Source organism: Peribacillus sp. NPDC097197, from assembly GCF_050278025.1.
Lineage (GTDB): Bacteria > Bacillota > Bacilli > Bacillales > DSM-1321 > Peribacillus.
This window is the reverse complement of the sequence record NZ_JBNNST010000011.1, coordinates 57,672-115,342: the sequence shown is the minus strand read 5'-3', so window position 1 is coordinate 115,342 and position 57,671 is coordinate 57,672. Positions and strand designations below refer to the sequence as shown.

General features: G+C 38.0%; 53 protein-coding genes and 2 pseudogenes (2 of these 55 cut by a window edge). 43 read left to right on the top strand and 12 right to left on the bottom strand.

From position 1 onward, the window contains the following. The 6 genes from rny to ACQKL6_RS15295 form a co-directional block, all read left to right on the top strand. Positions 1-68, top strand: the final stretch of a protein-coding gene (gene rny / locus ACQKL6_RS15320; protein ID WP_402868463.1) for a ribonuclease Y. 1,492 nt of this gene lie to the left of the window's left edge; only the last 68 of its 1,560 coding nucleotides appear in the window; its start codon lies off the left edge, out of view; the stop codon is at positions 66-68. Between the two features lie 128 nt (positions 69-196). Continuing rightward, positions 197-994 carry a TIGR00282 family metallophosphoesterase gene (locus ACQKL6_RS15315; protein WP_427651439.1) on the top strand — a complete coding sequence of 266 codons (798 nt, stop codon included), beginning with the start codon at positions 197-199 and terminating at the stop codon, positions 992-994. A 247-nt stretch (positions 995-1,241) separates the two neighbouring features. Then, positions 1,242-1,502 carry a stage V sporulation protein SpoVS gene (spoVS, locus tag ACQKL6_RS15310; protein WP_191095538.1) on the top strand — a complete coding sequence of 87 codons (261 nt, stop codon included), beginning with the start codon at positions 1,242-1,244 and terminating at the stop codon, positions 1,500-1,502. A 90-nt stretch (positions 1,503-1,592) separates the two neighbouring features. After that, positions 1,593-2,510, top strand: a complete 918-nt coding sequence (locus tag ACQKL6_RS15305; protein WP_402868466.1) for a dipeptidase — start codon at positions 1,593-1,595, stop codon at positions 2,508-2,510. A 233-nt stretch (positions 2,511-2,743) separates the two neighbouring features. Next, positions 2,744-4,501: a 2-oxoacid:acceptor oxidoreductase subunit alpha gene (locus ACQKL6_RS15300; RefSeq protein ID WP_402868468.1), complete on the top strand. Its 1,758-nt coding sequence runs from the start codon at positions 2,744-2,746 to the stop codon at positions 4,499-4,501. Next, positions 4,488-5,354, top strand: a complete 867-nt coding sequence (locus ACQKL6_RS15295; RefSeq protein ID WP_402868470.1) for a 2-oxoacid:ferredoxin oxidoreductase subunit beta — start codon at positions 4,488-4,490, stop codon at positions 5,352-5,354. Before ACQKL6_RS15300 ends, ACQKL6_RS15295 begins: the two co-directional genes overlap by 14 nt. A gap of 80 nt (positions 5,355-5,434) precedes the next feature. Here ACQKL6_RS15295 and ACQKL6_RS15290 read toward each other — a convergent pair whose 3' ends face one another. Then, positions 5,435-5,641: a hypothetical protein gene (locus ACQKL6_RS15290; RefSeq protein ID WP_402990800.1), complete on the bottom strand. Its 207-nt coding sequence runs from the start codon at positions 5,639-5,641 to the stop codon at positions 5,435-5,437. 506 nt (positions 5,642-6,147) lie between these two features. On the opposite strand from ACQKL6_RS15290, the gene miaB reads away from it, so the two are divergent. The 6 genes from miaB to ACQKL6_RS15260 all read left to right on the top strand — a co-directional run bounded on the left by miaB (position 6,148) and on the right by ACQKL6_RS15260 (position 14,307). After that, positions 6,148-7,692 carry a tRNA (N6-isopentenyl adenosine(37)-C2)-methylthiotransferase MiaB gene (gene miaB / locus ACQKL6_RS15285; RefSeq protein ID WP_402868474.1) on the top strand — a complete coding sequence of 515 codons (1,545 nt, stop codon included), beginning with the start codon at positions 6,148-6,150 and terminating at the stop codon, positions 7,690-7,692. Between the two features lies 1 nt (position 7,693). After that, positions 7,694-8,122: a RicAFT regulatory complex protein RicA family protein gene (locus ACQKL6_RS15280; RefSeq protein WP_402868476.1), complete on the top strand. Its 429-nt coding sequence runs from the start codon at positions 7,694-7,696 to the stop codon at positions 8,120-8,122. A 213-nt stretch (positions 8,123-8,335) separates the two neighbouring features. Beyond that, the gene (locus ACQKL6_RS15275) at positions 8,336-8,875 is read left to right on the top strand and encodes an outer spore coat protein CotE (RefSeq protein ID WP_402868478.1); all 540 of its coding nucleotides are present in this window, start codon (positions 8,336-8,338) and stop codon (positions 8,873-8,875) included. A gap of 261 nt (positions 8,876-9,136) precedes the next feature. Next, complete coding sequence (mutS, locus tag ACQKL6_RS15270) at positions 9,137-11,776, top strand: DNA mismatch repair protein MutS (RefSeq protein ID WP_427651438.1); 2,640 nt, start codon at positions 9,137-9,139, stop codon at positions 11,774-11,776. Positions 11,777-11,799: 23 nt separating this feature from the next. Continuing rightward, positions 11,800-13,749, top strand: a complete 1,950-nt coding sequence (mutL, locus tag ACQKL6_RS15265; protein WP_427651437.1) for a DNA mismatch repair endonuclease MutL — start codon at positions 11,800-11,802, stop codon at positions 13,747-13,749. Between the two features lie 93 nt (positions 13,750-13,842). Further along, entirely contained in the window at positions 13,843-14,307 is a 465-nt protein-coding gene (locus ACQKL6_RS15260; protein ID WP_403123131.1) for a GNAT family N-acetyltransferase, read from the top strand. 112 nt (positions 14,308-14,419) lie between these two features. On the opposite strand, the gene ACQKL6_RS15255 is transcribed toward ACQKL6_RS15260, so the two are convergent. The 3 genes from ACQKL6_RS15255 to ACQKL6_RS15245 form a co-directional block, all read right to left on the bottom strand. Then, on the bottom strand, positions 14,420-14,638 hold the full coding sequence (locus tag ACQKL6_RS15255) for a DUF3006 domain-containing protein (protein WP_403123129.1): 219 nt from the start codon (positions 14,636-14,638) through the stop codon (positions 14,420-14,422). Next, positions 14,639-15,478 (bottom strand): ComEC/Rec2 family competence protein, encoded by an 840-nt coding sequence (locus ACQKL6_RS15250; protein WP_402990814.1) that lies wholly within the window; start codon positions 15,476-15,478, stop codon positions 14,639-14,641. It abuts the gene before it with no gap. A 201-nt stretch (positions 15,479-15,679) separates the two neighbouring features. Beyond that, a complete protein-coding gene (locus ACQKL6_RS15245) occupies positions 15,680-16,300 on the bottom strand; it encodes a cupin domain-containing protein (RefSeq protein WP_402868490.1) in 621 nt (206 codons plus the stop codon). Positions 16,301-16,559: 259 nt separating this feature from the next. On the opposite strand from ACQKL6_RS15245, the gene ACQKL6_RS15240 reads away from it, so the two are divergent. After that, complete coding sequence (locus ACQKL6_RS15240; protein WP_427651436.1) at positions 16,560-18,452, top strand: OPT family oligopeptide transporter; 1,893 nt, start codon at positions 16,560-16,562, stop codon at positions 18,450-18,452. Continuing rightward, on the top strand, positions 18,442-18,804 hold the full coding sequence (locus ACQKL6_RS15235; protein WP_427651434.1) for a PqqD family protein: 363 nt from the start codon (positions 18,442-18,444) through the stop codon (positions 18,802-18,804). Before ACQKL6_RS15240 ends, ACQKL6_RS15235 begins: the two co-directional genes overlap by 11 nt. Positions 18,805-19,278: 474 nt before the next feature. On the opposite strand, the gene ACQKL6_RS15230 is transcribed toward ACQKL6_RS15235, so the two are convergent. Both ACQKL6_RS15230 and ACQKL6_RS15225 read right to left on the bottom strand, forming a co-directional pair. Beyond that, the gene (locus tag ACQKL6_RS15230; RefSeq protein WP_402875257.1) at positions 19,279-20,460 is read right to left on the bottom strand and encodes an NAD(P)/FAD-dependent oxidoreductase; all 1,182 of its coding nucleotides are present in this window, start codon (positions 20,458-20,460) and stop codon (positions 19,279-19,281) included. A gap of 43 nt (positions 20,461-20,503) precedes the next feature. Continuing rightward, a complete protein-coding gene (locus tag ACQKL6_RS15225; protein ID WP_402875259.1) occupies positions 20,504-20,947 on the bottom strand; it encodes a DUF1641 domain-containing protein in 444 nt (147 codons plus the stop codon). A gap of 1,157 nt (positions 20,948-22,104) precedes the next feature. Here ACQKL6_RS15225 and ACQKL6_RS15220 point away from each other — a divergent pair. The 8 genes from ACQKL6_RS15220 to spoVK all read left to right on the top strand — a co-directional run bounded on the left by ACQKL6_RS15220 (position 22,105) and on the right by spoVK (position 31,403). Beyond that, on the top strand, positions 22,105-23,721 hold the full coding sequence (locus ACQKL6_RS15220; protein WP_402875262.1) for a thiamine pyrophosphate-binding protein: 1,617 nt from the start codon (positions 22,105-22,107) through the stop codon (positions 23,719-23,721). Positions 23,722-23,994: 273 nt separating this feature from the next. Then, the gene (locus ACQKL6_RS15215; protein WP_402875265.1) at positions 23,995-25,755 is read left to right on the top strand and encodes a SulP family inorganic anion transporter; all 1,761 of its coding nucleotides are present in this window, start codon (positions 23,995-23,997) and stop codon (positions 25,753-25,755) included. A 24-nt stretch (positions 25,756-25,779) separates the two neighbouring features. Then, complete coding sequence (locus ACQKL6_RS15210; RefSeq protein ID WP_402875268.1) at positions 25,780-26,130, top strand: ArsR/SmtB family transcription factor; 351 nt, start codon at positions 25,780-25,782, stop codon at positions 26,128-26,130. A gap of 417 nt (positions 26,131-26,547) precedes the next feature. Then, positions 26,548-27,003, top strand: coding sequence for an SMI1/KNR4 family protein (locus tag ACQKL6_RS15205; protein ID WP_402875271.1), 456 nt, complete (start codon positions 26,548-26,550; stop codon positions 27,001-27,003). A 269-nt stretch (positions 27,004-27,272) separates the two neighbouring features. After that, a complete protein-coding gene (locus ACQKL6_RS15200; protein WP_402990818.1) occupies positions 27,273-28,583 on the top strand; it encodes a sensor histidine kinase in 1,311 nt (436 codons plus the stop codon). A gap of 274 nt (positions 28,584-28,857) precedes the next feature. Continuing rightward, positions 28,858-29,841, top strand: coding sequence for a tRNA (adenosine(37)-N6)-dimethylallyltransferase MiaA (gene miaA / locus ACQKL6_RS15195; protein ID WP_402875277.1), 984 nt, complete (start codon positions 28,858-28,860; stop codon positions 29,839-29,841). 3 nt (positions 29,842-29,844) lie between these two features. Next, a complete protein-coding gene (gene hfq / locus ACQKL6_RS15190) occupies positions 29,845-30,078 on the top strand; it encodes an RNA chaperone Hfq (RefSeq protein ID WP_034313436.1) in 234 nt (77 codons plus the stop codon). A gap of 368 nt (positions 30,079-30,446) precedes the next feature. Further along, positions 30,447-31,403 carry a stage V sporulation protein K gene (gene spoVK, locus ACQKL6_RS15185; protein ID WP_427651433.1) on the top strand — a complete coding sequence of 319 codons (957 nt, stop codon included), beginning with the start codon at positions 30,447-30,449 and terminating at the stop codon, positions 31,401-31,403. Positions 31,404-31,445: 42 nt separating this feature from the next. Here the strand turns inward: spoVK and ACQKL6_RS15180 are convergent, their stop codons facing one another. After that, entirely contained in the window at positions 31,446-32,054 is a 609-nt protein-coding gene (locus ACQKL6_RS15180; RefSeq protein ID WP_402875283.1) for a trimeric intracellular cation channel family protein, read from the bottom strand. Between the two features lie 163 nt (positions 32,055-32,217). Between ACQKL6_RS15180 and hflX the strand changes: the two genes are divergently transcribed. The 6 genes and pseudogenes from hflX to ACQKL6_RS15150 all read left to right on the top strand — a co-directional run bounded on the left by hflX (position 32,218) and on the right by ACQKL6_RS15150 (position 38,748). Beyond that, a complete protein-coding gene (gene hflX, locus ACQKL6_RS15175) occupies positions 32,218-33,471 on the top strand; it encodes a GTPase HflX (protein WP_402956391.1) in 1,254 nt (417 codons plus the stop codon). A gap of 13 nt (positions 33,472-33,484) precedes the next feature. Beyond that, a complete protein-coding gene (locus tag ACQKL6_RS15170) occupies positions 33,485-34,753 on the top strand; it encodes an aminotransferase class I/II-fold pyridoxal phosphate-dependent enzyme (protein WP_402990821.1) in 1,269 nt (422 codons plus the stop codon). A gap of 210 nt (positions 34,754-34,963) precedes the next feature. Continuing rightward, on the top strand, positions 34,964-35,368 hold the full coding sequence (locus ACQKL6_RS15165) for a MerR family transcriptional regulator (RefSeq protein ID WP_402875291.1): 405 nt from the start codon (positions 34,964-34,966) through the stop codon (positions 35,366-35,368). A gap of 37 nt (positions 35,369-35,405) precedes the next feature. Then, entirely contained in the window at positions 35,406-36,740 is a 1,335-nt protein-coding gene (glnA, locus tag ACQKL6_RS15160) for a type I glutamate--ammonia ligase (protein ID WP_402875294.1), read from the top strand. 676 nt (positions 36,741-37,416) lie between these two features. Continuing rightward, positions 37,417-37,961, top strand: a pseudogene (locus ACQKL6_RS15155) (GNAT family N-acetyltransferase). Between the two features lie 340 nt (positions 37,962-38,301). Further along, a complete protein-coding gene (locus ACQKL6_RS15150) occupies positions 38,302-38,748 on the top strand; it encodes a hypothetical protein (RefSeq protein ID WP_427591977.1) in 447 nt (148 codons plus the stop codon). 300 nt (positions 38,749-39,048) lie between these two features. Here the strand turns inward: ACQKL6_RS15150 and ACQKL6_RS15145 are convergent, their stop codons facing one another. Further along, the gene (locus tag ACQKL6_RS15145) at positions 39,049-39,426 is read right to left on the bottom strand and encodes a PH domain-containing protein (protein WP_402990991.1); all 378 of its coding nucleotides are present in this window, start codon (positions 39,424-39,426) and stop codon (positions 39,049-39,051) included. 370 nt (positions 39,427-39,796) lie between these two features. Here ACQKL6_RS15145 and ACQKL6_RS15140 point away from each other — a divergent pair, with 370 nt between their 5' ends. Together ACQKL6_RS15140 and ACQKL6_RS15135 are read left to right on the top strand one after the other, a co-directional pair. Beyond that, positions 39,797-40,063 (top strand): CotD family spore coat protein, encoded by a 267-nt coding sequence (locus ACQKL6_RS15140; protein ID WP_402875342.1) that lies wholly within the window; start codon positions 39,797-39,799, stop codon positions 40,061-40,063. Between the two features lie 243 nt (positions 40,064-40,306). Then, positions 40,307-40,999: pseudogene (locus ACQKL6_RS15135) on the top strand (N-acetylmuramoyl-L-alanine amidase). A 226-nt stretch (positions 41,000-41,225) separates the two neighbouring features. Here the strand turns inward: ACQKL6_RS15135 and ACQKL6_RS15130 are convergent. Next, entirely contained in the window at positions 41,226-41,501 is a 276-nt protein-coding gene (locus ACQKL6_RS15130; RefSeq protein ID WP_402956403.1) for a YqhV family protein, read from the bottom strand. Between the two features lie 373 nt (positions 41,502-41,874). Here ACQKL6_RS15130 and ACQKL6_RS15125 point away from each other — a divergent pair, with 373 nt between their 5' ends. Next, positions 41,875-42,483 carry a VanZ family protein gene (locus tag ACQKL6_RS15125; RefSeq protein WP_427591978.1) on the top strand — a complete coding sequence of 203 codons (609 nt, stop codon included), beginning with the start codon at positions 41,875-41,877 and terminating at the stop codon, positions 42,481-42,483. Positions 42,484-42,575: 92 nt separating this feature from the next. Here the strand turns inward: ACQKL6_RS15125 and ACQKL6_RS15120 are convergent, their stop codons facing one another. Then, on the bottom strand, positions 42,576-44,069 hold the full coding sequence (locus ACQKL6_RS15120; RefSeq protein ID WP_427591979.1) for a peptide MFS transporter: 1,494 nt from the start codon (positions 44,067-44,069) through the stop codon (positions 42,576-42,578). A gap of 753 nt (positions 44,070-44,822) precedes the next feature. On the opposite strand from ACQKL6_RS15120, the gene ACQKL6_RS15115 reads away from it, so the two are divergent. Next, positions 44,823-45,059, top strand: coding sequence for a GlsB/YeaQ/YmgE family stress response membrane protein (locus ACQKL6_RS15115; protein WP_402875429.1), 237 nt, complete (start codon positions 44,823-44,825; stop codon positions 45,057-45,059). Positions 45,060-45,230: 171 nt separating this feature from the next. On the opposite strand, the gene ACQKL6_RS15110 is transcribed toward ACQKL6_RS15115, so the two are convergent. Next, on the bottom strand, positions 45,231-45,518 hold the full coding sequence (locus ACQKL6_RS15110) for a hypothetical protein (RefSeq protein WP_427591980.1): 288 nt from the start codon (positions 45,516-45,518) through the stop codon (positions 45,231-45,233). Positions 45,519-45,710: 192 nt separating this feature from the next. After that, complete coding sequence (gene lexA, locus ACQKL6_RS15105) at positions 45,711-46,334, bottom strand: transcriptional repressor LexA (protein WP_402875352.1); 624 nt, start codon at positions 46,332-46,334, stop codon at positions 45,711-45,713. 159 nt (positions 46,335-46,493) lie between these two features. Between lexA and yneA the strand changes: the two genes are divergently transcribed. From yneA to ACQKL6_RS15050, 11 genes are all read left to right on the top strand, one after another. Further along, on the top strand, positions 46,494-46,805 hold the full coding sequence (gene yneA / locus ACQKL6_RS15100) for a cell division suppressor protein YneA (protein ID WP_402875354.1): 312 nt from the start codon (positions 46,494-46,496) through the stop codon (positions 46,803-46,805). A 12-nt stretch (positions 46,806-46,817) separates the two neighbouring features. Then, positions 46,818-47,474, top strand: coding sequence for a YneB family resolvase-like protein (locus ACQKL6_RS15095; protein ID WP_402875356.1), 657 nt, complete (start codon positions 46,818-46,820; stop codon positions 47,472-47,474). Positions 47,475-47,538: 64 nt separating this feature from the next. Next, positions 47,539-47,772 (top strand): DUF896 domain-containing protein, encoded by a 234-nt coding sequence (locus tag ACQKL6_RS15090; protein ID WP_402875358.1) that lies wholly within the window; start codon positions 47,539-47,541, stop codon positions 47,770-47,772. 231 nt (positions 47,773-48,003) lie between these two features. Beyond that, the gene (tkt, locus tag ACQKL6_RS15085; protein WP_402991011.1) at positions 48,004-50,010 is read left to right on the top strand and encodes a transketolase; all 2,007 of its coding nucleotides are present in this window, start codon (positions 48,004-48,006) and stop codon (positions 50,008-50,010) included. Between the two features lie 294 nt (positions 50,011-50,304). After that, positions 50,305-50,724 carry a sporulation inhibitor of replication protein SirA gene (sirA, locus tag ACQKL6_RS15080; protein WP_402875360.1) on the top strand — a complete coding sequence of 140 codons (420 nt, stop codon included), beginning with the start codon at positions 50,305-50,307 and terminating at the stop codon, positions 50,722-50,724. An 84-nt stretch (positions 50,725-50,808) separates the two neighbouring features. Further along, positions 50,809-51,024: a YneF family protein gene (locus tag ACQKL6_RS15075; RefSeq protein ID WP_402875361.1), complete on the top strand. Its 216-nt coding sequence runs from the start codon at positions 50,809-50,811 to the stop codon at positions 51,022-51,024. A 179-nt stretch (positions 51,025-51,203) separates the two neighbouring features. After that, positions 51,204-52,118, top strand: a complete 915-nt coding sequence (locus ACQKL6_RS15070; RefSeq protein ID WP_427651431.1) for a tyrosine-type recombinase/integrase — start codon at positions 51,204-51,206, stop codon at positions 52,116-52,118. 555 nt (positions 52,119-52,673) lie between these two features. Continuing rightward, entirely contained in the window at positions 52,674-53,306 is a 633-nt protein-coding gene (locus ACQKL6_RS15065; RefSeq protein WP_427651429.1) for a helix-turn-helix transcriptional regulator, read from the top strand. A gap of 6 nt (positions 53,307-53,312) precedes the next feature. Next, positions 53,313-56,348: a DEAD/DEAH box helicase family protein gene (locus ACQKL6_RS15060; RefSeq protein ID WP_427651428.1), complete on the top strand. Its 3,036-nt coding sequence runs from the start codon at positions 53,313-53,315 to the stop codon at positions 56,346-56,348. Positions 56,349-56,913: 565 nt separating this feature from the next. After that, positions 56,914-57,135 carry a hypothetical protein gene (locus ACQKL6_RS15055; RefSeq protein ID WP_427651427.1) on the top strand — a complete coding sequence of 74 codons (222 nt, stop codon included), beginning with the start codon at positions 56,914-56,916 and terminating at the stop codon, positions 57,133-57,135. 218 nt (positions 57,136-57,353) lie between these two features. Further along, positions 57,354-57,671, top strand: the beginning of a protein-coding gene (locus ACQKL6_RS15050) for a hypothetical protein (protein ID WP_427651425.1). Its footprint extends 414 nt past the window's final position; 318 of the gene's 732 nt are visible here — the first part of the coding sequence; it begins with the start codon at positions 57,354-57,356; its stop codon lies off the right edge, out of view.

Here is a 57,671-nt window from a genome sequence, read left to right as displayed (position 1 = left end):
TTGATTACCCAGGTCATATAAAAGTAACAGTAATCCGTGAAACAAGAGCGGTAGAATATGCCAAATGATTTGGCTTGGAAAACGAAGTGGTGAAAACCACTTCGTTTTCATTTTTTGTATGAACTTTTTTGAGGATGTCTGTGCAATCAACCAGTTATACCAAATAAGTGAAATGTATATAGGAAAGGGTTTTAGTATGAAATTGTTATTTATAGGAGATGTAGTGGGGGCACCGGGCCGTGATATGGTTAAAGAATACCTCCCAAGACTTAAAGAAAAATATCAGCCGCACATCACGGTAATAAATGGTGAAAATGCTGCAGGAGGCCGGGGAATTACGGAAAAGATTTATCGCAGTTTTCTGGAGTGGGGCGCGCAGGCCGTAACAATGGGAAATCATACATGGGATAATCGAGATATTTTTTCGTTTATTGATGAAGCGGAATATCTTGTTCGTCCAGCCAATTTCCCCATGGGTGCCCCAGGTGAGGGGCTGAAGTATATAGCTCTAGATCACCAGGAAATCGCTATCATCAATCTACAGGCCCGGACATTCATGCCGGCATTGGATTGTCCTTTCCGAAAAGCGGAAGAGCTCGTTCTGGAAGCCCAAAAAAGGACACCTATCATTTTTGTCGACTTCCATGGTGAAGCTACAAGTGAAAAACAAGCAATGGGCTGGTACCTTGATGGGAAGGTGACAGCGGTGGTAGGCACACATACACATGTCCAAACAGCTGATAACCGGGTTTTACCACAAGGTACAGCTTATGTATCGGACGTAGGGATGACAGGGCCTTATGACGGCATTCTGGGAATGGAAAGAGAGGCTGTCATCCATAAGTTCTTGACGAGCCTCCCTGTGCGATTTGAAGTACCTAAAGCTGGCCGTTCCTTATTAAGTGCTGTATTAATAGATATTGATGAAAAGTCAGGCAAGGCGGTAAACATTGAGCGAATACTGATAAACGAAGATAACCCGTTTTATAACTAACTTAAATGGACATCAGTCGTGGCTGATTGTCCATTTTTCTTTATAAAAGCTACGTGATTCTCACACGAAGGATTCAATGAGAGAAAAAGTTAAGTAAGGTCTCCTAATAGGGAATCTAAAATCTGTTGTTGGACAATCCTGGTTTTCTTTGTCATACAAGTTTTACTAGCTGAATATAGTAGCAGTGGAAAGTGTTATAACTATTGAGCCAAGTTATAATCGGCAGGGAAAACAAGGAGGACTAGGAATGGAAATATTAAAGGTTTCAGCAAAATCTAATCCTAATTCTGTAGCAGGCGCACTGGCGGGGGTTCTCAGAGAAAGAGGAACCGCAGAAATTCAAGCAATTGGTGCAGGTGCGTTAAATCAAGCCGTTAAGGCAGTAGCAATCGCAAGAGGATTTGTCGCACCTAGTGGAGTCGACTTGATTTGTATTCCTGCCTTTACGGATATTCTCATTGATGGCGAAGAGCGTACGGCAATTAAGCTAATCGTTGAACCAAGATAAATTCATAAGTTTATGCCTGTTTGTCGGATGGCGAGCAGGTTATTTTTTGTATGTGACGAATAAGAAAGGGAGAGAAGGGGGATTGGATGGGTGATTTTTGATGCGCATTGTGATGTTTTGATGAAATTGTTTATAGATCCGGATATTTCCTTTGTGGACAGCGATAAGTTACATATAACGAAGCGTGAACTTATGGTTTCAGGTGGAAAGGTCCAATGCTTTGCGATATACATTCCTGAACAAGTCCATTCGGATATGAGATTTCAGGCTGCCTTGGCGATGGTGGATATCTTTCACAAAAAAATCCTGGCTGAACCTGAAATGAAATTTATAAGGTCAAAGAAAGATATCGATTCACTGGGTGAAAAAGAGATAGGAGCTTTGCTGACATTAGAAGGCTGTGATTGCATCGGGGATGATGTATTAAAGATGAAAACCCTCCTTCAGCTGGGGGTTACTTCGGTAGGATTAACATGGAATTATGCCAATCTGGTAGCCGACGGAGTTTTAGAAAAAAGAGGAGGCGGGCTGACGAGATTTGGAACGGATGTGGTGGCATTATTGAATGTGCAGTCGATATGGTGCGATCTTTCCCACCTATCGGAATCTGGGTTTTGGGACACCATAGAAATAGCTGACTTTCCGATTGCTTCCCATTCGAACGCCTATCGTTTATGCCCACATCCAAGGAATCTGAAAGACAGCCAAATAAAGGCTCTCCTAAAAAAGAATGGGACTATTGGGGTGACATTTGTTCCTCAATTTTTATCACAAGGTAAATCCGCGTCCATAAAAGACGTTATCAATCATATTGAACATATTTGTAGTTTAGGTGGAGAAAAACAAATTGGTTTTGGATCGGATTTCGATGGCATAGAAGAGATGGTCGATGACTTGGTCTCTTATAGCAATTACCAAAATTTAATTGATGAACTTGATAGGCTCTATTCCACAGAATTCGTAAAAGGCATTCTTTTTGAAAATTTCATTCGTCATTATCCTCGATAAAAAAAGGATAGGGCGAAATGGTGTTTTTATTCTGATTTTGTAGATAGGATTGAATATTCTGAAAATATAAAAAATAAAAGCAAAAAGGTTGCAATTTATGTATTTAACCGATAGAATTGAAAGCGTTTAGTACACCTTTTCTGTCATAGAACGATTATTTACATATTGAACGTTCTGAAGAGAGGTACAGGTAAATAGCAGTTATATACGAACGTTCTAAAGGAGTGTAAGACATGATCAATCAACTTTCATGGAAAGTTGGCGGACAACAAGGTGAAGGTATTGAAAGTACAGGAGAAATATTCTGTATTGCCCTCAATCGCTTAGGTTATTACTTGTATGGCTACCGTCATTTCTCATCTCGAATAAAGGGAGGACACACGAATAATAAGATTCGTGTAAGTACTTCTGAAACTCGTGCTATCTCAGATGATTTAGACATCTTAGTTGCTTTCGATCAAGAAACAATAGACGTCAATTATAAAGAACTACACGAAGGCGGCATCATTATCGCTGATGCAAAATTTAAACCTGTCTGCCCTGAAGATACAAAGGCAGAGTTATATATAGTCCCATTTACGGAAATTGCATCTGAATTGGGTACTTCTTTAATGAAAAACATGGTGGCAATCGGAGCTACCTGTGCTGTACTTGGCATGGAAATCTCCGTGTTCAATGATGTTGTTGATGAAATCTTCGGCCGTAAAGGTGAAGAAATCGTTAAAAAGAACATGGATGCGATTACTGCTGGTTATAAGGCCATGGAAGTATTGCTTGGTGAAAAAGTGGGCGCTATGGAACTTGAAAAAGCGGATGGTCAAAAACGTTTATTCATGATTGGTAACGACGCAATCGCACTAGGTGCAGTTGCCGGTGGATGTCGATTTATGGCTGCTTATCCGATTACGCCAGCCTCGGAAATCATGGAGTATTTAATCAAGAAACTGCCTAAAGTGGGTGGTACCGTCATTCAGACGGAAGACGAAATCGCTGCAGCTACGATGGCAATCGGGGCTAACTACGGTGGTGTTCGTGCTATTACAGCTTCTGCCGGACCAGGTCTTTCATTGAAAATGGAAGCAATCGGTTTAGCGGGAATCACAGAAACTCCGATTGTTATTGTAGATACACAACGTGGCGGTCCTTCTACCGGACTTCCAACGAAACAAGAACAATCTGACTTAATGGCGATGATTTATGGGACGCACGGAGAAATACCGAAAATCGTCATGGCCCCAAGTACGGTTGAGGAAGCCTTTTATGATACGGCTGAAGCCTTCAATCTTGCTGAGGAATACCAATGTCCGGTTATCATTTTATCCGATTTACAGCTATCATTGGGTAAGCAGACCGTGCAACCGCTAGATTACAGTAAAGTGGAAATCAGACGTGGTAAACTTTTGGACACGGAAATAGAAGGCCCTCAAGAAAAAACATATTTCAAGCGCTATGAAGTAACAGAAGATGGAGTTTCTCCTCGTGTCGTTCCAGGCATGAAAAACGGAATTCACCATGTTACGGGTGTAGAGCATGATGAAACAGGGAAGCCTTCTGAATCAGCTGCAAATCGTGTAGCACAAATGGATAAGCGGATGCGTAAGCTTAGCAATTTAGCGAACACATTCAATACACCCGTTTACAAGAATGCACCACACGAAGAGGCTGACTTATTAATCCTAGGGTTTAACTCTACCCGTGGAACGATAGATGAAGCAATCGGCCGTTTAGAAACGGATGGAATAAAAGTGAATCATGCACAAGTTCGTTTGATTCATCCATTCCCTGCCGATGAAGTTCTTTCTTTAGTGCAATCAGCTAAGAAAGTAGTAGTAATTGAAAATAATGCGACTGGACAATTGGCTAATATTATCAAGATGAATGTCGGGCATGTAAATAAAATTAAAAGCATCCTAAAATATGACGGCAACCCATTCCTCCCGCATGAAATTCACACACAATGCAAGGAGATGTTCGAATATGGCAACATTTAAAGAATTTCGAAATGATGTAAAACCTAATTGGTGTCCTGGTTGTGGGGATTTCTCCGTTCAGGCTGCCATGCAGCGTGCGGCAGCCAACGTAGGCTTAGAACCGGAAAACTTAGCTGTGGTTTCTGGAATCGGCTGTTCAGGTCGGATTTCAGGCTACATCAAATCTTATGGTTTCCATGGCATTCATGGTCGTTCGCTACCGATTGCCCAAGGATTGAAAATGGCTAACCGCGAGTTGACCGTTATAGCTTCCGGTGGAGACGGAGATGGTTTTGCAATCGGGATGGGACATACCATTCATGCCATTCGTCGTAATATCGATATTACGTATATTGTCATGGATAACCAAATTTATGGTTTAACAAAAGGACAGACTTCCCCACGTTCAGCTGCTGGGTTTAAAACAAAATCCACCCCTGAAGGATCAATTGAGAGGGCTGTCTCTCCGATGGAATTAGCTTTATCGGCTGGTGCTACTTTTGTCGCTCAAAGCTTTTCGACGGATTTAAAAGACTTAACTGCAATTATTGAAGCAGGAATCAATCATAAAGGATTCTCCTTTATTAATGTTTTCTCTCCATGCGTAACGTATAACAAAATCAATACCTATGATTGGTTCAAACAAAATCTAACAAAATTAAGCATGATTGAAGGATATGATTCTACAAATAAAGAACAAGCCATGCAAACGTTGATGAAGCATGACAGTCTTGTGACAGGAATCATTTATCAAGATTCTTCACGTTCTTCTTATCAAGAATTAATTCCAGGTTATGCAGAAGAAGCATTGAATAAGTCTGATTTAACTCTAGATCAAGCTCATTTTGATAAACTTGTTGAAGAATTTATGTAAGCGTGAAAAGGTTCACCCCAAATTTGGGGTGAACCTTTTTTGTGGTTAATAACCAAGCGTTCTAATGAGGAGACAGCACGCTAGAAGATGGTGCTACCTAAATAGTAGGGCTTAGAAGAAACCGTTATTGCATCCGCAGCGGTTTCCTCGGTTACAGCATCCGAAAGAGAAGAAATTACAACGATTTCTTCTACAACAACAGTTGTTGTTATTGTTGTTATTGTTGTTATGATGATGGTGGTGGTGATGGTGATTGTTGTTGTCGTTGTGGCGGTCGTCGCGGTCATTGTCGCGTCTTTGACAACCCCTCACCGCACGACAGAAATCTCTTTCGATTCTGCTATTATCGTCGTTATTACGATGATGATCGTGATTATTATTGTTATTTCCAGAACATGACATATAAGTCACTCCTTAAATTGTTTTTGTTGTACGAGATATCTTATTCAAGAGCGGACAGGATGTTATAGGACTATGTCCTATATAGTGAAAATGTACGATAGACCTAGACTGTCGATAGTAGTGAAAAAGTTTTGGGTAATAAATTCAGGGTTTATTTTTATTATTTTATTACCTTTTTTGTGAATTTTTTCTAACAAGTGCTTAAGGAGCGACAGAATGATTGTTTCTTCCAGGTAAAAGCTTTATACTATGTTAATGTGGATATATCACACTTAAAAGCAAATATTTACACATGAATGAAATAGGTAAGTGAACAAAAAACCTGGTTAGCATGCGGGTCTGGAAATAGTTAGGACGTTAAATAAACTAACTATTTTGAAAGGAGATTAACATGAACGAGAAACAAAGATTAGAATTACAACAAGTACAGAATGAAAATCCAGCGGACAAAAAATCCGAAAAGGATTACAGTAAGTACTTTCAGGCAGTTTATATCCCGCCTTCCTTGAAGGATGCTAAAAAACGAGGAAAAGAAAATGTAGAATACCATGATGACTTTGCTATTCCTGAACAATTCCGAGGAATGGGAGAAGGTAAGAAATTTCTTATTCGTACATACGGTTGCCAAATGAATGAGCACGATACTGAAGTCATGGCGGGTATCTTTACGGCACTCGGATATCAACCGACCACTACAGTCGACGATGCGAATGTCATTTTACTGAACACTTGCGCAATAAGGGAAAATGCAGAGAATAAAGTATTCGGGGAACTAGGGCATTTAAAATCACTTAAATTGGAAAAACCAGATTTGCTTTTGGGCGTCTGCGGCTGTATGTCCCAGGAAGAATCGGTCGTTAAAAGAATTCTTGAGAAACATCATTTTGTCGATATGATCTTTGGTACACATAACATCCACCGACTACCACAAATCCTAAATGAGGCGTATCTTTCAAAAGAGATGGTCATTGAAGTTTGGTCCAAAGAAGGGGATGTAATCGAAAATCTTCCTAAAGTACGTAAAGGGAAAACAAAAGCATGGGTCAATATTATGTACGGCTGTGATAAATTCTGTACGTATTGCATCGTGCCTTTTACACGAGGTAAAGAAAGGAGTCGCCGTCCCGAAGACATCATTCAGGAAGTTCGTCATCTTGCAGCACAGGGCTACAAGGAAGTCACCCTCCTCGGTCAAAATGTGAATGCATATGGGAAAGACTTTACAGACATGGAGTATCGTCTTGGTGACTTGATGGATGAAATCCGTAAAATAGATATCCCGCGGATTCGCTTTACTACTAGTCATCCCCGGGACTTCGATGATCATTTGATTGAAGTTCTTGCTAAAGGCGGTAACCTAGTGGATCATATCCATCTTCCTGTTCAATCGGGAAGTACGGAAACGCTTAAAATCATGGCGCGTAAATATACGCGTGAACAATATTTAGAGCTTGTTAGAAAAATTAGGGAAGCAATTCCGAGTGCATCTTTAACGACGGATATTATTGTCGGTTATCCAAATGAAACGGAAGAACATTTCGAGGAAACGATGTCTTTATACCGGGAAGTTGGATTTGATGCTGCTTATACGTATATTTACTCTCCACGAGAAGGAACGCCTGCAGCAAAAATGCAGGATAATGTTCCGATGGAAGTGAAAAAAGAACGTCTGCAACGCTTAAATGCCCTTGTGAACGAAACATGTGCCTTGAAAATGAAAGAGTACAATGGGCAAATTGTAGAAGTTCTCGTGGAAGGTGAAAGTAAGAAAAATCCAGATGTATTAGCAGGGTATACTACGAAAAATAAGCTAGTGAACTTCAAAGGACCAAAGTCCGCGATTGGCCAAATCGTCAAGGTGAAAATCACCGACACGAAAACATGGTCATTGAATGGGGATATGGTTGAAGAAGCGACAGCGATAGAGGTGGATTAAAATGACAAAATATACAAAAGATGATATCTTGACAAAAGCGGCAGAGCTAGCTGAAATGATTGCCAGCACGGAAGAAGTGGATTTCTTTAAACGGGCTGAGGCTCATATTAATGAAAACCAAAAGATACGTGAAATGATTGCCAGTATCAAAAGCTTACAAAAACAAGCTGTGAACTTCCAACATTATGGAAAAGAAAAAGCATACGGGCAAGTTCAGGCGAAAATCGATGCCCTTGAAAAGCAGTTGGATGAGCTTCCAATCGTCCAGGAGTTCAAGCAATCCCAAGTCGATGTCAACGACCTTCTTCAAATGGTTTCTTCGCAAGTATCCAATAAGGTGACGGATTTGATAATTGAATCAACTGAAGGTGATATCCTTCGTGGTGAGACAGGATCAAAGGTACAGGCTGGTGGCGGAGGTTGTTCATAATATTTTCGGAAAGCCCTTCTGGATGCAGAAGGGCTTTTTTATGTTTCAAAAACCCTTATACAGCGCCCATTCGTGACACATATCCCAAAACTGGTGCATAAAATAACCTAGATTTAAACATTACAACAGTTTTCAGATATTAAAAATTCTACGCACACTAGACTTTTACCACGCATAGGATGAATGGAAACTGTATGAGGAGGGTTCGCTAGCATGTCACAATATAGAGAGATAATAACTAAAGCGGTGGTGGCCAAGGGACGTAAATTCACAAAGTCCTCACACACCATTTGCCCGGCTCATCATCCTTCTAGCATTCTAGGTTGTTGGATCATCAACCATAAATACGATGCCAAGAAAGTCGGCAAAAAGGTAGAAATTCACGGCAGCTACGAAATCAACGTTTGGTATTCATATAACCATAATTCAAAGACGGAAGTTGTCACTGAAAAAGTACAATATACCGACGTGATTTCGCTAAAATACCGTGATCCAGATTGTCATGATGACCATGAAATCGTAGCACAAGCTGTCCAACAGCCGAATTGTTTAGAAGCATCCATCTCCCCATGTGGACAAAAGATCATTGTTCATGTGGAAAGAGAATTCTTTGTGGAGGTCGTTGGCGAAACGAAAATTTGCGTCGCTGTAAGCCCAGATGGCCGCTGTGAAGATGACTGGGGCTCAGATTTTGATGATGATGAGTTCGAAGATTTAGATCCGGATTTCCTTGATGAATTCGAAGATGAGTAAAATACTTTAATATAGTCAATACCGGATGACATTCCCTTCATCCGGTCTTATTTACGTTAAAAGAGGGACAGGCCAAATTAGTAGAGTATTTTATTACCCGCATAAGCTCCTCGGCGTCCTAAATCCCCTTATAAAAAGGAAAAAAACAGTATATTATGCATGTTTTCTTGTAATAGCGAATACAGGAAAGGTGCTATCCCGTATGGTATAATAAATGACATATATAAATAACAGATTATAGTTTGGAAAGGTTTTGAAAGAATGGCTGGATATACACCAATGATTCAACAATATTTAAAAATCAAGGCAGAGTATCAGGATGCCTTTTTATTTTTCCGTTTAGGGGATTTTTATGAAATGTTTTTTGAGGATGCATTGAATGCCTCACAGGAACTGGAGATTACATTAACGAGCCGGGAGGGTGGCACGGAAAATCGAATTCCCATGTGTGGCATTCCCTATCACTCGGCTCCCAATTATATTGATATTTTGATAGAAAAAGGCTTTAAGGTAGCCATTTGTGAACAGACAGAGGATCCTAAACAAGCAAAAGGGGTCGTCCGCCGGGAAGTTGTCCAGCTGATTACACCGGGAACCAAAATGGATAGTAAAGGACTTCGGGAAAAAGAAAATAATTACATTGCATCCATCACGTCCTTTACAGATGGGCCATTCGGCTTTGCTTACAACGATTTGTCGACAGGTGAAAACAAGGTCACGTTGATTGAAAGTTTTGAAGAGGTATTGAATGAGTTTGCAAACCTTGGTGCCAGCGAAGTTGTCATTGCAACGGATTTTAACGATGAATGGAAAAAGCAATTGCAGGAACGGGGTGCCGCAGCACTTTCCCTTGAGGATAACTTAGAGCAAAGTGAGTCGTTCGTTTCTTTGTTTCGACTGTTGAAAGAAGATAAGCAAGCTCAAACGACTGCGCGTTTATTGAATTATTTATACCGTACCCAAAAAAGAAGCCTAGATCACCTGCAGCCAGTATTTGCATATGAAACGTCCCATTATATGAAAATCGACTATTATAGCAAGCGTAATTTGGAGTTGACGGAAACCATCCGTTCCAAAGGAAAAAAAGGGTCGTTATTATGGCTTTTGGATGAGACGAAGACAGCGATGGGAGGCAGGATGCTTAAGCAATGGATTGATCGTCCACTCATCAATCGACTGCAAATCGAACGTAGACAAAACCTTGTGGAAATATTGAAGGATCACTACTTCGAACGTCAAGATTTGCGCGAGCGCTTGAAGGAAGTATATGATTTAGAGCGTCTTGCGGGCCGGGTGGCGTTTGGAAATGTCAATGCACGTGATTTAATCCAGTTGAAACGTTCACTCCAACAAGTACCCATCATTCGTGAAATCGTCCAATCCTTGGGCTCCAATGGCGATATAACAGCTCTCGCCGAAAAGCTGGATCCCTGTGAGGAAGTGACCGATTTACTTGAAACGGCATTAGTGGAAAATCCACCGTTATCCGTTAAGGAAGGGAACATTATCCAAGATGGTTTCCACTCGGAACTGGATACATATCGAGATGCCAGCCGAAACGGAAAAACGTGGATCGCTCAGCTGGAACGGGAGGAACGGGAACGTACCGGAATACGATCATTGAAAATCGGCTATAACCGAGTATTTGGTTATTATATTGAAGTGACTCGCGCCAATTTGCATTTACTTGAAGAGGGACGGTATGAACGGAAGCAAACCTTGACCAATGCTGAAAGATATATCACACCTGAACTAAAAGAAAAGGAAGCCTTGATTTTACAAGCCGAAGAGAAAAGCATCGGTCTTGAATATGATCTGTTCCTCAGCCTCCGTGAACAGGTGAAAAGCTATATCCCACGTTTACAAGAGCTTGCGAAAGGCATCAGTGAACTTGATGTTCTCCAATGCTTTGCAACAATCAGTGAAGAGCGTCATTATGTAAAGCCGGTCTTTTCTGAAAATCGTAAAATAGCCATACAGGAAGGACGCCACCCTGTTGTCGAAAAAGTACTGCATTCTCAAGAGTATGTTCCAAATGACTGTTTTATGGATAGCGACCGTGAGCTACTTTTGATTACAGGACCTAATATGTCGGGTAAAAGTACGTATATGCGTCAGATTGCGTTGACATCCATTTTGGCCCAAATCGGTTGTTTTGTATCGGCGACCTCAGCGGAACTGCCGATTTTCGATAAAGTGTTCACTCGAATTGGTGCAGCGGATGATCTCATTTCGGGGCAAAGTACTTTCATGGTCGAGATGCTCGAAGCAAAAAATGCCATCATGAATGCTACGGAAAACAGCTTGATTTTATTCGATGAAATCGGACGAGGAACTTCCACTTACGATGGTATGGCGTTAGCCCAGGCAATCATTGAATATATTCATGGAGAAATCGGTGCAAAGACACTCTTTTCAACACATTATCATGAATTGACCGTGCTATCAGAGGAACTTCCTAAACTGAAAAATATCCACGTAAGTGCAATCGAACAGAATGGGAATGTCGTTTTCCTTCATAAAATAAAAGAGGGACCAGCCGATAAAAGTTATGGTATTCATGTTGCCAAGCTTGCCAACCTTCCAAAACAGTTAATTGACCGGGCAGCTGCCATTTTAGCGCAACTTGAAAGTGATAATGAACAAGTGACGCAAACACCTTCACAGTCAGCTGTTGTAGTAGATATAGATGTTCCTAAAGGATCTAAAGAAAAGGATGGTACGGTTGTAAATGAAGCGTCGCAACTTTCCTTTTTCGGAGAAGAAGTTCCAAGGGAAAAAACCAGTTCATCAGCTAAGGAAAAAAAAGTGCTTGATGATATCAAATCGCTCGATATCCTAGAAATGACACCACTGGATGCGATGAATATACTCTATAAATTGCATAAGAAATTGAAATAAATAATTGAAGCGAGGCGATAAAAGTGGGGAAAATCATACAGCTAGACGAGTCTTTATCGAATAAAATAGCAGCTGGCGAAGTGGTTGAACGTCCTGCCTCAGTCGTGAAGGAGCTAGTGGAGAACGCCATAGATGCCAACAGTACCATCATTGAAATTGAATTGGTGGAGGCCGGACTTGGGTCCATCAGGATCATAGACAATGGAGATGGAATGACGGCCGACGATGTAGAAGCGGCGTTTAAACGTCATGCCACAAGTAAAATAAAAGATGAAAATGACTTGTTTCGGATTCGGACGCTCGGGTTCCGTGGTGAAGCCATGCCAAGTATCGCATCAGTTTCCCATTTTGAAATGAAAAGCAGCACGGGAGAGGGGCCAGGAACCCGAATTCTGCTTGAAGGGGGGATCATTCGTGAATTGGAGGCTTCATCAAGCCGAAAAGGGACGGATATCACGGTCTCCGAGCTTTTCTATAATACACCGGCACGATTGAAGTATTTAAAAACGATTCATACGGAGCTAGGAAACATTACGGATGTCACGAACAGGCTGGCTTTGTCACACCCTGACGTTTCGATAAGCCTTACGCATAATGAGAAGCGTATTTTGCATACAAATGGTAATGGAGATGTCCGGCAAGTACTGGCCGCAATCTACGGAATGAATATCGCCAAAAAGATGATTCCGATAGAGACGAGGTCTTTGGACTTCACTATAACCGGATATATCGTAATGCCCGAGGTCACCCGTGCCTCCAGAAATTACATTTCGACGATGATTAACGGTAGATTTATAAAAAACTATGTTCTTGTTAAGGCAATCCTGGAGGGATACCACACACTTCTTCCTATTGGACGTTTCCCAATTGCTTTGTTGAATATTGAAATGGATCCAATCTTGGTCGATGTTAATGTACATCCGTCCAAATTAGAGGTGCGACTTAGTAAGGAACAAGAGTTATATGCCTTAGTATCGGAAACGATTAAATCAGCTTTCAAGAAACTTTCCTTGATTCCAAGCGGTTTCACGCCGTCACAAAAGAAAGAGGAGCCTAAAAGCGAGCAGACGTCTCTCAGCTTAGACCATGTCGTAGAAAGAGGAAGGCAAGTTCTTGAAGAAGCAAAAAAAGAAGCATCCCTACTAAAGAATACCTTGATACGAGAAAAACAACAGCAAGAAGTTCCAATGGAATCTATCGATGATAACCAGGATATTGATACCATGCATGAATTAATATATAGCAGTGAAGATGGAATGCAAATGGGAGAGGCCTCTATCCCTGTCATACCTCCAGAAGAAAAAAGGTCCTTGTTCGAATCCGCTGAAGGGTATACAACATATACAGTCGAAGAGGATGAGGAAGAAATAGAGGAGGAAGATGCTTCAAGCCGCATACCTCCTATGTATCCAATTGGACAAATGCATGGCACCTATATTTTCGCCCAAAACGAAAAAGGTTTGTATATCATCGATCAGCATGCTGCACAGGAACGGATTAAATATGAATATTTCAAAGAAAAGGTTGGTCGTGTCGAAAATGAGCTACAGGATATGCTCGTTCCGATCACGTTAGAATTTTCGACCGATCAATCAATTCGAATCAATGAATACAAGGATGAGCTAGAAAAGGTCGGCGTCTTTTTAGAGGAATTCGGTTACAATTCCTTTATCGTCCGGTCCCATCCACAATGGTTCCCTAAAGGAATTGAACAGGAAATCCTTGAAGACATGATTGAACAATTATTGTCGATGAAAAAGGTGGACATAAAAAAACTGCGTGAAGCGGCGGCCATCATGATGAGCTGCAAAGCCTCCATTAAAGCCAACCGCCACCTCCGTAACGATGAAATACAAGCCCTTCTTGATGAATTAAGGAGAACAACCGATCCATTCACCTGTCCGCATGGAAGACCCATCATCATCTCCTATTCAATTTACGAAATGGAAAAGATGTTTAAAAGGGTGATGTGAAAATGAAAAGAGAACCCCTTGTTTTATTAAGGGGTTCTCTTTGGGATAGGTACCAACATAATACGTAATATGTATGCTAAGGGAGGAGTTTCTTTGCATTTTGAACCGATTGATGTAACGAAGCATAGAACATTCATTATTCGATTTCGTAGGGACTCTTTCGTCATAAGCTTTGGTTCTGATAAGGATCTTGGAAACGTAGAGGAATATCTGGATTGGGTAAAAATAAAATCGAACCGATATCCAGGTGGATTTGTCTTGGTTATGGAAGATGATGTGCCCATCGGTCAACTTGAACTTACAATTAAAGAATATAAGGGTAGTAAAGTAGGCTACGTAAATCTTTATTATCTCATTCCTGAAAAACGTGGAATGGGGTTAGGGAAGGAACTTCACCGATATGCTCTTCATTTCTTTAAAAAATATGGGGTAAAGGAATATCATCTACGCGTTTCTCCTACTAATAGAAACGCATTGTCTTTTTATCGTAAAAATGGAATGCAGGAAGTAGGGTTTGAATTAGAGGGAAAAGTGATAAGAATGAAAGGGAACGTGTAAGTTAAAAAATATACCTCCAGGGTAAGTTCATGTTTCTCAGCTAGTTCATTATTATTAAGGTAAAAGATGTAGAAAAAATCCCCTTCTCATTTTGAGAAGGGGATAGTCGTAGTCAATCTTCAAACAACTCATCCATCAAGTCATCAATTTCTTTTTTCAACTTTCTTGTTCCTTCTTTGGAGACAGTAATTGTATCACCATCGATAATCAGCATATCTCCGACCTTGGCCCCTTTTGGAAGGGAGCTTTTCGGAAAATCCTTCATATCGCCACCATCGATTTCCACGACAGCTATTTTACCTTCAAAGCGATCAATTATTCCTTGCTTCATTTATTTCACCGTCTTTACAGTAAGTTTCGTACCTGTAGAAGTAAAAATAATGTTTCCAGATTTGTCTGTACGATAGATTTTAGCTTTTATGGAATTCAAGCGTTTTACAACGGTAGAAGTAGGATGCCCATAGCTATTTTTTCCTACACTTATTATAGCGTATTTTGGTTTTGCTTTCTTAATAAAAGCTGAACTAGAAGATGTTTTTGCCCCGTGGTGCCCAACTTTAAGGACATCCACGCTTGGTACTACCTTTTTGGCAAGCATGTCTTTTTCGGATTTTTCTTCAGCATCGCCAGTGAACAAGAACGATTTTTTATTGTGTTTAAGTAAAAGGACGGCACTCCAGTTATTTAAGTCCGTCTTATAGTCCTTGACTGGAGCAAGGAATTTCAATGACGTATTCTTTGCCTTCGTCGTGATAACTATCCCGGTCTTGGCTTTCTTGATTTTTAGCCCTTTTTTCTTAACCGCTTTTAAAAAGTCTGTGTAAGCTTGTGTGCTATGAGCAACTTTCGGTGCGTACACAGCTTTGACTTTCAGATTATTGATTACATAGGCCAGTCCACCGATATGATCGGCATCCGGATGCGTCGAGACAACCGCATTCAACGTTTTTACCTTTTGTTTTTTCAGATAGGCAACGACATCATCGCCTTTTCCTTTTCCACCAGCATCAATTAAAATGTTTTCATTACCGGTTTGAATCAGGATGGAATCGCCTTGGCCCACATTGATAAAGTGTACCTTCACATTGGAAGCAGCAGCTTCAGTTGACTGGATTCCAGTAAATAAAGTTAAACATAGAACAGCCACTAATATTACTTTAAGTTTTTTCATCATTATATCACCCTAGCATATCTTATCATGGTTATTAAGAGAAAAGTGAGATAATAAATATTTTAAAATAGTATTTTTTCATTCGTATAGATATTTATCTGTTATTTTATGCATGAATTAATTAAAATATACCATTAATATAAATATAAGGATAATATTTTAGTTATTTATGGGATTTTATATTATTTTATTAAAATAATACTAATAATATGGTAAAGCTGATGGATTTTGATTGTAGTATGGGCTACCGTACCATTGGTTTAGATAGTGCCATGATTGATTGGAATGATTATTCCCATTTCTGTTATAGGTTACGGGTGGGCCAATGAAAGTCGAGGGCTGAACGGGTGACACCGTTTTTTTCCATTGGTTTTCATCTATGGAATAAGTGTGGGCCATGATATCCGCTGGCGTTAATTTCAAGATATCCGATCCAAGAATGACTTCAGGGATAGGTGCATTAAAAATAGCAAGTAAATGTGTTTGGTCCATGGTAGCCACTTCATAATGCCACCAGCCTTGTGGGACGTTCGCTACTTGGCCGGGAGTAATGGGGTAGTTCTGAATGAGCTTTGTATATGGATTCAGAATGGATACTGTAGCGGCCCCGGAGATGCAATAAACTAGCTCAGCTGCATTTTGATGGTAATGAGGTTCGATGATATTATTGGCACTTAAGAATATATCGAGTAAAGAAGTATTCTCCAGGGTGTTCAACTGTGAAATGCCCAATACATTTATATAGTTCAGATTATCTTTTTTTACTAAAGTACTTTTATTTACATCGAAGGTAAATAGAGTCGAAGGTGATGCATAATCCATAGGTATCCTTCCTTTACGATAGTGTTGGTTTGAGCAGGATATGTGGTTTACCATCAGAATGTGCAAATGCCCATGATAAAGATTGTAGTTAGAAACCAAAGTCTTTCAAAATAATATTCTTATAAAATATCATTTAACTGAATTTTCCCTATTGTCTTATTTAAGAATAAGCAGAATTTTCCCATTGCATGAATAGAAATTACAGTGATATAATAATTCCTGTGTTTTTAAAGTTAAAAAGATATAGGAAGTGTCTAAATTGTCTAACAATTCGAAAGAGAGCAAATTCGTCCCGTACGTTTCTGCTTCGAAATCTTTACCCGAATTAACTGTCACTGCAATTATTCTAGGTATAATTCTTGCCATCGTTTTTGGAGCAGCTAATGCATATTTAGGTCTCCTTATTGGATTGACGGTTTCCGCATCTATACCCGCGGCGGTAATTTCAATGGCAATCCTGAGAGGGATTTTTCGACGAGATTCCATCTTAGAAAACAACATTGTGCAAACGATGACAACAGCAGGTGAGGCCATTGGGGCCGGAGCCGTTTTTACTATCCCAGCATTATTTATGTGGGGGATGGATGTTAGTCAAGCGTTAATCCTATTCATTGTTTTAACTGGTGGATTCCTTGGGGTCTTCATGATGGTCCCCCTTCGTCAGCTTTTAATAGTAAGGGAGCACGAAACATTACCTTATCCTGAGGGTACGGCATGTGCCGAGGTATTGAAATCAGGAGAAAAAGGCGGTTCTAGCGCTAAATTAATCGGAGTCGGTTTAGTAATCGGTGGTGTGGTTAAAGCGCTTGGAGATGGATTCAAGCTATTTAAAACGGAAGTGGAAACAGGCATCACTGGTTTTAAAAATGCAGTAGTCGGCCTTGATGCATTTCCTTCCCTATTGGGTGTCGGGTATATCATCGGTCCACGTGTTGCGGGTCAAATGATCGGTGGGGGTCTATTGGCTTGGGTCGTCCTTATACCGGCCATTAGCTTCTTTGGTAGTGGTAGCTCAACACCTATATTCCCGTCAGAAGTTCCTATCGGTGAACTGGATGCTTGGGGAATTTGGGATAATTATATTCGGTACATCGGAGCTGGAGCAGTTGCGACTGGGGGCTTAATCACACTGATTAAGACATTGCCCACTCTATTCAGTTCTGCTTTTGCAACGCTGAGAGGCGTGCAAGCGAATAAAGGTCAGCTTAAAGCCGGGCTAATTCGTACTGAAAAAGACATTCCTGCTAAATTCGTGTGGTTAGGGATGCTTATTGTTCTTTTGATCATTGCCTTTGCACCTGTAACGGAAGTAGGTATCATAGGCGCAGTTGCAATCGGTATTTTTGGTTTCTTATTCGTTACGGTCGCTTCAAGGATTGTTGGGATTGTAGGAAGCTCTTCATCCCCTACATCTGGGATGACCATTGCGACACTACTAATTGTAGCGCTTATTTATAAGGCAACAGGCTTCACTGGCATGGATGGCATGATAGCTGTAGTAACGGTTGCTGCAATCGTTTGTACGGCACTTGCAGTGTCAGGTGACGTTTCTCAAGATTTGAAAACAGGTTATATTGTCGGTGGTACGCCATGGAAACAACAAGTTGCGATGATGATTGGTGTCGTTGCATCTGCAGCTGTCATTGGCTTTACCTTAGTGTTAATGGATAATGCTTATACAATGGGTTCTGCAGAACTTCCTGCACCTAAAGCGGCCTTGATGAAAATTCTTGCTGAAGGTGTTCTTGGAGGAGACTTACCTTGGACCCTTATCTTCATCGGAACGGCGATTGCCATTACTCTAGAGTTCTTCGGTTTGAATTCACTTAGTGTGGCAGTTGGGATTTACTTGCCAGTTCATACGAGTGCGCCAATCATGATCGGTGGATTTGTACGTTACTTCGTTGAACGTTTTGCTAAATCTAAAGAAGCACGTAAAGCAAGAGTAGATAGAGGAACATTGTTCGCGTCCGGTTTAATCGCCGGTGAATCATTGATTGGAGTGCTTATTGCAGTCTTAATTGCAGTGGGAGTAAAAGTTCCAGCCGTAGCGGTGATAGCGAGCAACCTAATACCATTCTTACTTTTCCTTGCTTTAGCTGGAGTACTTTGGTTTGTATCTAGCAAAAGGAATAAAGAAGATGTTTCGTAAAAAGCAAAAATCAAAGAGGAACCTGTTAACTATGGTTCCTCTTTTGGAAAGTCGTGTCACCCTAGAAATGGATTCTTCTTCGGACTTAGGATTTTTGATTATCCAGAGAACTAACTTCATCGAGAGACTGACGATTCGTTTCTTGAAGCAAAGGGCATTTCGTAAAATCAAGCTAGATAAGTTTGGGAGATTTGCCATTGAACAAATGGCATATCGCAAGAATGTTCAAGCGATTTCGGAAGCGATTATTGAACACTTTGGGGAAGAAGCCGAACCGGCCTTACCACGACTTGTGAAATTTTTTGAAATCCTTGAAGTTCATGAATGGATCATTTGGGAAGAAGAAAAATAAAAAACAAGCTGAAGCATGCAAATCGCGCTTCAGCTTGTTTTTTTGCTTTTTCATGAATGAGGGGTAGCGAAATCAATAGCTAAAGGTAATTCGAAAAAATTTCTTAATAACGGCAGAGAGTAGGTTGTAGGGCTGATCGTCATGTTTGGTATTTGTAAAAGGAGCATATTCTGTAAATGTTAACGTATATGATTTCATTCTTGATGGGTTTGTATGGGAAATGTAACAGGGACGCTAAAGAGGGTGACACCAGGCCTGAATTTAAGGTCCGGCAAAAATGCCCTCAGTCTATACTTATTGTATTGCCTTGCCATACTACGGAGGAGGGGACCATGTTCTATCATTTATTAATTCGTCAATAGATTCCTAATCTATCAATTGGTGGAATTGAAAAATCCAGTTTCCGTCTAAGGACAGAAACTGGATTTTTCTCAGCGTCTACTTATTTACAAATGATTAAGTTCAGTGTTGAACTTAATAGACCAAATTGTAAAGCGCTTTGATATGAGTAAGATAACGGATGTTACTAGCTTCCTTCATTAAAGTGGCAGGTAAGCCTTTAAGTTCAGTGTTGTTAGCCCCAACTGTTGCTACACCATCTTTACGACCTAAGCTGGCAAGTGTTCCAGAATTGATAGGTGCGAATTTTTCTAGTGTTTTACCTTCAAATGCTGCATATAGGTTGTAACCGACTAGTTCGCCCATTTGCCAAGCGTTTTGTGCGGTTGGTGCGTATGGACGTCCACCTTCTGGAGGGAAGGCAACGGCACTATCGCCAACAACGAATACGTCATTATGAGACTTGGATTGAAGATATTCATTGACAGTTGCTTTACCACGGTCCACTTCAAGACCTGATTCCCCAACGATAGGAAGAGCAGCGACCCCACCAGTCCAAACAAGTGTATTAGCCGTGATGGTTTGTCCATCTTTCAATTCGATAACATTGCCTTTGACACCTGTTACAGGAAGGCTAGTTAAGAATTCGACCCCACGTTTTTGTAGACTTGTCATTGCGCGTTCAATTAATGAATCCGGTAATACAGGAAGAATCTTTGGACCAGCCTCGATAAGCTTGATTTTCAAGTCTTTGTAGTCTACGCCAAATTGTTTTGCAATTTTAGGGAAATGATCTACGATTTCACCGATTAATTCAACGCCAGTTAATCCACCGCCGCCGATTACAATCGTTGCGTCCGCTTCATTTTTCGTAATGGAATATTCACGAATGCGATCTTCGATATGTTTGTAAACTTTGTTTGCATCATGTACAGATTTTAATACCATGCTGTTTTCTTCAAGTCCTGGAATGCCGAAGAATCCTGTTTGGCTTCCTAAAGCAACAACTAAAGCATCGTAAGTTAGAGTAGAACCATTAGCAAGTTTAACTTGTTTTTTATCCACTGAGAAAGATTCAGCTTTGGAAATGACAAGGTCGATGTCTTTTCCTTTGAAAAGTTTTTCTAACGGAATGGCAACAGCTTGTTCAGAAACTGATCCTCCTGCTAGACGATGAAGTTCTGTGATAATTTGGTGTGTTGGGTATTGGTTAACCACTGTAACTTGTGCTTCATCTTTATTTAAGTATTTTCGAACCGTTAATGCAGATAGTAATCCGCCGTATCCTGCACCTAAGATGACGATATGTTTTGACATTTGTTAATCCCCCGTCCTAACTGGTTGAATGATAATAATAGAATTAGTTTTGGTTCTTACGTTCTGCAGAGATTTCAAGGAACGCACTTGCGAAACGGAAAAGTTTTTGCGCTTGTGGATCTTTCATCATACGTAGTAAACCGAAAAGACCAATGACTTCCGTACTTTCTTCAGCCCGGTCCTTTGCTTCGATTGCATTCGCAGCAAGGCCCTTTACAGAAGATACAACTGGTGTTGCCATTTCTGAAATAGCACTGACTGTATCATTTTTCAATACTTCATCAGTTGCAACAGATTGAGCAAAATCATATGACTTTGTCAAAATATTAACCAATTCCGTTAATTTTGGTAATTGTTCTACTAAATTATTCAGTGATTGTTGAACCTCAGGGTTTAAAAGTTGATCTAGGATATCTCTTTGTTCCTGGCTTGCAGAGATATTAAGTGTTTCGTTTTCAGGTTTTGATTTTGAGACTACATCTGCCATATCTATTTCCCCTTTGCGTTGAACTTAATTTGCTAATTAGGATGCAAAGTCACATTACTATCGAAGTCAGAAACTATAACTTTGAAAATCTCTTTAAAAAGTTATCGCTACTAGAGGCCCATACTGATATGTAGTTCCTTTGATAGAACCTATTAACTTACTGAACTCACGTGTCTCTATCCTAACACTCCTAATCATACGTCTACCGACTGTTAATTTCAAATAGTTTTTTACAATATGAATATAACTTAAAGTTATTATTTATGTTCGTGTAAGCCAGGGGACATTTTTCGTGGTATCATCGGGAAACTTGAATATCTTCTATATTCTCCATTTTTATGGTTTTTTTGAGAATTCACCTTAGAAATAGGCTTCATTCCTATAAAATACCTATAATTTTCTTACTTTTTTGTATTTCTTTTAGTTTTTACGAATAAACTCTCTAAAATCAGGGTATAAGATATTACTTGTATTGGAGATGATGCCTTTGATCAAACGTCGATTATTAAAAGTTCATGGAGAAATGATTCAGATTTCCTCCAGATATTCTAAAAAGCATAACAAATGGAATTGTACGGCCAAACTTCCCAATAGTTCGCTTATCGCATATTGTCGAGATAAAAACAGGATACGTGCAGAAACTGTGTCCATGAGTAGGTTAATAATTACTTATGATGATTATAAAATCATATAATCAGGATGAACGTACTTTATAAATAGTAAAAGGGCACTCAATCATTTTTGATTGGGTGCCCTGGCCTGCCCTTTTTAATTAACGCTTTATCTTGTAATTCCTTAAATGTTCATTTCCATCATGAAATGATGTTGTTTTTCCATACATAATACAAGCGGGGATCACTGGATAAAAAATACATGGCTATCTTTCGTATATCCTCAATATTAATTATTTCATGCATTATCAGTATCCTTTTTTTAAAAAATATTTTGTATGTTGCTATAGTGATATACGTAATAGAAAGATGATGAGAAATCCATACAAGTATAAAAGCTATCTGTTAATGCTCAGATGGCTTTTTTGATAGAACTAACTATAAAAAAAATAAAATTCAATACATTTGTTTAAAAGAAAGGAGATTAGTGTAAAAAATAATAGGATAAATTAACGCAAGTAATAAAAACGAGAGGGTTGAAGGATTTTGGAGCATTCTAAGAATACAGTTGCCGAGTTAATCATTCAACAATTACAACTCATGAATGTGAAAAGAATTTATGGAGTGGTGGGAGATACGATAATTGGACTGATTGATGCACTGTCGAATCAAGAAAATATTAAATTCATTGCTGTTAAGCATGAATCGGTAGCCGCTTTAATGGCTTCGGCGGAGGCCAAGTTAACAGGGGGATTGGGTGTGTGTACCGCGACCATGGGACCTGGGGTCACTAATTTGCTTAATGGACTTGGTGATGCCTATTCCGATAAAGCACCGGTGTTGGCCATAACAGGGCAGGCTCCGAGTGATAAAATAGGAACGGATTTTCAACAATATGTGAATCAACAGGAACTTGTGAAGCCGTTTGCTTCTTATAGTGTGAATTTGACCAGCCCGGATGCCATTATTGAAGTGATGCACAAAGCGGCCCAAAAATCGCTTGGCCAGAGAGGGGTTACTCACCTTTCCATACCCAAGGATTTTTTCGATAAAAAAACGGAAGTGCGACCAAGGCGTTTACCTTTACTTGTTAAAAGTACTTCCTCGCTGGAAGAAGAAAGCAAGAATCGGATTCTTGAGGTAATGAAAACAGCGAGACAACCTATGATACTGGCTGGAGCCGGTGCCCGTGGTGCTTCAGAAGCGATTGAGATGCTTGCGGATACGTGGGGTGCTGCCATTCTTACTAGCCTTGGGGGTAAGGGCGCTTTCGAGGCAAACTCTCCAAATCTTTTACAAGGCATCGGGGAAGGCGGCAATCCATATGCGAAGAGCGCCTTCCTGGAGGCTGACGTCGTATTGCTTGCCGGTGTTACTTGGTGGCCCGAAGGATATGTGCCAACCGATGCGAAGATTATACAGATAGACAGTAATTTTGACAAGATCGAAAAAAGCATACCCGTAGAAATCGGTATTAAAGGTAATACTGAAGAGGTTATTCCTCAATTGAATCTTGGATTAAAAGGGCACAACAAGAATGATGAGTGGGTCGGTCGTTGCCGGGAAGTGAAAGAATTATGGTCAGCGCAATTGGAACAGGAAGGCAATAGCGAAGGTTCTCCTATACACCCAGCAAGGATTATTCGAGCGATTGAAAGGACGATAGATCCAGATGCGATCCTGGCAATCGATACTGGGGATGTAACTGTTTGGACGAATAGAATCTTGCGCCAACAAAACCAAAGGGTTCTATTTTCAGGATATTGGAGAACGATGGGGTTTGGTCTTCCAGCTGCAATGGCTGCCAAATTAGCCGAACCGGAAAAACAAGTAGTAGCCGTTGTCGGTGACGGAGGCCTTCAGATGACACTTGCTGACTTACTGACAGCCAAACGATACGGCATTAAGATTACCATCTTCGTACTCAATAATGAATCACTACAAATGGAACGGGATAAAATTAAAGCTGAGGGAGGGGATGAAGTGGGCGTGGGTCTGACAAATCCTGATTTCGTAAAGGTAGCAGAAGCCTGTGGATGGAAGGGTGTGCATGTCGAAGAGGATAACTCCTTGGAAGCATCCATCACAGAAGCTTTGCAGTCAGAGTTACCCGCTTTAGTCGATATCCGTACAGCTCAAATCTTTTTCCCTGAAACAGAATGAAAGGACAATTACGTACAGGGAAAATATATAGTGGAAGGAAGTTAGTAAAAAGAGGCATTTGACCAATGGGTTAAGTGCTTCTTTTTTTGCCAAATATATATAGAAAGGACCCATTAAAAGGTACTGTATCAAAAATAAATGATTCACGCTTCCTACTGAATTACCCCCTTCTTTAAAATGACCTTTGACAAAAAGAAGAGAAAGGGTTAAATTCTAATAATCGTATATTCAAATAATCAGATATACAAAAATAAAAAAAGGAAGTGCTTTTTTATGAAGCGAAATTGGCTTATTGATGGAAGATACAAAGATTATTCTTTTCAATCTTTACAAAAAGATTTTATAGCTGGACTCGTAGTCGGTGTAATTGCCATTCCATTAGGCATGGCATTTGCTATAGCTTCAGGTGTAAAACCTGAATATGGGATATACACGACAATCATTGCCGGAGTATTGATTTCCCTATTAGGGGGTTCGAAATTTCAAATAGGTGGGCCAACAGGTGCGTTTATCCCGATTTTATTTGGGATTGTAATGACATATGGGTTTGAAAACTTATTAATTGCTGGATTTTTAGCAGGAATCATCCTAACCTTAATGGGGATTTTTAAATTAGGCTCATTAATTAAGTTTATTCCCAAACCTGTAACGATTGGGTTTACCGCTGGGATTGCTGTCATCATATTTGTGGGCCAGGTTCCGAACTTTCTGGGATTGTCTGGTGTGGAGAAACACGAAGAATTCATTAATAATGTAAAGGAAATATTCATGCATATTCAAAGCATGAACATGTACAGCGTATTAACCGCAGGTATTTGTTTAATGGCTGTTTTAGGCACACCTAGGTTCTTTCCAAAGATTCCAGGGCCACTAATCGGCATTATCTGTTCGACATTGGTTGCCACTTTCTTATTTCCGGGTCAAGTAGCAACGATTGGTTCAACATATGGGGAAATTCCAAATAATTTGCCACAGTTCAAATTTCCTGAGATTACTTTAGATCGCATTCAACTTTTAATTCGACCCGCGCTTGTCATAGCCATGCTAGGAGCAATAGAATCATTATTATCAGCAGTCGTGGCAGACGGGATGTCCGGTAGTAAGCATAATAGTAATAAGGAATTGATTGGTCAAGGCGTTGCTAATATAATTACGCCTCTATTCGGTGGAATCCCAGCGACAGGTGCAATCGCAAGAACGGCTACCAATATTAAAAACGGGGCTGTTTCCCCGGTATCCGGTGTGGTTCATGGCATAGTCGTCCTCTTGGTTTTAGTGCTGTTTGCACCGTACGCCTCAAAGGTGCCGTTGGCAAGTATGGCTCCGATATTGATGGTGGTTGCTTGGAATATGAGTGAGAGGCATCTTTTCTTTAATATGGTCAAAATCAAAACGACAGATTCACTCATTCTAGTTATAACATTCTTATTGACGGTATTTGAAAATTTAACCAGCGCCGTAGAAGTGGGGCTTATTTTAGCCGTCCTTTTATTTATAAAACGAATGAGTGATACAATAGTAACTGAAAAAGTATTGCCTAATCCCAATAATAAACATCAACAGGTTGATAGCCGAGTAGTTACATCTACGCATGATTGTCCACAGATTAGTATATATAATGTGGAAGGGCCACTCTTTTTCGGTGCAGCCCAAACTTTTGAACAGTCTATTATTGGGACAACCCATTCCAAACCAAAGGTACTGCTTTTAAGAATGGGACAAGTCCCATTGTTGGATACCACTGGTGAGTCTTATCTTTCTAACATCGTTCATCATTTTTCTAAACACGGTCTCGTTTTGATTTCTGGAATCAAACCACAACCTAAAACGCTTCTGATCAAAACTGGCTTATATGAAGTAATTGGGAAAGATCATTTTTTTGATCATACAGGAGTAGCGATTGATTACGCTCTTGAACAGTTAAATAGGAATAAGTGTCTTGGCTGCAAGCACTTTGCCTTTAGAGAATGTTCGGCTTTATCAGGGGATCTCACCAAAGGTATTGAGGAAAGAAGACGGGCCTTTTCCAGTTAATTAAATTGAAGAGGAGAATTATCATTGAATCTTGAGATGCAACAATTTAAAGCGGAGTTTTTTAAGGCACTTGCACATCCCTTGAGAATAAAAATTCTCGAGTTATTGTCAGAAGGAGATAAAAACGTAAATGAAATCCAAAATCTCATTGGTAGTGAAGGATCCGCAGTTTCCCAGCAGCTAACCGTTTTACGAGCGAAAAATATTGTCGTAGGAACGAAAGATGGAAATCGCGTGGTCTATTCACTAAGAGACCCCATGATTGTGGAACTTCTTTCAATAGCACGTCAAATATTTAATAATCACTTGGTAGATACGATTTCAATGCTAGATAAAATAAGTGAAAATGAGGAAAAGAATAGAAATAAGTTGTAACTGAGGCTGGGGGATGTTGACATAGCAACGTAAAGATGAACTATGTCAACACCTTTATTTTTCCTTTTTATTTGCAGAAAATACTGAAAAAAACAAACGAAATTATGTTAATATATTTTAAGAAAGTGGTATAGGATAAATATGGGGAATAATAGTTATAGTGAAGTTTTCTTTTACAAGCAACGAGTGGGAAATTTGATGAAAACGTACTATTTCCCCAAGAATTATGAAAATCTACATGGTATAGTACAATTATAATTAGAAATTGTTATTTATTGTAAAAAGAGATATTAAAGGGGCTATTGAAAGACAACTGCAATCAACATATATCTTCGGAGTTATCCCCTGGTTACATTTAAGTTTAGGCATATAGGTGGCTAATGTAGTTTTTTATTAAAACGAACTGGAGTTGATAGGATGAGGAAAATCACTGGATACGGCAAAGCAACACAGGAAGCGGTCAATAACTTTGAGAGGTATGTCGGTTTCGAGATTCCGGCTGATTATAAACATTTCCTCCTTGAATATAACGGAGGGACCACTACCGTTCAAAATGGTAAGTTTTATGTAGAGGCATTGGACACACTTGTATCGTTAGACGTGTTATATGGGTTGGATATCGATAGTGAACAGCTTGATTTACAAAAGTTGCATGAAAATAATAAAGATGGTTTACATACAAATTGCATTATAATCGGCAACGATACCTGTGCAGGAAAAATCCTGTTGATAAACAATGATGAAGAACAAGGAATCTTCTTTTGGGATCAGGGGTGGTACGCAGATCCCTCCAGTCAGGATGAAAATATTTATAAAGTGGCAGAAAGTTTCAAATCCTTTATCGAGGGACTAAAAATCCCTGAGGAAATTTAAATGAAATCAATTAATAAAGCATGATAGTCGAAAAAAGGACCCTGGACCATTAAAGATTAATGGTCCAGGGTCCTTTCACACTTGTTGAAGTCTAGAAAAAGGAATATTTAGAACGTTGTGTCATTATCTTATTTATTCATTTTGTGATTAAATATACCTATGATAATCGATATAAAATAAGTTTACTATATTTCTTTCTCTGTAATTATAGTAAAATTATAGTATAATATCCGATTTTCAACTTCAAGAGATGGGGTATATAGAATTTTATGAAAAATAAAAAGGTAAAAGCATTCATTATAATGATATTCCTATTGTTACTTGGATTTGTCCTTCTTAATATGTTTACTTCTTATTTAAATATCAAAAATACTGTTCAAAGGTCTGTGGCCAATCAAAATCTCTTGGTTGCTAAGTCTGTTGCTAGTACGTTGGATATAGAAGCCTATAAACGCTTTCTTAAAAACCCAGTAAAGAGCCAAGAATATGAGGATATTAAAGCCTATTTAGAGAATGTCCGTGAAAATGTTGGCGTTGTACACATCTATACTTTAAAAGTGGAAAACCCCCAAGAGTCAAGGACCATGATTGCAGGTCTCCCAGAAAACGTTAAAAGAGAACCTGAAATTGGGGAACTATGCACGGTCCCCGAACGCCAGGTCAGACAGGCCTATAAGGGAGAAAACTTCATCACGGATATTCTGGATGACCCCATATATGGGAAGTATATGACTGTAGGAGTTCCCATAAAGGATAAGGAAGGCTCCGTAATTGGTTTTTTAGGAGTGGATGCGAGTGCTGAAGATATTCACGCAATAAGCGATGAGGTTATCAATAGCAGCATTTTTAATCTGATTTATTCGGGCGCTTTTGTCATTATCCTGGCCATTGCTTTTACAATCATGCAAAGATGGTATCGAAAAGAGTTGATACGAGAGGTAGGGGATACTGAGGATACGTACAGGGCGGAGTTTCAATCTCTTATGGCATCTGTTCGTTCCCTAAGGCATGACTTCTCCAATCACATTCAGGTCGTACACGGTCTTTTAAAACTTGGAGAAAAAGATAAAGCATTAGAATACTTAACAGGTCTCTCTAAGGAGATCCATACCATAGAATCCATGGAAATGGACGTTACACACCCTGGGTTATCGGTGCTGTTGGAAACGAAAAGGCTGTCTGCCCAAAACTATAATATTGATATAAGCCTTGATATTTCTCCGGATTCTTTCGATACGATTAAGACGATAGATTTAATTAAATTGTTATCAAATATAATAGATAATGCCATAGAAGCTACGATTGAAATACCTGAGCAAGAGCGGCGTATGAATATCATTTGTAAAAAGGATAAAGGAAAATATAGATTCACCGTTACGAATTCAGGACAGATGATTAGTAGGGGGGATCTGGAAAAGATTTATATAAGTGGATTTTCCACTAAAAAGAAAGAAAAAGGAAAAGAGCGTGGTCAAGGTCTGTTTATCGTTAAGGATCTAGTAAGAAGATACAACGGTGAGATATCAGTAGATTCGAATGAAGTAGAAACGACTGTAACGGTCTTAATACCTGTGGAATGAAGTTTTTACAAATAGACCGCCCAAAAAGTGAGATGCTTTATTTTGTTAGGGATGTTTAGGGGCATGAACCCGTTTATGGGATCATGCCCTTAGTCATGTGGATTTACAGACAGTACTCCAAGCGTTGAATCAGAACCTTCGCTAACTTGTTAAGGAGATATATTCGCCGATGTGAATAAATGAGTAAGGAATGGATATAATGGTTAGATGTTTAACTGCTTTTGTGGCGTTTTGTGATAAGATAAAAAAAAATCATATAAGGCAGTGAATAAAGTTGACACAACAAAAAGGAAAACTTCTAGTCATTATTGGACCGACGGCAGTAGGCAAGACGAAACTGAGCATTGAGTTGGCCAAGCGATTTAATGGAGAAATAATCAGTGGGGATTCCATGCAGGTTTATAAGGGAATGGATATTGGAACTGCAAAGATCACAAGAGAAGAGATGGAAGGCATTCCCCATTATCTACTTGATATAAAGGGGCCGGATGAACCATTCAGTGCAGCTGAGTTTCAGAAGCGGGCAAATGCTTGCATTGAGGATATTCAGGGCAGAGGCAAACTCCCTATCATAGTAGGAGGCACGGGTTTATATATTCAATCGGTAATCTATGATTATCATTTCTCTGAAGCGCCATCCGATCCTCTATATAGGGAACAGCTCGAAAAACAAGTCAACGAAGCAGGAATTGATCCTGTTTTTGACCAATTGCGGAGTGTGGACCCAGAAAGTGCTAAAAGAATACACCCTAATAATGTAAGAAGGGTGATTCGTGCACTTGAGATTTACCACTGTACAGGAAAAACAATGAGTGAGCAGATGAATCAACAACCCACGGAAATGAAATATGATACATGCATAATAGGACTGACAATGGATCGGGACAAGTTATATGAACGTATTGACCAACGAGTTGATGGAATGGTGGAAGCCGGATTGATTGAAGAGGTACAATCTTTTTATGATCAAGGATTGAGGGATTGCCAATCGATACAGGCAATTGGTTACAAAGAGATATACGACTACTTTGAAGACCGGGCTTCGGTGGAAGAAGCGATCGATTCTTTGAAGCAAAACTCACGCCGATATGCAAAACGTCAATTGACCTGGTTCCGAAATAAAATGGATGTAATCTGGTTTAATATGACGGACATCGAAGGGTTTACAAAAAAAATAAATGAAATATCTGGATTTGTAGCAGGAAAGCTTTTCAAAGAAGGCGAATACATAAATTTAGAGAGAAAAGAGGAGGACTAAATCATGAAGCAATCCGTAAATATTCAAGACCAATTTCTTAATCAATTACGAAAAGATGGGACGTATGTGACGGTTTTCTTATTAAATGGTTTCCAAATCAGGGGCCAGGTTAAAGGGTTTGATAATTTCACTGTGTTATTCGAATCCGAAGGTAAGCAGCAATTGGTATACAAACATGCTATATCCACATTCGCTCCACAGCGTAATGTTCAAATTGATTACGAAGTGAAGGAATAACCATATACATGATAGCAAAATGACAGGCGGCCCACAGGGCGGCCTGTTTTTTTGTGCTAAGAGCTTGTATCTTTTTCAAGGATTCGATTATTTTACTTGTTCGTTTTGAATATATATATGGAAGGAAGAATCATTTCTCGGGAAAGCGCAGGAAATGACATGAATGAAAGAAATGATGAATAGGAGATAAATTGTCGAAAGCCCCTTTATAGACAAGAAAGCTAACTGAAAAACCCAATATTTACAAAAGTAAATTAGACGGAGATATTGGCGAAGGGAAAACATAAAATGACCCGAAAGGTCCGTGTGTGTTTCATGTTAAATGAATGGTTTAAAAGTTTAGGGTCCAAGATGGAGAGGTGAAGACATTGGAACAACCGATCCGTATGAAAAATAACGGGCAAATCAATATCGTTTTTAATGCGGAAAATACAAAATCACTACAGAAAGATTTGCCGGTCAAAGAAGTGTTGGTCCAAGAAATTCCCCAACAACATGTGGCTTTGAAGGAAATAGAAGACGAACTGAAGGCACTGGTTGGAATGGATGAGATGAAACGCATGATAAAGGAAATATACGCTTGGATTTACATAAACAAACAACGTGAGACCAGAGGGCTGAAGACTGGTCAGCAAGCACTTCACATGATGTTTAAAGGGAATCCAGGAACAGGTAAGACTACCGTTGCCCGATTGATTGGTAAGTTGTTTCAAAAGATGAATGTCCTTTCTAAAGGGCATTTGATTGAAGCGGAACGCGCCGATTTGGTCGGTGAATATATTGGTCATACAGCCCAAAAAACACGTGATCTGATTAAAAAGGCAATAGGTGGCATATTATTTATCGATGAGGCCTACTCTTTGGGAAGAGGTGGAGAGAAGGATTTTGGCAAAGAAGCGATAGATACGCTTGTCAAGCATATGGAAGATCGCCAACACGAATTCATCTTAATCTTAGCAGGTTATTCTCGTGAAATGGACTATTTCCTAAGTCTCAATCCAGGGCTTTATTCGAGGTTTCCACTAGTCGTCGATTTTCCGGACTATACAATCGATCAGTTAATGGAGATAGCTGGCCTCATGTTGCAAGAGCGTGAATATATTATGAGCCGGGATGCCGAAAGGAAGTTAAAGGAACATTTGATTGTATTACGTTCCGATCGTGGAGTGGTGTCGTTTTCTAATGGACGTTATATTCGGAATGTACTTGAAAAATCGATAAGGGCGCAGGCCATGCGCCTATTAATAGAAGATACGTTTGAAAAGGTCGACCTGCTTACACTGACCAGTCAAGATCTCGTTTTTGAGGATGATGAGAAGGAGTGACAACAGAAAGGCCCGCCATTAAACGTGGCTGGCCTTTCGCATTTATATTTTCGGGACCCATTTTTTATTAGGAAGGTGCCAATTGTAGGTGTAAGATAGCACGCGGAATAAAGTGACGAAAATAAAGAGTGTGTATAAATGCCATGCTTGTGAGAAAAGTCCACTGCCTAGAGCCAAACCTGCGATGATTGCCCAAACGGCATAGATTTCTTTTCTAAAGACTAACGGTTTTCTCCCGGCAAGTACATCCCTGATTATTCCCCCACCACAACCGGTTAGTGCCGCGGACACGATAATGGCGCTAATTGGATGATTTAGTTCCACTGCATACATGGCACCTTGGATAGCAAACGCAGAGAGTCCAATGGCATCACTGAAGTTTCCCCATCTGTCCCAATGCCTTGATAGATTGGTAGGGAAAAGAAAAACGATGGTGATTGAGACCAGGGCGACGGTGAAATAGAGGCTTTGATCCCAAAGCGCAGATACAGGCACGCCGATTAAAAGGTTCCGAATCGCGCCTCCCCCGAAAGCCGTAACAATTCCTAAAATATATACTCCTAAAATATCATACTCTTCTTCCATTGCAATGATGGTTCCACTTATGGCAAATGCAATTGTACCAATGAAGGTTAATACTTCCCACGTCATATCCTTTTCCCTCTATGTCATTTCAGATTTATGGTAAAGCCAAACTTGATTTTAGCATGTTACGGGTGATATTAATATGGTTACTGGCCCTGTTTTCAGGAAAATTTTATATGTGGCCATTTATTTGGTATGATGGATGAAAATTGTTTAGGTGGTGTGTGAATTGGAACAGGCAATAAGGGAAACCGCTGTATTGATTGGTTGTCAAACGACAGAGGATGAGGAGCATTTCCGCTATTCACTGGAGGAGCTGGCGTCGTTAGCTAAGACAGCAAATGGCGAGGTATTGATGACCATTACACAAAAAAGAGAACGGGTTCATCCGTCTACATATATAGGCAAAGGGAAAATAGAAGAACTACAAAACCTGGAAGCGGAATTGGAGCCTGATTTATTCATTTTCAATGATGAATTATCACCGAGTCAAATCCGGAACCTTTCTAAATTCCTCGAGGCGAGGGTGATTGACAGGACTCAGCTTATACTGGACATTTTTGCTCAGCGAGCCAGGTCGAGGGAAGGTAAGCTCCAGGTGGAACTTGCCCAGCTCCAATATTTAATGCCCCGTTTAGCCGGGCAGGGTACAGCCATGTCCAGATTAGGAGGCGGAATCGGTACGCGGGGACCGGGAGAGACGAAGCTCGAAAGTGACCGCCGTCACATTCGAGGGAAAATTGATGAAATCAAGCAACAACTAAGTGGAATCGTGAAGCATCGTGAGAGGTATCGTGAAAGGAGAAAACGAAATAAGGCGTTTCAGGTTGCTCTGGTTGGTTACACGAACGCTGGTAAATCAACCTTGTTCAACCGTTTGACAGAAGCGGATTCTTTTGAAGAAAACCTGTTATTCGCCACTCTCGATCCAATGACGCGAAAAGCGATTCTTCCTAGCGGCTTCACTGTACTAATGACCGATACCGTCGGTTTCATTCAGGATTTGCCGACTTCCCTGATTGCAGCCTTTCGCTCGACATTAGAGGAAGTGAAGGAAGCGGACTTGTTGCTCCACGTTGTCGATTCGTCTAGCTCGGATTATTTTAATCATGAGAAAACGGTTCACAACCTATTAAATGACTTAGATGTCTCTTCCATTCCCCAGCTAACGTTGTATAATAAGAAGGATAGGGTTCACGTCGACTTTTTAAGGTCTTCCAGTAATGATTCGTTATTAATCAGTGCCTATGACCAAAAAGACCTGGAAACAATCATGGAAGAAATTGAAAAGTACGTCATTGAGAAAATGATACCGTATAATGTTTTCTTACCTTCCAGTGAGGGTAAACTACTATCACAGCTGAAAAATGAAACCATTTTGCGCACTCTCTCCTTTAATGAAGAATCGGAAAGATATGAATGCAAAGGTTTTTGTCTAGCTGATCATTCAATAATTGGACAGCTAGAGAAATACTCATTATAAAAGGGGAATTTGGATGTATCAGCAGTTAAAGCATGGAGAAGTCTTAAAAACAATCGCCCAAGAAGTCGAAGCGACGATTTTTCCATTACATAAGCAAGTAGATGAAAGAATCGAGACCAATCAATTTCGCGTATTGCAAAGCTATCAGAAGCACCGTGTGAGTGATTCGCATTTTAACCCAACAACAGGATATGGATATGATGATATCGGACGTGATACGCTCGAATTAATATATGCCGATGTTTTTGGTGCGGAAGCAGGACTGGTTCGTGCTCAAATCATTTCAGGTACACACGCCATATCCACTGCCTTATTTGGGATTTTACGTCCAGGCGATGAATTGCTATACATAACTGGAAAGCCATACGATACATTAGAAGAAATTGTCGGGATCAGGGGTTCTGGAATTGGGTCCTTACGCGATTTTCAAATAGGTTATGATGCGGTACCGTTAATGGAATCGGGAAGTGTGGATTTTGAAGCCGTCAGACAAGCGATCAATCCGAAAACGAAAATGATAGGCATCCAACGCTCAAAGGGCTATGCGACTCGTCCTTCCTTTACAATCGATGAAATAAAGGAAATGATTTCTTTCGTAAAGGAAATCAATCCAGAAATCGTTGTTTTCGTGGATAATTGCTACGGCGAATTTGTGGAAACGGAAGAGCCTTGTCATGTCGGGGCAGATCTTATGGCGGGTTCTCTCATTAAAAATCCAGGTGGCGGAATTGTGAAGACTGGCGGATACATTGTCGGTAAAAAAGATTTAGTTGAAGCGTGTTCCTATCGTTTGACGTCCCCAGGTATTGGAGCGGAGGCAGGGGCTTCACTATATAGCCTACAGGAAATGTACCAAGGATTCTTCCTTGCCCCACATGTCGTCGGGCAAGCGATAAAAGGTGCGATGTTCACAGCAGCCTTTTTAGAAAAAATCGGGATGAATACATACCCTCGTTGGGATGCAAAACGTACCGATTTAATTCAGTCTGTCCAATTCGATGATAAAGATAAAATGGTGGCTTTTTGCCAGGCAATTCAATATGCATCCCCAATTAATTCACATGTTACTCCATACCCTGCTTATATGCCAGGGTATGAAGATGATGTAATCATGGCTGCAGGAACATTCATCCAAGGAGCTAGCATTGAACTGACGGCAGATGGACCGACAAGGCCTCCTTATGTTGCCTATGTTCAAGGTGGCTTAACATATGCCCATGTAAAAATGGCTGTATTGACCGCGGTGAACTCGTTAATGGAGAAAGAATTGATACATTTGTAACGTGAGATGGTAGCCGTTAGTTTAAGAAATACACTTCGTGAGAACCCAGCATGTCTGGATTCTCATGAAGAAAAATAGTCATAATATTCAATGGGTTACAAATCATTCAATTTTTATGAATAATTTATGTCATAAAAGGTAACATCACCTTGACATATTAAATACCATATACTATGATTATATCAAGATAAACAAAGGAGGATGCAAAGAATGAGCGGCAACAACATTCGGCGTTCTATGCCTCTTTTTTCCATCGGAATTGTGATGCAGCTGACTGATTTGTCTGCACGTCAAATTCGATATTACGAAGAGCATCAATTAATTACTCCTATGAGAACAGACGGAAACCGGCGCGTTTTTTCTTTAAACGATATTGATAGACTCCTTGAGATTAAAGACTTGATCGAACAAGGCGTCAATCTCGCTGGCATTAAGAAGATATTTACTGTAAAAGAACAAAATTTACCGAAATCACAAGATCTTGAACAGGCGGAGAAAATAAGACGTGACTTAAGTGATGACGAATTGCGTAAGCTTTTACGAGCAGAGCTTCTCCAAGGCACTAGAAATCGCACATCTCTCCGACAAGGTGATATGTCGCGTTTTTTCAAATGAAATATCAATATGAACTATTATTTAGGGGGAATTGAAAATGGCAAAGTTTACACGTGAAGATATTACTCGTTTAGCAAAAGAAGAAAATGTAAAGTACATTCGTTTGCAATTCACTGATATCCTAGGAACAATCAAAAATGTAGAAATTCCAGTTAGTCAATTGGAAAAAGCACTTGATAATAAAATGATGTTTGATGGATCTTCCATTGAAGGTTTCGTACGCATCGAAGAATCAGATATGTATTTGTACCCTGATTTAGATACATGGGTGGTTTTCCCTTGGACATCAGAAAAAGGTAAAGTTGCTCGTCTGATTTGCGATATCTACAATACAGATGGAACACCTTTTGATGGGGACCCTCGTGCTAACCTAAAACGAATTCTCGCTGAAGCAAGAGAAATGGGCTTCACGAACTTTAACTTAGGACCTGAACCTGAATTCTTCTTATTCAAACTAGATGCTCAAGGCGAACCAACTCTAGAATTAAATGATAAAGGTGGATACTTTGACCTTGCACCTACTGACTTAGGGGAAAACTGCCGTCGCGATATCGTTCTTGAACTGGAAGAAATGGGCTTTGAAATTGAAGCATCGCATCACGAAGTTGCCCCAGGACAACACGAAATCGATTGGAAATATGCAGACGCTGTATCAGCTTGTGATAACATCCAAACATTCAAATTGGTCGTTAAAACGATTGCCCGTAAACATGGTTTACATGCAACGTTCATGCCAAAACCACTATTCGGTGTGAATGGTTCAGGTATGCACTGTAACGTATCTCTATTTAAGGGAAGCGAAAATGCTTTCTACGATAAAGAAGGTAAATTAGAATTAAGCAAAACAGCTGAACAATTTATCGCGGGTATCATCAAACATGCACCAAACTTTACAGCGGTAACTAACCCAACTGTTAACTCATACAAACGTTTAGTACCTGGTTATGAAGCACCTTGCTATGTTGCTTGGTCCGCTAAAAACCGTAGCCCATTAATCCGTATCCCGGCTTCACGTGGAGTAAGTACTCGTGTTGAGGTACGTAGTGTCGATCCAGCAGCAAACCCATACCTTGCACTTGCGGTCATCCTAAAAGCGGGTCTAGACGGAATCGCAAATAACCTGACTCCTCCAGCTCCAGTGGACCGTAACATCTATGTCATGAACAAAGAAGAACGTGAAGCAGAAGGCATCATCGATCTTCCATCTACTTTATACGCTGCATTAGAAACATTAAAAGCGGATAAAGTCATCAAGGATGCTCTAGGTGACCATTTACTTGAACACTTCATCGAAGCAAAAGAAATCGAGTGGGATATGTTCCGCACACAAGTTCACCCTTGGGAACGCGAACAATATATGAGCACGTATTAATTCTTTGAACCCTTGACGCTCTAAGCGTTGAGGGTTTTTATTTTGTGGGTGAATACTTTATATTTATGTTTACTTTTTAAATACACAAAACACCCACACTCAACTCACGACAAAACTTTGTTTATATATGCACCGAAATTGTTCACTTAACCTTTAGCCCTACTACATCAGTATTCACTATCAATTTTATGTCGCAGTTCAACTCTCAACTTATAAGTTGAGAGTTGAACTTTAATCTTAGTGAAAGATGTTATTCGTTTTTTCTTCGGTGATGCCGATAATAGGGGTTTATTTTAACTATATTATTTTTCCCTCTATTCAACTAACCGAGCAGGATAGGTAAATAAGAATAGGAGGAAAAAAGGATAATAAATAGAATATCAATATCAATCATATAAGCAAGAAAGGTAGATTAGGCTCAATATTTCAACTCTATTTTTAAGATCGCCCCTCATTTTTATAACATTAAAGAAAATATAAAATGTGCAATTGATGAACATGTAACCTTAACAAATGGGGATTAAGCAAATATTTACTCAAACAAACCTTGGAATTGCTTTGTTATTCTGTTAAAGGGCGCTTATCTGTAATATGATAAACACCTTTGTTGAAAAAAATGATTAAGTCCTTAACAGTAATTTTAAATAATTGGTATTAAGTTTAAGGAGGCTCTAGAGTGCTTAACTTAGAGATTAGAAGGCCAAGAACTGAGGATATAAAAGAGTTAAATCAATTTTTTAGAACAGTAATAACTGATATATTTATTAAAGAAGGTATAGGGGATAAGCTAGAGGACATAGAAAACGAAATTGAAGCTAAGAAAACCTACTTAGAAAGTGACTTGGAAAGTAATGGTGAAAAACGATTTTTTCTGATTGCTTTAGATGGAGATAAAATAATCGGTACAATTGAATACGGTGCAGCAAGCGATCTTATAAGTAAATGTACAGATAATGCTTTAAAAAATCTAAACGAGGTGGGTACAGTATTTGTGGATCCTGACTCCAAAGGAAGGGTATAGGTAATTTACTATTAAATAAAATATATTTGACACTGCATAATAAGGGTATAGAAGAATTTTGTTTAGATAGTGGATATATAAGTGCACAAAAAATCTGGAAAAAGAAATATGGAGATCCTGATTATTTCTTAGAGAATTATTGGGACGAAGGCTATCATCACATGATTTGGAGACTCATGGTCGATGATTTATTAAAATAACCTACCTCCTTTTATTGTTTTCTTTTCAGTATTTTATGGAACTTTTATTAGACTAAATAAGCTATAAGAAGCTGTTTGGTTATTCCATAAAAGGGCGCTTTAATGGCACAACTGAACTTCTACTTTATCTGACGGGCTTTATTTTATTTATATTAACTTTGATACTTTCTAAGTATGTTTCACACGACTTCTTATAAAGTAAAGTTAAAATTAAGTGTCATCGTGAATTAAAAAGGTCAAGTAAGTTTAGGAAGAAAGGGATTGTATGAATAAATCACATTTTACTTTACCTTTATTGTTATAATTACCTATATAGATAATAAAAAGGAAGTGAGCTCAAATGGATAATGCTAAGTACATAGAAGTGGTTTTTGAGAATTGTGAATCAATTGTCATTCCAACAGAGCGTGTTTTAGGTCTAACATATGCTGAACTAACACCTTTAAAGGATGATCATGCATTAGAAAATTCTTATCATAGCAGCCGTATAGATTTAGAAATTTCATATACGCACCAAACAGAACTTGAATACTCCCCAACGGATAATGATGATCTTCTTGGTGCATATATTAATAATCCTTCAAGTAATAAGGTGGAAGACAGACCTAATATTCTAGGGCGGTTATTTAATTACCATGACATTGTGTACATCCAACTATTAGATTCAGATGAAAAGCCCCTAAAAAATATTTATGTACCTTGGTACGAAGAGGATCAAGATGATAATCGCTATATGAAGATACATAAAGAAGAAGGATCATTTACAATTGAAATTAAACCAGAATAGTTATGTAAGCAATTTGTTCTAGATACTATACAATAAGTAATGATTTATGTGCATATATTACTTATTGTATAATCATAATGAATAAATTACATATTATATCCGTCTTTTAACGGGAGGTGCAAAGGGTGAACAAGCATAAAGCCCGAGAGACCAGGATTGTATACAGTTCGGCAATTTTCTATTGGTTATCATCTGAAAGCTGGTGTTAATTTCACTGATATTAAATATTACTTTCTTCCATATAAGAGTCCCCAAAACAAGCCTTTGTTCTTTCAACTATGCTAATCAATATTCGTTGAATTACCCACAGACTGCAGCTAATAATTTTTGAATATCATAAATACTTTTATCTTTTTTGAATTGTTTCGATACAGCTGGTGTTTGTGCACCTGAAATCCATATTTTTAATTCTGCGTCTAAATCAAAGTGTCCAGCAGTTTCTACGCTGAAATGGGAAATGCTTTTAAAAGGTATGGAATGGTATTCTACCTTTTTGCCAGTAATTCCTTGCTTATCCACTAATATAAGGCGTTTGTCTGTAAATACAATCAAATCTCTTATTAATTTAAACGCAGCATCTACATCCTCACCATTCGCTAGAATCTGTTCTAGTTCTTTTATTGCTTCATCTTTACTTATCGTTGAAGCATTACCGATTAATCCATCTAAGAATCCCATGCTATTTCCTCCTTAAAACTTGGTTTTACTCTAAAAATCCGTGTTTAATTTTTGACTTATATTTAAAATAGGTAAAAAAACCTAAATAAATAGTAGCACTATTGAATTAGTATTGTAAGCGGGCAATTTTGGTCATTTTATCTTTAATTGGAAGTGTTGTTGAGGGGAACCGTATAACTTCCTTTATTCTTGTATTACTTTGATTATAAATACAAATGATCTATTTTTGACTAGTAATGACTCATTCAGTGGTTTCATTTATATTATCCTGACCAATATAAAAATTAGTGTATTCGTTTAGTACAAGTTACCACCTTACTTCATAAGCTACACTGTAAGTACTAAAACTAATTAAAGGTGGGATTTTATAATGAGTTGTAATTGTAGGAAGTGCCGTGAACAAAGGGAAGAAGTGATTACTAGCCCAACTGAAACGGTTGTTAATACCAGAGTGAATCGACGGGTAGTGAAGCATATACACCCTACTGAAGTTATCAATGTAAATAGAACCATTGTTAGAAATGAACATTATTATCCTGTAAGGGAACGGGAAGTATATGAAACAGTGGAAGAAAATTTAGACTGCGGAAGCAATGTTAATAACTCTAATCGTTGCAGACCGTTTTGGAATAGATAATTAACATGTAGGGCACTCATCAGACATGAGTGCCTTTTCTTTTTAGTTTCAAAGAGTAGAACATACTTTTATGTAATAATCATTTGAATTTAAAAGAATATATGCTGTACTGTCATTCTAATAAGGGCCATACCTGTATTATGCAAGTTCTTTAGTCGTGTATCACTGCTTTGAGGGTAATCAAATGACATATGTACAAGCATTTATAGGGGACATACATAGAATTAATAGGAGGTGATAATTATGGTGAAAATATATATTGATCCAGGTCATGGGGGGGAAGATTCAGGCACTATAGGAAATGGATTGAAAGAAAAAGATCTTACATTAAAAATTGCTAAAAAAATCAGGGAGTTTCTTGCACGGTATAAGAATGTATCGACAAAGATGAGTCGTACAGGAGATACGTATCCGTCCTTATCGGCACGGACAAACGAAGCAAATGCTTGGGGAGCTGATTTCTTTTTGTCCGTCCATATTAATGCCGGTGGTGGACAAGGATATGAAGATTATATTTATACATCCACTAATCAGGTTACTAAAAAGTACTAGGATAATATCCACGCTGAAATTCTGAAACTTGTGGATTTGAAAGATCGTGGGCAAAGAACGGGAAATTTACATGTGCTTCGGGAATCCACTATGCCTGCTTTATTGACTGAAAATGGCTTCATCGATAATGTTTCTGATGCCTCTAAGTTGAAAAAGAGTGCTTTTATTGAAAATTTAGCTCAAGGACATGTCAATGGAATCGTTAAATCATTCAATTTGAAAAGGAAAGAGGAGGTACCAAGTAACACTCACATGATTGTAAAGGGTGATACTCTTTATAGCATTGCCATAAAATATGGAACAAGTGTGTCTAAACTTTTAGCTCTGAACCCTAAGGTTAAACCCAATTACCTTGAAATCGGTCAAAAACTGCGAGTGAAATGATAGCTCTGGATGGTGAATGAAACAATATCAAGTACTTCGAGATACCACACTACACACCATATCTAATCCCTTCTCTTATTGAGATTAAAGAAGTTGATTAAGTGAATTGTAGAAATGGCTGTCATATATGTAGATAATCTGAAAATATCGTTGGTGAAATCAAAAAGGTGCCGAAATGTTTTATCATGGGCAATCCCATTTATTGAGAATGGTTGTTTTATGCTTATTATTCGCTTTTTATTCCAATAAATATAATGGTCACTCCTATAAAGATGCATGAAACTTTAAAGAGGGAAAGCTTTTCGGTCATCCCGAATAAACCAACAGCTGTTGTACTAATAAGTATTATAGGCCCAACGAGTGCGAGGGAACTATTCACAACCAACGCTTTTTCGATATCATTAAGTCTTAACATGAGTATAGCTGCGAATATTTCTATACTTCCCGAAAGCAAACGAAGTAAACCCATTATAAGAACGGCTTTTTCAAAAGCTATAAACATGATTTTCCCCTCCGAACTTTTGTGCACGTTTATCTTATGAATCTATTTTAAAAAATAGGACAACTTTATCCTATCCCGGTGGTCGTTCCATTTGAAAATACCCATCGTTATGGACTTTATGAAGGGGGTCAGGTGGAAGTCAGGTGACACGGTATCTTTCTTGGCTAAACAGTACGATAGCCGATAGATACCAATATATATATATATATATATAATAAAAGTCGGTCAGAAATTACGTGTTAAGGGAGTATGTCAACGGAGAGAAAAAGTAGGAAATCTTATGAGTGTTGTACCAAGCGCTATATCTTTCATATTGACGGTATGTCCTCAATAGCCTAGGATGTAATGGTATTCGTTTGAAGGAGGGCCCCATATGACTTATAAAACGCTATTGCTTACGCTTCTGTTCTCACAGGGGTTATTCTTCGGTGGTCTACCTATTTTTCTTCAACTCCTATTCTATTTGAACCCTTGGGTGATCATGGTTGTATGGGTTTGTATTGTAGTCTCTGTGTTGATAATCGTCTTATTGGTCAGGGGGGAAACAATAAAACTACCCCGATTGTATTGGCAGGTAGCGATAAGTGGTTATAGTTTCTCTTTGCTAGTTTTACTTTTCTTCCGACCTGAAGGACAGGAATATTCGTATAACATTATCCCGTTATCTACAATCAGCACTTATTTGACTGGTGATTCGAATTGGCTTGTTTCTTTTTATAATCTAAGTGCCAATATAGGATTATTCATTCCATTTGGATTGTACCTGCTATCCAGAAAGGGAAAAAAGATGACCGGTATTCCAAGATTTCTTATTCCCTTTTTCTCAATCTCAATCATAGAAATATGCCAGTATGTTTTTCAAAGAGGAAGTTTGGATATAGACGATCTGATCTTGAACCTTATTGGGGTATATTTGGGATATTTCTTGTATCGTTGGTTCGTGAAAGTGATAGATATTATCCCCGCAAAGCGGAATGCATAATGAAAATCCGGTAGAGTCCAGTAACATACAGTTTTGACGAAAAACAAAAAAAGCCAGCTTGTCCATGATAGGAGAAGCTGGCTTTACATTTGTTAACGTAAGCCTTTCATAAAGCCTTGAATCTTTGGTGATATTGCCAATAGGATAAATCCTAAAATCAATGAAATGATTCCGATAGCCCCGAAATAGACCATTTCCGTGTCCGCAGAGTAAAATCTTACAATTTGAGCATTTAATGCTTGTGCTGCTGCATTGGCTAAGAACCATAAACTCATCATTTGTGCTGAGAACGCAGATGGAGCAAGTTTAGTCGTAGCTGACATACCAACAGGTGACAAGCATAGCTCTCCAATTACTACAAGGAAATAACTAAGTACAAGCCATAATGGGCTAACTAATGAACCGGCTCCTCCAAAATAAGAGGGAACCAAAATTACTAGGAATGATAAACCAGCAAAGAATAGGCCAATTGAAAACTTTTGAGGTATAGTTGGCTGACGTTTCCCTAATTTAACCCATAACCATGCGAATAAAGGAGCTAAAGTAATGATGAACAATGGGTTTAAAGATTGGAACCATGCTGGTGAAATGTGAAAACCTGCAAATTCTAACTGTGTCCGTTTATCAGCATAATTTGCTAAAATAGTTGAGCCTTGTTCTTGAATGGCCCAAAACATGACAGCTGCTATAAATAAAGGGATATAGGCTAGTAAACGTGAACGCTCAACAGATGTTGTTTTCGGACTACGGTACATCACAATAAAATACATGGTAGGAATTAGAATTCCAAGGATACCAACAAGCCCGATGAAGCTATTAAGTGTTAAGAGACCATTTGAGATAGCGATTGCACAAATGATGGCAATAATTATGATAGCTAGCCCAATCTTAGTGTAAACAGATTTCTTTTCATTCGGAGCCAAAGGATTGACAGGGGTTATTCCTGCAAGTCCAAGATTTTTTTTCTTTGTAGCCATGAAGACGATTAATCCAATAAACATACCAACGGCTGCAATGCCGAATCCAAGGTGGAAATTGTAATTCATTCCAACTGTTCCGACAATAAGCGGAGCAATGAATGCACCCGTGTTTATTCCCATGTAGAATATGCTGAAACCAGAATCTCGACGGTTATCGTCTTCTGCATATAGCTCTCCAACAATACTAGATACATTAGGTTTTAAAAGACCTGTACCTATAACGATTAGTATCATGGAAACGAAGAACATGGAAATACTGCCCGGAATCGCAAGGGCAATATGACCAAGCATAATCAATATACCGCCGTAAAAAACGGATTTCGATGTTCCGAAGATCCTATCGGCTAACCATCCACCAATAATTCCGGACATATATACTAACGACCCATAGATGGATACAATGGCTAGAGATGTTTTTTCATCAAGACCTAGTCCGCCTTTAGATACCTCATAATACATATAGTATACAAGAATGGCCTTCATACCATAATAGGAGAAGCGCTCCCAAAACTCCGTGAAGAAAAGGGTGAATAGTCCTTTAGGGTTTCCGAAAAAACCTTTTTGAGGAATGCTATCCAAAATTTTCTGTTTATTTATTGATGACATACATTCTCCTCCTTTTATTATTGTATAATAACTTTTCTTAGAGCTCTTGTAAAGAATATTTAGTGTATTTTAATAATAGTTCTTAATAACCTGTGTTTATTTTCCATTTTAGTAAAATGGAGGACTATCGAAATAGTATAATTAGGTAAGAAGGTATATATTAGAGCCCTTTAATCACTTTGGATTGAAAACGCACCGTTCATTTGATATATAATCCATTAAGTAAATGATTTGGGGTTTCGAATTGCAAGAACCTTCAACAAGTTATGAAAATCCAATTTTAAATGGTTGTGTAGAAAAAATGATGATGAATAAAGGTTGAAATATTAAAAAAGTATGGTAGGAAATAGTGTAAATAATTGAAAATAGGAATATTGTCATATCGACAAAAGAAGCCAAAATACTTATTCTAGTATAGAAAGCAATTTAATTGTTTTCTTTTTTACCATGTGGTGCCGCCAGATAATTGCAGTTATCTGGCGGCATTTATTATTATAACCAAATAATAATTTTCAACCATTCTTACTGGATGGTTTTCTTTGTGGTAGGGAGAACGGAAGATCAAACACTAAAGGCCACCCTTTTTAGGGCGGCCTTTTATAGTACCTATATAGGTAGAAGTATATAAGCAGCCGATAAGTTTATTGCCTGAGGAGCTTAAAGTGATTTTCATTAGTCACAAGTCTGTTCTATTAATAAAAAAATTTCATAAATTTTAGAGAAAGGAGGTGGTTATTTTTGGAGCTAATTTGGATGTTAATTGTTGGTGGAATAATTGGATGGCTGGGAAGTCTGATTTTAGGAAGGGATATGCCGGGTGGAATTATTGGAAATATCATTGCTGGATTTGTTGGAGCATGGCTTGGTACTGCAATATTAGGGCCAATCGGACCTGAGACAGAAGGGTTTTACATTGTGCCTGCGTTACTGGGTGCCATAATTGTTGTGTTTATTGTATCCATTATCATGAGAAATACAAGATGGAGGTAGAAAGCAGAGGGTACAAGATTGAATGAATTTGCCAGAATCACGTGTAGATGGTTTAGAGAAAGCTGATCTATATGTGTCCATTATTGCTTGAAAATGCTGTTCAACAATACTGGACAGTTTTTTTGCGTAAAAAAATAGAGGTTTTCGATCGAAGGATCCATCACTGTTTACTCAATCCGAATGATTATCTGAGTTCCTAAAAGACACTAAAGCTGTTTTAAGTGCGGTGTAATTACCGATACTGGCGTATCCGTAAAACCATCCCATAAAAATCCCTGTAGTCAAGTGATGCCGATGGCTTATGAATATAGAAAGGATTAAACCAAGACATAACGCAATAGTGGGTACGTAACTTCGGGGGATAGGTAAGAGAAACTTTATAATTTGAGTCAAAATCATGATAGTTGGGATAGCAATTACAGCATCCCAAAAATTTGTATGTATTGTCGGAAAATCCATAGTAACACCACTTTCAAAAAGAAATGTCTATTGAACTAATTTCACCGGATATAAAAGAATTATACCTTGTTATTTTGACTCGGTTTGTTATTCAATGCTCTCTAGTAAAATATTATAATATTGCTTCTGTCATATACATAGGATGTAATACATAGACTTAAAACAAATAAAAAAAGCGCAATTTGCGCGCTTTTAGTGAATTTGCCTATATAGCCCGATCACTCTTCCAAGAATGGTTACATCTCTTAGAATGATAGGTTCCATATTGGAGTTTTCTGGCTGAAGCCGTATGTAATCCGGTTCCTTAAAGAATCGTTTAACGGTGGCTTCATCATCTTCCGTCATGGCCACGACGATATCTCCGTTATTGGCATTGCTTTGTTGTTTTACAATGACATAATCTCCATCATGAATTCCTGCTTCAATCATACTTTCACCCATAATTTCAAGCATGAACACATGATCATCATGTGGAACCATACTTTCAGGAAGAGGGAAGTATTCCTCTATGTTCTCGATGGCAGTTATCGGCATACCTGCGGTTACTTTTCCGAGAAGTGGTACGTTAACTACGTTTGTTTTTGGAATGTTATTAGATTCTTCTATATTTAAAATCTCAATGGCCCTTGGTTTAGTCGGGTCGCGTCTGATTAAGCCTTTGCTTTCCAAACGAGATAAATGTCCATGTACAGTCGAACTTGATGCAAGTCCCACAGCTTCGCCAATCTCTCTAACGGAAGGTGGATAACCTTTTTGACGAACTTCATCTTTTATGAAATCAAGAATATCCTGCTGCCGTTTTGATAGTTTAGTCATATACGCACCTCTTCTCTATAATTCTTTGCTATATTATAGCATGGCTCCACATGCTATACAAACATAAGTTCGAATTTGGTTGTTGACTGAAACAAATGTTCGTATTATAATTCAATCATCAACTAAAAACGAACGTACATTCGCTATGGAGGGATATTAATGAAGACATTTTGCAAAAATAATATTTATACGATTCTATTAGCAGGATTTGTATTTATCTTGTCTATTTTATTCTCTTTCACATTAGATAGTAATCAAAATAAGGATTTCCTTTCGATTGAAATTAACGAAGGTGATACTATATGGGAGATTTCAGAAGAATATGGTCAAACCGAATTGACAAAAAAAGAATTCATTGGTTGGATAGAAGAGTATAACGGTGTAAGGGCGGATACTATTAAGGCAGGTCAAATCATTGTCATACCAGTTGAAAGTGAAAAAGTAGTCCAAAGTTTGGCTAGTAAGCAGTAAAGGTAGGTTCATATGAAAGCAGTCATCTATTGTCGGGTAAGTACAGAAAAAGAAACACAGGAAACCTCGCTAGCTAGGCAGGAAGAGGAATTAGTGAAGTTAGCAGAACATAATGACATGGAAGTCGTTTCAATAATAAGAGAGCAGGCAAGTGGTTACGAACTGAACCGTGACGGGATATTTGACATGCTTGATCTTTTTAAGACAAAAGAAGCGGATGTTCTCTTGATTCAAGATGAAACTAGGTTGGGAAGAGGAAATGCTAAAATTGCCTTGTTTCATGTTGTACTTAAAGAAGGAGTGAAGATTTTCACACTTTCTCATGATGGTGAGTTAGAATTATCGGACTCTGATGCCATGGTTATCCAAATTGTTGGTATTGTAGAAGAATATCAACGTAAACTACATAACCTGAAAATTAAACGTGGTATGCTTAGGGCCGTTGAAAATGGCTACCGGCCCCAGAAAAACCTGAAGAACCAAAGAAACTCCACTGGCAGGGATCGTAAAGAAGTACCCATAGAAGAAATTGTGAAACTGCGTTCGAATGGATTAACTTTTGCGGAGATTGCGGCAACACTGAGAGGCTTTGGCTATGAAGTGTCAAAAGCAACGGTACACCGCAGATTCTTGGAATACCAGCAAGGTACACCGAAGAATCAATCATAGAACTTGTAATTTCACTTTTTTTTTAATACCATGTCAATATCCGTATATATAAAGGAGAAAAATTATGCTATCAAAAGAAAAAATGGCCCGTATCAATGAACTTTCTAAAAAAGCTAAGGGAGAAGGCTTAACTGTAGAAGAGGCAAAAGAGCAAACTTCCTTACGAAGTGAGTATTTGGAGACATTTAGACGTTCAATGGCTGATACGCTAGAAAATGTTAAAGTTATCGATCCGGAAGGTAATGATGTCACGCCTCAAAAAATTAAAAATATTAAAGAAAAAAAAGGTTTACATTAACCAATAAGGACTGATGATGGCCCCATCATTAGGATTACTCATGAGGAATGTAAAGTGAAAAAAGAGAATGCATTGATGTATGTATTCTCTTTTTTGGTTTAACCTAACCTTGGTAAATCCTTAATTAGTAGAAAATTGAATTAGCTGTGTAAGAAATGGTTATTTTAGTTGTGATATTAAGTTAGTCAATATAATATAAAGAGGTACACTACAGGAAGGGATGTTTTACACATGTTAGATAAATTAGATGCACTTTCTATTAATACAATTCGTACATTATCGATCGATGCAATTGAAAAGGCTAATTCAGGTCATCCAGGCATGCCTATGGGTGCAGCTCCCATGGCATATAAGCTGTGGACTGATTATATGAATCATAACCCGAAAAATCCTGATTGGTTTAATAGAGACCGTTTTGTTTTATCGGCAGGACATGGTTCCATGCTATTATACAGTCTCCTGCATTTATCAGGTTACGGCTTGACAATGGATGACTTAAAGGGTTTCCGTCAATGGGGAAGTAAAACTCCTGGGCATCCTGAATACGGACATACTGCTGGTGTAGATGCCACTACTGGACCACTTGGCCAAGGGATTGCAATGGCCGTAGGTATGGCAATGGCAGAACGTCACTTGGCTGAAAGCTACAATCGTGATTCTTATAATGTAGTTGATCATTATACATATAGTATTTGTGGGGATGGAGACTTAATGGAAGGCGTTTCAGCTGAAGCTGCTTCTTTAGCAGGCCATCTTCAACTAGGAAGACTTGTCGTTTTATATGATTCAAACGATATTTCTCTTGATGGAGATCTTAGCCAATCATTCAGTGAAAGTGTAGCAGACCGTTTTAAATCATACGGCTGGCAGTATCTGAGAGTGGAGGACGGCAACGATTTACAACAAATCGCAAAAGCCATTGAAGAAGCAAAGACTGATGAAGCTCGTCCAACTTTAATTGAAGTGAAGACAGTGATTGGTTATGGTTCTCCTAACCGCTCTGGTAAGTCTGCTGCTCACGGTGCTCCCCTTGGTGCTGATGAAATGAAGTTGACAAAAGAAGCTTACAAATGGACATTCGAAGAAGACTTTTATGTTCCGGATGAAGTATATGCACACTTTAATGAAGCTTGTGTAGAAGCTGGAAATAAAAAAGAACAAGAATGGAATGAACTATTTAATAAATATAAAGAAGCGTACCCTGAGCTCGCAGAACAGCTGGAGCTTTCTATAAAAGGTGAACTACCTGCAGACTGGGATCAAGAAATTCCAGTTTATGAAGAAGGCAAGACATTGGCTTCGCGTGCTTCCAGTGGAGAAGTATTGAATGCATTAGCGAAAAAACTACCTAGCCTTATTGGAGGTTCAGCCGATTTAGCAGGTTCAAATAATACATCCATCAAAGGTGCTACAGATCTATTGCCTGGAAATTATAGTGGACGTAATATATGGTTTGGTGTACGTGAATTCGCTATGGGAGCAGCATTGAACGGGATGACGCTACATGGTGGCATCAAGGTTTACGGTGGAACATTCTTCGTATTCTCTGATTATCTACGTCCATCCATCCGAATGGCTGCCTTAATGGGACTTCCTGTAACATATGTATTCACTCACGACAGTATCGCTGTTGGTGAAGACGGACCGACACATGAGCCTATCGAACAATTAGCCTCATTACGTGCCATGCCTAATCTTGGTGTGATTCGTCCAGCTGATGGTAATGAAGTTGCAGCAGCTTGGAAGGTCGCTATTGAGTCTAAAGATAAACCAACGGCACTTGTGTTAACACGACAAGGGTTACCGACAATCAAAAACACATCAGAAACTGCTTATGAAGGTGTGTTAAAAGGTGCGTATGTTATATCAGACGCTAAAAAAGAAGTAGCGGATGCATTGCTACTGGCTACTGGTTCTGAAGTTCATCTAGCTGTCGAAGCACAGCAAGCATTGTCGGAGGAAGGAATTGAAGTTTCCGTTATCAGCATGCCATCGTGGGATCGTTTTGAAACTCAATCCAAGGATTACAAACAAAGTGTAATCAACCCGGCTGTCAAAAAACGTCTGGCTATCGAAATGGCTTCACCTTTTGGCTGGGACCGTTATACAGGGGATGAAGGTGAAATTTTAGCCATTAATCATTTTGGCGCTTCAGCTCCAGGTGGTAAAATTATGAAAGAATTCGGCTTTACCGTTGAAAATGTAGTAGCTCGTGTAAAAGAGATGCTTGTTAAATAATTGAGTAATACATGACTGACACCTATTTATGAGGTGTCAGTTTTTCTTATATTTCAGGTAAATGAGGACTTATTTAAAAAAATCCCATTCGACAAAAAAAGATGAAAATTTCTCCAGCAAACAACATATCTTGTTGTTTTGTCAAGATATAATAAGAATAATTAATTATCGATTAAATGTGTCAAATGGGTAAAGGTTTATAAAGGTTCATGGCAAAAGCCATTACGTTTTAATATCTGTTCATAAATTGAGATCCTAGGGAGGTATAGGCTAATGAGAACCTATCAGATTTTTTTGATTGAAGATGAATTCGCCCATCATTATTATGGTAGGGAAAAGCTTTTCTTCAATTTGTTTTTGGAGTATATTCAAGCAAAGGGTGGACTAAGGAGTATTTTGCAAAAACAAATCGAATATGTCACCAAGACAGTTCCCGTAATCCAATTGCAGGTTGTTATTGAACAGCGGTTAAAGAAAAAGATGAATTTTTGGTCGCAAAACGGTAAATACTATTTAGAAAAAACAAGTGGAACAAGCAAGGCGGCCTTAACTATTGAGGGTGAATCCATAATACTTAAATCTGAGGGTGACGTTGAAGCGGAGACTGCTTTCTTTGAATGTATTCGCAAATGCGAACCAGGTTTTCTAGCCATTGATTTTGAACATGAAAAGTATGGTTGGTTAAAACCGATTAAAGAAAGAAAATTTGTCTAAATGGGGGACTTTTCGCTAGCGGGTATTGTATAATAATATTTGGTCTAGTACACTGATGTTAGACAACATGAAGGAGGAAATAGTATGTGGGTTTACATTCTAGTTGGCGTACTAGCATTGATTTTGGGAATAGTGCTAGGATTTTTCATCGCTCGTAAATACATGATGGATTACTTAAAGAAAAATCCGCCAATTAACGAACAAATGTTGAAAATGATGATGATGCAAATGGGTATGAAACCGTCCCAAAAGAAAATTAATCAAATGATGAGTGCTATGAATAAACAACAAACCAAATAAACCGTTGGTTTATAAGGTTTTTTGATGGTATATCAGTACAAAGATGAAGTTCAAATGGACAGGATAAGTCACAGACTGAATCCTTCCTTGGATTTTTCTTTTTATTTGGTTAATCCTTCATATTTCTATTCTAATACCACCTATTCTGTTGAATGATTAACAGAGAGGTGGTATTTTTTATGGTTTTTGAAGATGTTTTAGAAGAATATTTGTATCACTGTATGGCACGAGGTTACACACAGAAGACGATGATTAACAAGCGTCAGGAGTGTAAGAATCTAAAAATTTACCTGAAAGAAAAAAGGGGAATCACTGAACTAGAGAGTATAACTACATTCGACCTTCGAGCCTATTTCAGAATAAAGCAGCAGGCAGGCTTACAGCCACAAAGTATAGTCACGATGTATAAGATGATTGCAGCATTCTTTAATTGGTGTGAGAGAGAAGGATATTTATCGGAAAATCCAATTAGCAAAGTAGTAACACCTAAAGTGCCTAAAAAGGTGTTGAATGGATTCACAGTAGAGGAAGTACAAGGTATGATAGAAGCTTTTTCCTACAAGACATATATAGAAGCTAGGAACAAGGCAATGATTGCCATGTTAGCTGATTGTGGGCTTCGAGCAATGGAAATAAGAAGCCTAACAGTGGAGAATGTAAAAGAAAAGACTCTTTTAATCTATGGGAAGGGGAACAAAGAAAGAATTGTATTCATAAGTCCTGAGCTAAAAAAGATTCTAATTAAATATGACCGAATGAGGAAGCAATATTTTAAGGACAAAATCATAAAAGAGGACTGTTTCTTCCTGACATACCTTGGAACAGGGTTATCTCATGTATCATTGTATAATGTCATAAAGGAAGCTGGGAAGCGTGCAGGGGTAGAAGATAAGAGAGTATCACCACACACCTTCAGACACTTTTACAGCGTTCAGAGCCTTCTTAGTGGTAAATTAGACTTGCATTCACTAAGTTTACTTCTCGGTCATTCTGATATAACAACTACTCAAAGGTATTTATCATCTATGAACAATGAACAATTAATAGACAAGGCTACCTCGTCAAGTCCGTTAATGAATATGAAAGGTAGTTAAACTAGTTAAAAAATTTGAGGAAAATTGGAACTTATGAAAAAGTTTCATTGCAACCAAAACTGAGTAAAAAGCATAGTTCCCTTACAAATAAGCCCCCCTTTTTGATTAGGGGGCTTATTTGTGTGAGTGTAAGTTTAATGTACTGAAAAGGTATGACTAATAATAGGGAAAAGATATTGATAAGCAGAACTATGGAGTTGTCAGATCTTCTTTCGGTTAATGGTTAAGCCTGCCGTTGATAATAATGTGTTATTTCGTTTTCAAAGGTCATTTCCATTAAACCCATTAACAATACTAAACAGGTTAAAGCTGATGAACCCACTAGAAATGAAATGGGATATTTCTTAAAGGTAGGGGGCTAAATTACAGTAAAACCTCACCCCTATAATTCAAAGGGCTTTAGGATACACCCACGCAGAAACCCAGAGCCATTATAAACCACGATACGAGAGGGCCTCGGCTATAGTCTCAATTAATATTAATTTCATTATATACTTTACTTAATGTTAAGTTAAGTATATAATGAAACTATCGAATCAGTGGAGGTAAGGTAACTTGAAAAACAATCTCAAACAAATAAGAAAGATTAAGGGTATTACACAAAAACAATTAGCTGATTCTTTAGGGATAAGTAAAGCAATGATAAGCATGTGGGAAAATAATCCAAAAGAAAAAATCCCTACATTAAGAGTGAAACAGATTAGTGAATATCTAAATATTGAAGAAAGTGAATTACATACAACTGATTTAGATATTAAAACCATAAAAAGAAATGCTTTACAAGAGGAAATTGAGAGGTTAGAACAGTTGCATAGGGCAACTTCAGAATTTAGAAATGAAATAGTAGTGGGAGAATTAAAGGAAAGTCATAAAAAAATTGAAAATGAAATTTTAAAAATAGGTGATGATCTAGATAAATTGGTACAAATAATACGGTTTTTGGAACTGGTAAATGTTTTTGATGAATTTATTCATACTTATAGTTTTAATACATTGTTAGAGCGCTTATTTAAGCTATTAGAAGAAAATGACGTAGCCAAACTTGATATTTTACTTAAGGTTGTAACTTACTTAACACTGGAAAATAAATATGCTACGCAAGAAACTAAAATTGACTTGTTTAATGAAGATGATGATTTTAATTTGAAATTCAAGGAGTTTTTGGAAGTTTATAACTCTGAAATATAATAGGAGATGATTGATATAGTACTTGCTAAATCTAAAGTAGAACAAAATAGTACGGAAAATACAGAAAATTTAATTAAATTCTTACAAGCCATACATGGGAATAATCCTTTTGAAATTAGAATATTAGCTAAGGATAACTTTAAATCTACAAGAAGTATTCTTCGCTATGGCGATTCACTATATATTGATTCAAGCAGAAATAATAAAGTAAAAACAACAAAATACTCAGCTGAAGCGTTTGATAGTCTTTTAACTCTCGAGTATCTGAGCTCGATGGGTGGAGAGGTGTTTTTTACTGTTAACTCACCTCATTATGATGCAATGGATACTTGTAAAGTATCAGATAGACATATAAAAGAAATCGGATCAATTAATGCTCAATTCGTAGATATTGATGCACCAACAGAAATAAAACAGAACAAAATAAAATTGAAGCAATGGAAGAGAAGTATAAAAGAAAAAATACTTGCTTTCACCTTAAGTCCATCGATTGTGGTGGAAACTCGAAATGGGTATCATGTTTATTGGCTATTAGAGAATGGTAATACAAGACTTTTCAGATATATTCAGATGCAGTTGGTTCAATTTTTTGATGGTGATAAGAAATGTGTAAATGAATCGAGAATTTTGCGTCTACCTTGGTTCCTACATAGAAAGAACCCTAATGACCCTTTTGCTGTTAAACTAAGAAAATTCTCACCAAGTAAAAGATATACACAAGAACAATTAAAGGTAACTCTACCTGACCTAGAAGAAGAAACGCTAGAAAAGGTGCTTAGAGTAAATGCAGAAACTGAAGTTTTTGAATCAATTGAAATAAGTTCTGGCAGGAAAAAAGAAATTATTAATCTGATTTTGAATCATACTGGTCAAGTTAAACAATATGAAAACAAGATAACCTTACATTGTTGTATGCCTGATCATCCTGATCATAATCCTAGCGCATGGATAGACTCTGATTTTATGTGGTATCACTGTTCTGGTTGCGGAAGTAGTGAAAGTATCCAAGACTTAGCTGGAAAATTAGGCTGGAAAGATGTACTTGAAGAAATTAACAAATATGATATTGATATTGATTCAGAACTTCAATTAATTAAAGACCATTTTGTTGATGTGAAAGACATTAAAAATTTGACATTAAGTGAGCAAGAGCAAGAAGTAGTGGATAGTATATCTGAGAAAGTATTCGTTAAGCTTATCTCCTTCGGACAAAGAATAAATGTAAAACACAAAGACTACATTTACAAGATAGTGCAAGTGCTATTTAAAGCTAACAAAGATAAACCATATCTTATATCACTGGATATGGGAGCAGGAAAGTCTTTAATAATTGACATATTCCTTCAAGAGATATTAAAAGTAAGCTCTGCATTTGGTGCAGTCGTTGTTGCTGAACGTAGGGAAGATGTAAAACGCATTGCTAAACAATTGAACGAAAGTACTGAAAAAAATACTGCATACCCACTATATGGATTTGATGAGTATGAATGCTTAAAGAACGAAGTCGAAGGGGTAAAATTGAATCACTGTAAAGGAAAGTCCTGCCCATTTAAGAAGGAATGTCGTTTTTGGAATCAATCAAACGAACATCAGAATTATCCCGTAGTTGTAATGACAGCCCAGAGACTTAATTTACAAGCAGATGAATTAAGGAAATATAGTTTCTATTATAAAGATAAAAATGTTGAAGAGAAAAGAACCAGAGAAATGCTTATTATTGATGAAAAACCGAAATTTTCATTTATCGAGAGTTTAAATAAATTAGAGTTTGAGAAATTCAATAAAATAATTCTAAATTCCCTAAAAACATATAGCTTTGAAGGAGATCTTGAATTCTACTATGAATATAAAGAGGCAATTGATAAAATTAAGCCATTTTATAATTTTTATGATAAAAGCAGGGAAATTTTCAGACCATTGAATAATAAGTTCAAGTTTTCAGATTCGTTTTGGGGAATATTTGCATCTGTTTTTGACTACACTCAAATTGCATATCAAATCCCCAATATAATAGAAAGTATAATCAAGTATGGTGGCCACATAGATGCAAAAAATCTAGAGAATGTAACTATAACTACATCTCATTATAATGACTATAGAAGGTTTAAGTTGTTTAAGACTGTGATATTCGATGGCACAGCGGATATTGACACTGATTATAAGCTTGAGGAATATCAAGCTTGTAAATTTGAACCAATAAGAACTTATGAAGGTCTTACAATTTATACTTCCAGCTTAATTAGCGGATCTAAAACGAGTATGCGGAATGAGGATAAATTGAAAGCATTCTGTAAAGATGTAAAAACAGTGGCAGATGAAAATCCTAAAGAAAAGATATTTCTTCCTGTTTTTAAAGATATAAAAGGAATAGTCACAGGATATTTAAAAACATACATTGAAAAAGGTCAGATTCTGATTTCACATTATGGTTCAACTAGGGGAAGTAACAAATTTAAGGATTGCTCTATAGTAATTCTTGGCGGGATACTTCATAAAACAGAGAACTACTATATAGGTAAGTCGATGTCTATGTCAAACCAAAAATATAATACTCATGAAGGTACCAACTGTTCTAAATATGCCAATGTTCGAAGGTTTAATGACAAAAATATTGAAAAAGTGAAACTTTTAGATATGCTAGTAGACTATTCACAAGAAATAAAGCGAAGCAAGCAAAGAGATAATTCTCAAAATGTAGTAGGCAAGGTATTTGTATTTCATAATGATAAAATCTTCTTAGACCTGCTTAGCAAAAAGTTTCCAGCCTGCAAGGTAGAGGAATGGATTCCACAAAATATTGTAGAAATGAGCATATTTAAGAAAAAAAATAACAAGAATGTTCAAAGTATCTGTGAATATCTTATGGCCAATCTAAATCCTGGTAAAGATATTCCATTCGATGAAGTAAGATATGACCTTGGATTATCAAAACAGTCATTCAGTAATACATTGAAAAATCAAAAACTAGTAGCATTCCTAACCTCTCATCATATTGAAATATATAAGAGTGGAGTTAGAAAGATTTTTGTGCAATCGTCATAAAATTAAAAGTACATAGTTTACTATAAAATAAAATATAAAAGACTATGTACTGTTTTTTAAGCCGTAGTGCTGAATTTAACACTATTACTTTTGCATTTATTAGAGCAACTTATATTTATAGAGATATTCTGTGTGCTTTTGCGTACCAGGTATGAGTTCAATTATTAGGGAGAGAGTATCCGTACTAATAACTAATGTATATAACTATAGATTGATTACTAACTAGTGAAAGTAAGGAGTCAAAAAATGAAACAAGTGCTAAATTTAATATTGTTATTGCGTTAAAGGTGTGTTAAAATTGCTGTTTTCATTTTTTGAAAGCTATGCTATATTGTTGTTATTAAATACAAGGGGCTATAATCAATCTAATTTTAATACTTGGTTATGAAAATTTCTAAGAGAATAAGCATCATTGCTAGAGTTCCGCTTTACGTTTGATGTTGATTGAAGGGGCCAAAAATTGGGGAATTCTAAAAAGAAATAGTTATGTTTGTAAGTGCGTTATTTAGAAAAGAAAAATGAACTTTAGAAGAAGTAAACTGAAGAAAATCAGGAGGCATGTGTGATGAATGAAAAGCGAGAAGAATTGCACAAAATGATTGAACATTTAGGAGATGATACATTACTGAAAGCTTGGGATTTTGTTAAATTATTGTTGACAAAAAATAGTGGCTATACGCTCGAAGAATTAAAAAAAATTAGTGAATCAAGGGAAAGTATCAGATTAGGTAATCATATAACATTGGATGAGGTGCTGAAAAGAATAGAAAAAGAGGAAAATCAATAAATATATCCTTAAAAGGTAGTGACCTTTTTTTAAGGGTACAAGAGGCATTTTACACACGAATGTTGAGTCTAGGTTAAACTCCTGTTTTAGTAATCGAAGTAGAGTGAAAATTTATAATATTCAATCTTATATATATGAACTATGGGACTTTAAAATTATAAATCCTAGATTTCTTGAGAAATAAGCTGGATCGTTCAGTCGGAGGGGGCGATAATAAAATGTTTATAGCATACACAGATGCTTCTGTAAAAGAAAATAGTGCATACTTAGCATTTGTAATTGAATTTGAAGATCAGAGTATAATAAGTCGCAGAATCTTGATTAATGAATCTGATAATAATCTCGCCGAGGCTTTAGCTCTATCCGAATTAACAGCATTTCTCGAATACTATAATTTCAATAATGGAATCATCCTTTTTGATTCTAGGGTAGTTAAACAAGCACTAAGTAATAAGGAAAGTAAGTATCACAAAAAAATACTATGGAATGTTGTATCTTCTTGGAGAAAGTTGGGAATCAAAACACAACTTATTTCA

What these genes read in the sequence shown, in the direction of transcription:
- ACQKL6_RS15070 (WP_427651431.1), top strand. Translation starts at nt 51,204, where the DNA reads ATGGTTTTTGAAGATGTTTTAGAAGAATATTTGTATCACTGTATGGCA.
- ACQKL6_RS15140 (WP_402875342.1), top strand. Translation starts at nt 39,797, where the DNA reads ATGAGTTGTAATTGTAGGAAGTGCCGTGAACAAAGGGAAGAAGTGATT.
- ACQKL6_RS15250 (WP_402990814.1), bottom strand. Translation starts at nt 15,478, where the DNA reads ATGAAAAAACTTAAAGTAATATTAGTGGCTGTTCTATGTTTAACTTTA.
- ACQKL6_RS15055 (WP_427651427.1), top strand. Translation starts at nt 56,914, where the DNA reads ATGAATGAAAAGCGAGAAGAATTGCACAAAATGATTGAACATTTAGGA.
- hfq (WP_034313436.1), top strand. Translation starts at nt 29,845, where the DNA reads ATGAAGCAATCCGTAAATATTCAAGACCAATTTCTTAATCAATTACGA.
- glnA (WP_402875294.1), top strand. Translation starts at nt 35,406, where the DNA reads ATGGCAAAGTTTACACGTGAAGATATTACTCGTTTAGCAAAAGAAGAA.
- ACQKL6_RS15300 (WP_402868468.1), top strand. Translation starts at nt 2,744, where the DNA reads ATGATCAATCAACTTTCATGGAAAGTTGGCGGACAACAAGGTGAAGGT.
- spoVS (WP_191095538.1), top strand. Translation starts at nt 1,242, where the DNA reads ATGGAAATATTAAAGGTTTCAGCAAAATCTAATCCTAATTCTGTAGCA.
- ACQKL6_RS15120 (WP_427591979.1), bottom strand. Translation starts at nt 44,069, where the DNA reads ATGTCATCAATAAATAAACAGAAAATTTTGGATAGCATTCCTCAAAAA.
- ACQKL6_RS15150 (WP_427591977.1), top strand. Translation starts at nt 38,302, where the DNA reads ATGGATAATGCTAAGTACATAGAAGTGGTTTTTGAGAATTGTGAATCA.
- ACQKL6_RS15280 (WP_402868476.1), top strand. Translation starts at nt 7,694, where the DNA reads ATGACAAAATATACAAAAGATGATATCTTGACAAAAGCGGCAGAGCTA.
- mutS (WP_427651438.1), top strand. Translation starts at nt 9,137, where the DNA reads ATGGCTGGATATACACCAATGATTCAACAATATTTAAAAATCAAGGCA.
- ACQKL6_RS15180 (WP_402875283.1), bottom strand. Translation starts at nt 32,054, where the DNA reads ATGACGTGGGAAGTATTAACCTTCATTGGTACAATTGCATTTGCCATA.
- yneA (WP_402875354.1), top strand. Translation starts at nt 46,494, where the DNA reads ATGAAGACATTTTGCAAAAATAATATTTATACGATTCTATTAGCAGGA.
- ACQKL6_RS15290 (WP_402990800.1), bottom strand. Translation starts at nt 5,641, where the DNA reads ATGACCGCGACGACCGCCACAACGACAACAACAATCACCATCACCACC.
- lexA (WP_402875352.1), bottom strand. Translation starts at nt 46,334, where the DNA reads ATGACTAAACTATCAAAACGGCAGCAGGATATTCTTGATTTCATAAAA.
- ACQKL6_RS15130 (WP_402956403.1), bottom strand. Translation starts at nt 41,501, where the DNA reads ATGTTTATAGCTTTTGAAAAAGCCGTTCTTATAATGGGTTTACTTCGT.
- ACQKL6_RS15275 (WP_402868478.1), top strand. Translation starts at nt 8,336, where the DNA reads ATGTCACAATATAGAGAGATAATAACTAAAGCGGTGGTGGCCAAGGGA.
- ACQKL6_RS15145 (WP_402990991.1), bottom strand. Translation starts at nt 39,426, where the DNA reads ATGGGATTCTTAGATGGATTAATCGGTAATGCTTCAACGATAAGTAAA.
- ACQKL6_RS15230 (WP_402875257.1), bottom strand. Translation starts at nt 20,460, where the DNA reads ATGTCAAAACATATCGTCATCTTAGGTGCAGGATACGGCGGATTACTA.
- miaB (WP_402868474.1), top strand. Translation starts at nt 6,148, where the DNA reads ATGAACGAGAAACAAAGATTAGAATTACAACAAGTACAGAATGAAAAT.
- ACQKL6_RS15110 (WP_427591980.1), bottom strand. Translation starts at nt 45,518, where the DNA reads ATGGATTTTCCGACAATACATACAAATTTTTGGGATGCTGTAATTGCT.
- ACQKL6_RS15200 (WP_402990818.1), top strand. Translation starts at nt 27,273, where the DNA reads ATGAAAAATAAAAAGGTAAAAGCATTCATTATAATGATATTCCTATTG.
- ACQKL6_RS15075 (WP_402875361.1), top strand. Translation starts at nt 50,809, where the DNA reads ATGTGGGTTTACATTCTAGTTGGCGTACTAGCATTGATTTTGGGAATA.
- ACQKL6_RS15060 (WP_427651428.1), top strand. Translation starts at nt 53,313, where the DNA reads ATGATTGATATAGTACTTGCTAAATCTAAAGTAGAACAAAATAGTACG.
- ACQKL6_RS15315 (WP_427651439.1), top strand. Translation starts at nt 197, where the DNA reads ATGAAATTGTTATTTATAGGAGATGTAGTGGGGGCACCGGGCCGTGAT.
- ACQKL6_RS15165 (WP_402875291.1), top strand. Translation starts at nt 34,964, where the DNA reads ATGAGCGGCAACAACATTCGGCGTTCTATGCCTCTTTTTTCCATCGGA.
- ACQKL6_RS15115 (WP_402875429.1), top strand. Translation starts at nt 44,823, where the DNA reads ATGTTAATTGTTGGTGGAATAATTGGATGGCTGGGAAGTCTGATTTTA.
- ACQKL6_RS15245 (WP_402868490.1), bottom strand. Translation starts at nt 16,300, where the DNA reads ATGGATTATGCATCACCTTCGACTCTATTTACCTTCGATGTAAATAAA.
- ACQKL6_RS15125 (WP_427591978.1), top strand. Translation starts at nt 41,875, where the DNA reads ATGACTTATAAAACGCTATTGCTTACGCTTCTGTTCTCACAGGGGTTA.
- ACQKL6_RS15225 (WP_402875259.1), bottom strand. Translation starts at nt 20,947, where the DNA reads ATGGCAGATGTAGTCTCAAAATCAAAACCTGAAAACGAAACACTTAAT.
- ACQKL6_RS15090 (WP_402875358.1), top strand. Translation starts at nt 47,539, where the DNA reads ATGCTATCAAAAGAAAAAATGGCCCGTATCAATGAACTTTCTAAAAAA.
- ACQKL6_RS15235 (WP_427651434.1), top strand. Translation starts at nt 18,442, where the DNA reads ATGTTTCGTAAAAAGCAAAAATCAAAGAGGAACCTGTTAACTATGGTT.
- ACQKL6_RS15205 (WP_402875271.1), top strand. Translation starts at nt 26,548, where the DNA reads ATGAGGAAAATCACTGGATACGGCAAAGCAACACAGGAAGCGGTCAAT.
- ACQKL6_RS15255 (WP_403123129.1), bottom strand. Translation starts at nt 14,638, where the DNA reads ATGAAGCAAGGAATAATTGATCGCTTTGAAGGTAAAATAGCTGTCGTG.
- ACQKL6_RS15170 (WP_402990821.1), top strand. Translation starts at nt 33,485, where the DNA reads ATGTATCAGCAGTTAAAGCATGGAGAAGTCTTAAAAACAATCGCCCAA.
- ACQKL6_RS15095 (WP_402875356.1), top strand. Translation starts at nt 46,818, where the DNA reads ATGAAAGCAGTCATCTATTGTCGGGTAAGTACAGAAAAAGAAACACAG.
- ACQKL6_RS15215 (WP_402875265.1), top strand. Translation starts at nt 23,995, where the DNA reads ATGAAGCGAAATTGGCTTATTGATGGAAGATACAAAGATTATTCTTTT.
- ACQKL6_RS15295 (WP_402868470.1), top strand. Translation starts at nt 4,488, where the DNA reads ATGGCAACATTTAAAGAATTTCGAAATGATGTAAAACCTAATTGGTGT.
- tkt (WP_402991011.1), top strand. Translation starts at nt 48,004, where the DNA reads ATGTTAGATAAATTAGATGCACTTTCTATTAATACAATTCGTACATTA.